Raw genomic sequence first — 57671 nt, 5'->3', positions numbered from 1 at the left:
AAAGCTGGCTTCGGTCTTGCTCGACACGGCTGAGCGGCTTGCGCGTGGCTCTCCTGTCCTGCCCATGCTTGATGAAGCGCGTGCAACAATTCTGGCGACAGGCTATCGCGAGGTCGAGTACCTGGAACTTCGCGGCGAAACAGACCTGCAGCCGCTAGCAAGGCTTGACCGACCAGCACGCTTGCTTGTCGCGGCTTGGCTCGGCGACACGCGGCTCATCGATAACGTCTCAACATCCCCGGTTGGTAAGTGGCCAGGTGCGCGGCGTTCGCTTCACCGGGAAGCAGCAAAGTAATGCCGGCGATGATGGCGACCAAATCGTCCGCGTCGCATCGATGCGGGGTCGTTTAGACCCAGATTTCCCCTGGCATCGAGCAACATTCGAGGAGGTCGCGCAAAGGGCTGATGTATCGCGTATTCGAAAACTTCGTCGAGCAACTCTCTGCAAGCATCGATGCGGTCGACCTCCATGAGGCGATGGCGTCCGCCGCAGCCGGCTTCGACTTTCCGCTCTTCGCCTATTTCAGTTACCCGTCGGTCTCCGGCCAGACGCCGCGATTGATTTCAAATTATCCTTCATCCTGGACATCGCACTATCTGCAACTGCGCTACCACAGCCATGATCCGGTGATCCTGCGCGGGCTGCAAGGCTGGGATACTTTTGATTGGGGCGTGGATCGACCCCGCCAGTGTCTGCCGGCCTCGCAGCAAGAAATCCTGGAAGAAGCAGCTCACTTTGGCATTCGCGGCGGATTGACCATGTCCATGCATGACCATCGCGGCCGGTTTGCGGCGCTGACCTTCGCTTCCGACCAGTCCCGTCCGCCTCTCTTGCGGTCACTCACTCGCTACGAAAAAGCATTGCAGCTGGTCGCAATCAACTTTCATATACATGCCCGGCGCCAGCTCGCCGAAGATTGCGTGGTGGATGGCATAACGCTGACCCCGCGGGAGTTCGAATCCCTGAAATGGGCGGCGCGCGGTAAGTCCGCCTGGGATATCAGCCAGATCCTCGGCGTCTCGAAACGCACCGTGACCTTCCATCTGGAAAACGCCAAGGCAAAGCTTGGCGTGCGAACCATAAACCAGGGCATAGCACGGCTGACTGCTTCCCGTCAGTGGAGATCCTGACCTCCTTTTGTTGGAAAGCTGTAAAGGTCTACAGGCTGCATCAATGTCGGCTTTGCTCTTCGATGGCGGGAACACATCCTGCACGGAGGCGACAGATGATGCAGCTGATAACACCTGAACTCTACGGCGAGTTTCAAAACGAGCTCAACGAAATGCACGGGCTCAGGCATCGGGTCTTCAAGGAAAGGCTGGATTGGGAAGTTCAGACGGAAAGCGAGATGGAAACAGACGCATTTGACAGCCTAAACCCAGTCTATCTGCTTCTCAAGGGATCCGACTGGCGAATTTGCGGTTGCGTCCGTCTTTTACCGACTACCGGACCGACAATGTTGCGCGACACCTTTCCGACGCTGCTGGGTGAGACTGCGGCGCCCGCGAGTGCCCGCATTTGGGAGAGCAGTCGTTTCGCACTCGATCTCCCTCCGTCAGCGCCTAAGTCTGGCGGACTGGCGCAAGCAACCTACGAGCTCTTCGCCGGCATGATCGAATTCGGCTTGGCGAACAATCTCACTCGGATAGTGACAGTGACCGATACGCGCATGGAACGGATCCTGCGTCTCGCAACGTGGCCGTTGTCGCGCATCGGACAGCCGAAGCCGGTTGGTAACACGGAGGCGGTCGCCGGTTTTCTCGAGATTTCCCACGCTAGCCTCAAGCGCATCCGCTGGAGGGGACGTCTGAACGGACCTGTATTATGGCAACCGGTTCTCGGCCTGTCGGCGTAGCGCTTAACGATGCTCAGCCTGACCAATTCTCCTGTCCGCGGGCGCTCCGTACGGTTGATATGCTGGCCGGACGGCGTAGTGCGAAGCTTACGACTATTCCGGTCGATTCCCCCGCACGACCTGGGCCCAGGAAGTTTTTAGGTGCAATCCGCAATTCCGGCGTTACCACGCCAAATGGCGCGCCCCGCCGCAGACACCCGAGTTTTTGGACGCCGTAAAAGCCCGGATTTTTTTACGCCGCAAAAAAGCAGCAACTCCGGAATCGTTCACAGAGCAGCCAAGGCCTGCACCGCTGGACGATTGCTCCTCTCAGCGGTGCCTTCTGGTACCAAAAAAAGCCCCGGTGCTGGGTCGATGCGCCGGGGCTTTGGGCACGTACGAGCTACACCAACATGTCCGCTTATGAACGTGCGCTAATAAAGTGAACGAATGGTGAATCGCGCAATAGCTCGCCGAACGGGATTCGTATTCATGCTCCCATGTAAGAAGTGTGCTGGCGTGGTCAACGCTGCCGTAGGCCTAAGAGCGCACGCTCAAGGCTGGGGTGAAGCCCGCAGGATCAGTGAATCACATGATCAGTTTGCCGCCTGATTGTAAAGCACCAGCGCGTGAGGGCAACAGGTGGACCTGCATGCTACAGCATTCCCCTTTTCCTCAGCAGCAGCCTCGAACGCCGCGCTGACATCTTGTGGGGTCACCCGGTATTCAAAGCCGTCGACGCAGGCTTGGATCTTTCACTTGGGTCCCCTATTCGGCCACTTCATGAATTCCTCAGCGGCACCTTCGACGTGGTTGACCCCGGAGGATGTTTGGAAAGAGGGCAGATTCAAAGAGTTAGAGATCAGTACGCAACATTCAAATCTGCTCCAATGTTTTTCGATCTTTTTGTCCCACCACTTGGAGCACGATCCACCGGCGGCTACTAGTTGGCCGCACGAACACCGGAAGCCAACAAGCTCTGGTTGATACAGGAGAGATTGCATTGGAGGCCCGTCTCACTGTCGCGCCCCTTCGGGCGTTTTTTGTGCGGCAGGTAAGCGGCGACGAGTGTACACTAGCTTGCTGACAACAAGGCCGGCCAATGAACACCGCGCTCCTGCTGATGGCGCAGAATGGCGGCAAGGCCATTAACCCCGATCGACGATGTCCGTAGATCTCGACCAGTACATCGACCAGCGGACCGAAGCCGCACGAAAGGAAATGAGGAGTCTAATCGAGTAGCGAAGCTGAATCAGGCATCTGCCTCGGGCTCGCGTGGATGTGTCTGTCACGCGCCGTTCACGCGTGCGCCCTTTGAGCACTCGTGCATCCGGCGAAAATGCAGGCCCCCAAGCCGGTCAGTACAGTATGAGGTCAATGAATGTTCGTAAGCAGTTGAATCGAAACGCCTCGACATGGAAATCCGTCCCATCTGATGTGGGAGAGCAAGCCGACTTTCGGCTGTCAGATGCGCGCCAGAACCGGTCGCCCCGCCATTGTCTGCCCATAGTCGTGCGATTTACGACGATTGTGCCTGAGCCGGAATCAGGCCACTTTTCAGGGTTCCTAAATTCCGGCCACGGTTTCGCAGGCCGCCGGTGTGGGCGGCATTTGACGTGATTCTAAGGAGTGCACCTGCGCCCCTGTTAAACGGGCAGACGATGCCTTGACTCGCCGTGGCCAAAACCGGGTGCCGGAATTACTCTCAAACCAGCGCATCAGTAGCTTCAGCCCTGCGTGCCGACCACCTTGTTGCCGCGCACAATTACAGTCTTTCGACCGGGGGCGAAATCGTGCTGGCCCTGGCGTTCCATAACCACCAACGCCGCATCATCGGATTGACTGGGGTGTCGGACGCGGCCGGCCCCGACATCCGACCCGCGTCTCCCCTGGCCGAAGTATTTTACTTTCAGGCGGTCGAGGTCCGCTCCAACCCCGTCGACCTTGGGAAGCGACGCCGAGTCGATCGGAATCTCTTCGATCGCCGTCCAACCCTTCATGTTTTCTTCGGCAATTGTCTTGGGACTTTTCGCCATAACAGCCACCTTTCTAGCCTCACATTACCACCGCTTGGACTACCATCCCAGTCCCAAGCAAGTGAATTGCCTCAGTATTTTATACTCGATCGCCCATTCCGGGGCAGTAGTACGGCCGTGAGGCATGTCCCTTATATAGGCCTGCTTGGCTTGGAACAAAGCCTGCGCCGGCGCCGCGCCCGCAGCGAAGGCCGCCCAGAAATTGCGGTGAATGGGTTCCCCGAAGAAGTTCAGCTGACCGTCCAACGGTGAATAGTGGGCTCCGGTACAGCCTACATAGGCGAGCGCTCCCAGTTCCAGCAAACGCAAGGCCAGCGACGAAGCGGCCGTCCTCGGTGTGACCGTCCAATGATCGCTGGCCCGCGTCGCGATCTCCTGTACCGTCAGGGCGCCCCAGCAGCAGCCTGTGAGCACGGTGGCTCCATGGGCCTTGATGCTACCGGCAAGATTGGTGAGGTTCACCGCCTCGACCGCCCCCCCGTAGTCTTCGCCCCAAAAACGGGTCCCGTCGGTGTCGGACCCGTGTAGCATGAAATAAAGCTGCCGCGCATCGAAGTGTCCGGTGCGAACCTTTCCGAAGTCGTCGGGGCCGCTGACCAGAATTTGACCCTGTCCGCTTAGTCTACGGAAGACCTTGTCCGCGAACGGCCGCTCGGCATTCCGCGACGCGAACTTCACCGGTGTGGTACGGTTGTCTTCTGCCGCGAGGCAACCGAGCAGGAAGGCCGCGCTCGAACAGTCGGGGATCCGCGACACCGGCAATTCCCCGAGACCGTCTCCGTCGGCATCGCCATACCGCTGGTCGCTCCAGACGACGAAGCGGTCAGGATCGGACCTCGCCGAGACCCTGTCCCTCAGGTCCGAGGGCAGAACGTCATAAATCAGGGCGGGAACGACGTTGTAGTCGCCAAGTATTACAACACCCTTCACTCCCGTTGCGGCATCCTGGATCTTGGCAAAGGTAGCTTCCTCGCCCATGGCTTCTACAAGTGTGCCGCCGCCTTCCTCAATCATTGTCCTCGCGGCGGCGTAGCCTGTGTCGCCAATCTTGCGACGCAGGCGTTGCGGATCGGTGACGAACAACAGTCTGGGAAGGACACGGCGATTCGCCAGATAGCGATTCGACATATCGTCAGAGGGAGAAGCTGAACTGCCTGTATTTTGCTCGATGTCTATGGTGATGGTCACCCGCTTCAGCACTGCCGGGATCTTGGCCGTGATCTCCAAGTTTGTATCGACCGGAATCTGAGGCGCTGCTGTCCCGGAAGGCGGACTTCCGCCAAGAGAGGCCGGTGGCGGCCCGGCCGGCGTCGTAAGTGTCGAGACCGCCGTTGCGGGCTCAAGGACGAATTCGTCACGCGGCTTGGGCTGTGGATCGCTCAGTTCTCCCTCTGTTATGCTGATCCTTACCTGTCCACGGGAAACGTCCACCGTAAACTGACCGTTCTTATCGGTTCTGGCCCAGACAAGCGGACTGCTTGAATTGCGAAGCAGCCGCAGAACCTTCGGATTTGGATGCGCCGCCCCGTTTCGGCCGGTCGACATGCCGAAGAATCGAGTGTCGGGAAATCGGGACAGAACATGCTCTTCGAAAGCGTTGTACGAGGCATGGTGGGGCAGCTTAATGAAAGCATACGGCCCCGCCTCCGCCACGTGGTCCAACATAGCCGCCATTTCATCCTCAAGGCCTTCGATCTCGGCATCGGCAAACTGCATGTCGCCGGTGAGCAGGCAACGATTGGCACCTTTCCCGACGGATATGACAATACTCTGGTTGTTCTTAGCAGCGCCCGCGCCGGGTCTGTCGAGAAAGTCGAGGACCGCATCGGGAAGAATGACGTCCGTCGTCGGATTGCCTTCGGTAAGTGTCCGGTAGATGGCAACGTCGTCGAAATCGCCAGTGTGCAGGCTGGCAATTGCGTCGACAGCGTCATGATCGAATTGCGCGATGGTCTCCGCGCACAGAACAAGTTGTTCCGCTGACGGTCCGAGCACCTTCAGACCAATATTGCGGAACTGCCTCTCAAGATCAGAAATTTCCGTATCCTCGAGGCCACGGTAGCGAACGACCCTCGTGCCGCGCTGCTCCAATGTTTCGATCATCTCGATGTAGAGATCACGCTGCGAGGCAGCGTCGGATATGAACGCCTCTATGGTCGCATCGCTCGTTCCGGGAGCCAGAGGCTCTTCCTGAAGGCTGGCCAGGATACGAAACCGCAGGCGATCGGATGCATCGCTGCCGAGCGCGAGTCCGTAGCCGGCGAATTCATCGGCAACCAGAGCGACCTTGGGCGCGATGACCTCCCGCTCGACCATTTCCGGCAGGCACCCAATGTGATCGGAATGACAATGCGTCAGAATGAGCAGGGAAAGTTCGAGCGGCCCGTCCGGCTGGTCCATCAGCTCACGGAGCTGCACGGGGATGGAAGGGTGCCCGGAGGACCCAGTGAAGTCGCCCTTATGGGCGCCGTCAATGAGGATGGTCTTGTCGTCGCCCTGAACCAATATGCAATCGCCATACTGGCTTTGACCTACATCGAGAAAATGGATCTGCATTGCATCCCCCGGTTGATAAGCCTCGCCTTAGTATGATGCATTGGCGATCAACAATAAATCGCCTTCTGTTGGAGGGCGCTAGTTTTCTTGTAAATTACAAAACGAGACTTCAGCATTGTCTGCTGCATTTCCGAGCCGCCGCTTTCCATCCCGCACGAGCCGCATAGCGTTCGGAGCGCCGAAATTTGCACGAAGCCTTCGCGCGTCACCGCGGAAAGGCCAACGACCGAGGTAAGTAGCCACCAAAAGAGAAGCTACGAAGTCGGCACCGCTGACCTAACAGCAGATGCTTGAAATAGGGCCCGCAAGCCGGCCCCTATTTCACGCTCAAGCCGAATCCCCGTACCAGTCGCCTCGGCGGGATATTGACTAAGCCACTGCTCAGTGACCCGTGCGCTCCGTTTTTGACTGGACACCGCTCGCTACATGGCTGATGCGACGTACTGAGGTCCGCTTTTCAGAGTACGGCAGCCAGCGCATGAAGGGCTGAGTATGCTTTGGAATCCTCTGCGCGAGCCTGCGATCCTTCAGATATCCGCGACACCCAGGATCTGATGCCTCACCGTGAATTTGAGCGCGTGTTGAACGGGTACCAACTCAGTCTCCATCTCCTCCGGAATCGGTAGAAACACTTGATTCTTCAAAACGAGTGGGGCCTGCTGAAGCGTGATCTTCCCCGTGCGTTCCCGCTTCTCGTTTTCCTCCACGAGGCGTTCGAATTGAAGGTCGTAGTACACGACCGCCGAACCCTCGCTGTAGAAGAGATAGCCACCTCTATATCCTCCCCAGGAGAAGTCTGCGGAAGGCTTTCGCTCTAAGAATATCCTTCGATAGAGGACGTGGGCGTCGTTGGTCAACGCCAGATAGTATCGAGCAAGGCCGAGGGCCGGATCGACGTCCCTCGCATCCAGTATCTTCGCATCGACATCCGTTCCCAGCAGACTAACCTCCAGCTCCTGCCTGCGCTCATCGAGCGTCTTCCCCTCGGTTTCCCTGGCAATGTCATGGACCGCCGAAGGTACACGGATGACGTCCGAAGCTCCGACGGAGGTCGGCCTTGCGGAACCGAAGCTCCTGCGACCGAATACGGCAGCCACCTTCTCGGGCGGCATTTTGGTTAGCGCAGCAAGTTGGTGGATGCGTCCTACGTCCGCGGGATCAATTTCGAAATATTCGACGCTCGACTGTAGCCTTCTCAACAGCGAATCGAAATCGCGCTTCTTCAGATCCGGAAAACACGACTCCAGATGAGGAAAAACGGAATCGCGGATGAAGATGTCGAACACGGCATCGAAAGAATATGAGTCCCTCAATCCAATGAGTCGTTTTATCTGTTGATGCCGAAAGTCGACGAAGAGCACCTTCTCGCCGGCTCCCGAAGGCGAAGATGTGGCCCAGAGCATCGCTCCGTGAGTGAGTTCACCGGCCTTCACATGAAGGCTTCCGACGAGGTATTGCGCCCGCAATCGGTCCAGTAGCTGGAATTTGAAAGCCTCTTCATTAATGGGAAGAGCGGTGATCGTGCGGAGACAAGTGACTCTGTCTGAAAGCACCACGGCGTTGCAGAAGTTCTGGAGGTAGTTCATCTCCACTCGTTGACGCTGTCCATCTGTTGAAAGAAGTACCACCGTCTTTCCCTGATCGGAGAACGCCTGGACGATCGACTGATCGTGCCCATCGCGTGCGAAATAAACTTTGTCGCGTTCGCTCGACTTATAGCTGTCCAATCGCGTTCTTTGATTCAGACCATGGACTCGCACAGTTGTGGCACCCGCCAATTCCCATAATTTCATCTGCGAAAGATACTTGTAAAAGGATGAGAATCTTTCCGGCAGCCCCGGCGTCTGTGAGATGTGGTGAGCGAGGCCCCGCTCGACGGCGCGCACGAGGCATTGGACCAGTTGGCGGCTTTCGTCCGTTACCGCCTCGCGGCCCGCAGTCGGCCGGAGCACCGAGCTATTTATCATTCCTCCGAGGCCGAAGACCGTGGCGATGGGTACGTTGGCGAGCATGAATCCATGCTGGTAGGCAGAGATCACGTTGCGCGTAGTAGAGAAGATGGCCGCGACATCTGTCTCCTTTCCTTCCCAAAGTAGTTTTTGTACTTCGACTTCAGCCTGACCGTTCTGCAGAGCACGGATCCACACGCTGGCCTCTGCCAGTCCGTCGCTCACGGTCCACCTTTCTCCCTCGTCCCTCTCGACGATTGGAAACCGATCCTGTCCGAGCCTGCTGTCGCCGACGTATATCGGTACGTCAAGAAATCTTACGATGGGCTTGAGGTACTCAACAATCTGGCCAAGCGAGATTTCGTCTATCAGAGTGCCCGTCACTGTCGTACCCGGCGGCGCATCCGCCGGACCGGCCTCGTAGAAGACGCAATCGTCCTTAGCCGACAACGATGCTCTGTCCGCGAAGCTCAGGATCGAACAATCGTCGGAATGCGTGCGCGTCAACACCTCAAGACGCGAGCAGACGCCGAAGTTTGCCATCCCGCCGATGCCGAAAGTACCAACGACTCCGGCCGACTTCGCTTCTGCGGTGTGCTTTCCGCTCTTCCCGATGCTCCAGAAGAAGTTCGCAAGATCGTCCCGGGTCATACCGATGCCGGTGTCGGAGATAGACAGACGATTACCGGAAAGCGCAATCTGTATCGAGTGGTCGATTCGTCGCCTCGCCCCTCTCTCCCGGTAGCTTTGAAGTCTTATCGCGTCGAAGGCGTTCTGCACGTTTTCTCGAAGGAAAGCGAAGGGTGACGTGTAGATCTCCCGGGCAAGCAGTGGAAGGATTCTTTCAAGATCGACTTCAATGGGATGTGCTTTTGCGGCCATGCTCTACTTCTCGATCTTAATGATGTTGGAAAACCGACGGGAAAGCTCCCGCCGCAGCAGGATCGCTGCCGCATCGTCGAACTCCTCGGCGTGCCGTGACCACATCTCCCGGAAAGCGGCGTCCCGCCCGAGCCGACCGGAGGCGAACATCCCATGCTCAAGCTCCAGGCGTGTCAGATCGGCGCGGGAAACCGACTGCACGACGGCGAAAATTTCGGAAGATTGCTCGAGCTCCGCGAGGGCATCGAGATACCGTTCACGCACCTCAACGCCCTCGGCGACGTGGTCTTTCAGGAGATCGGCAACCGCTTGCGGTCCCTGTTCTTCGTAAAGCCGATCGGCTTCGCCGAGCAAAGGAGTACCTCTGTCCAGCAACGCTTCGGCGTCCGGAGACACTATTTGCGCGACGACTTCGTCGAAATCGCGCATCAGCGCCTCGGCCGCCTCCGAGACTATCGAGTGCCGGTATATCTCGACCGCGCTCGTAACCGCTTCGACGACGCGATCGAGTTCGAAACCTGGCTTCACCTCGGCCTCGACAGCCTCAATCAGCGACCGGAAGCGGGAGTCTGTCAGCCGCAGGCGGTTGATGTCCAATGGAACGACGTTGCCGGACAGTGTGATCATAGGGCCATGCGTATAGATGCCGAAGGCGACGCCCACCACCCAAGCGCCCCCAGGACAGCTCCGCATTGCGCCGATTAGGTCACGGACCGCGATACCGTGCTCCGCGACCTGATGGCTGGCAGCAAGGCCGGTGCATTCGAGGAAACCATCCCAGGATAATAGCGCCTGAAGGAGGGTCGTCGCATTTCGGACGCAATACCGGCGCCAACCGTTCTTGCTCGCCTTATCTAGCTTTTTCTTATTCTCGTCGCCGCGATCGGATATCCCTCGGACGACCAGATGCGGTACTGGATGCACCCGCGACGAAGCCGCGTTGGCGAATCCTGCGGCCTCCATGTCGATGGCGATGAACTTGCGATCGACCCGCTTGACCTCATCCGCGAACGCCTTCGATGCCACGACAACGTTACCGGATGCAATGTTGCCGCAGTGCAAGGTCGGAGGCGGCGAGCAGACCTCCGCTTTGTCCGGAATATTGATCCCGGCATAGTAGCTCGAAGCACCGGCTTGCCAGCCCTGGTAGGCCGATCGACCCGCGAATTCGAAATTCGCAAGCGTTTGCTTCATCCCAAAGTCCAGCGGCCAGTGTTGCCCCGAATGCCGCAATTCATAGCCGCCGCCAGCCGACTCCGCCCTCGAGTTGGCCAGATATTCGTTAACCTCAGTGGCGATAGCGACATCACCGATCGACAAGTCTTCGTCCAGCGCCCCCGCCGTGCCCAGCATTACCAGAAGCCCGACCTCGGCATGATCAAGCAGCTTCTGCGTTCCATGCTGCGCCTTTAGAAGACCCATACCACCAAGGAGATGCGCGACGGCGGTCACGGGGCCAAAATCCAGCACGTGAAAGAAGGTGCCGTCGGCTCTCACGGAGCGGATAATCGGAGCCAGTTCGAGCACGTACTCGAGCTCTTCCGCGAGGGGCACAATGATACCGATGTCGAAACGGGGCTTTGCGGGCATTCCTGGACGCTCGAAGGAATCGGCAGACTGATGATAGCCGCCCCGCTCGCCGGAAGATACGGCGCCAGCTCGATTTCTGGTCCCGCGGCTCACTGCATCTCGCGGCTGCGCAAAGCTGCCATATAGTATACGCGGCGACGTGCGCAGGTTCGGGTCGCCTCAAGCCAGTTCTCGTGGATCTTCACTGATTGCGCGATTTTCCTGCTCGATTAACTGCAGAAGCGCGGCGTAACCGCCAAGCAGGCGCACCGGCGGAATATTTTCGCGCAATCCCTGTAACGTGAAGGAGAAGGTAACTAATGAGCGCGGCTCGTGCGCGTGAGGTATATCCGAACGTGTGCAGCAGATCGTTGCGCTCTCCCCGGACACATCCGCGCGCCACAGAGCCTCGGTGGCCGGCCGCTCGGACGCGCAGGGTGGAGCCAAAAATCCACAGATGCATTCCGGTCATATGCTAGCTGCCAAGCATATGACCGGCATTTCGCAAGGCGCCTAGGAAGAGACCGGCATGGACGGTGACATCGATCTTGGCCTGCATTGACAGGGGCATGCTGGCCCAGTTCTCCAATGGCGAAATGAAATGTGAGAAAGTGCCATTGACCATGCAAGAGCGGGTAACAAGGCCTTGTCTGTTCAACGCGACCACGCCCGTCTGGTCGGCTCGATATCGGATGGCTGCGATCCGCTGGACCTCCGAGTCACCATCGACCCGCACGTCGAAAACCAGGACACCGTGGCTCCTCGTGGCTATCTCTGCGGCTTTTTCGTTGAAGCTTAGGGAGAGTGAGCGGACGCTTTCGACCGCCATCTGGAAAATCGCCAAATCCAGTTCATCCAACGCCATGTAGGCTATTGCGCGCAATATAGGGGTGATTGCAACGGCGGATTCGTGTTCCAGATCGAACTGATCCTGAAGCGGGGCGCGCGCACTGTCCTTGAATTTGGGCTTCTGCACTCCCGCCGTTAACGAACTCCGTTCCTTCCTCGTTATTCACCAATTTCGCGTGTGGCTTATGCAAGCATCCGTAACGCAGATTTGGATAGGTCAGCTTCTTTCCCAGCAATGCCTCGAGTCGCTTCGCATTTGTCCTTCTGAGCATATGCTTGGGTTTGGACATCCATGAAAGAGCCCGCTGTTGGCGCCCGGTGCGCCACGGCACGTCAGCGATCAGACTCCACCGGGTTCACAAAGTTGACTCGCTGGGGTAGAGGGAGCGCAGAGAAATCTCCGGTCGCAGCCTTACCCGGTCAAAACAAGGATACCACGATGAAGACTCTCGTCATCTGCTCCGGCGGATTGGACTCCGTTTCCCTTGCTCACAGCGTGGCAGCGGAGCACGAGCTCGCCGGCCTCCTGTCTTTCGATTACGGCCAACGGCACAGGAAAGAATTGGGCTTCGCCGCTCTCTGCGCGGAGCGACTGAACACTACGCACCAGATCATCAACATCCCCGAAATCGGCCGCGGCCTTTCCGGCTCAGCGCTCACCGATAATTTCGACGTGCCGGACGGCCACTACGCCGAAGACACGATGAAGATCACGGTAGTGCCGAACCGGAACGCCATCATGTTGGCAATTGCCTTCGGTCTCGCCACCGCGCACAAGGCCGAAGCGGTGGCGATGGCCGTCCATGGTGGGGACCATTTCATCTATCCAGATTGCCGTCCGGCCTTCATCGAAGCTTTCCAGATGATGCAAGACCGCGCGCTGGAAGGCTACGCAGAGATTCGCCTTTACACGCCTTACGTCAACCTCACGAAGGGCCACATCGTCCGGGATGGAGCAAGACACGGAACGCCATTTGCGGAGACCTGGTCGTGTTACAAGGGCGGCGAGCGTCACTGCGGACGGTGCGGGACCTGCGTGGAGCGGCGCGAGGCGTTTCATCTCGCGGGGCACGCTGATCCTACCGACTACCAAGACCCTGTCTTCTGGCTCGAGGCGCTGCGGAGGAGAAGCGCCTGATGTTCCGCATCACCAAGGAATTCCACTTCTCGGCCTCGCACCAGCTCACCTCTTTGCCGCCGGATCATCAGTGCGCGCGCCTGCACGGGCATAACTACATCGTCGAAGTGGAACTTTCGGCGAAGGATCTGGACGCGCACGGCTTCGTGCGCGACTATCACGATCTGGCGCCGCTCAAACGCTATATCGACGAGAGCCTCGACCATCGGCACCTCAACGAGGTGCTGGGACATGAGCAAGTCACGGCGGAATACTTGGCCAGACATTTCTATGAATGGTGCAAGGCACGTCTGCCGGAAACCGCGGCCGTGCGGGTGAGCGAAACCCCGAAAACCTGGGCGGAATACCGGCCGTGACGGACACGTGTCCCGCAATCCGTGTGAGCGAGATATTTGGGCCCACGATCCAGGGCGAGGGAGTGCTCATCGGTTTGCCTACAGTCTTCATCAGAACCGGCGGGTGTGACTACCGGTGCTCCTGGTGCGACAGCCTCCATGCGGTGGACAGTCAATTCCGCCACCAATGGGAGATGATGCCAATCGATGCGGTGTGGCAAAGCGTCGTTGGGCTTTCCGGTGGCCGGCCAGTGATGGTGTCGCTGTCAGGCGGTAATCCGGCCATTCAGCCCTTCGGTGCGCTGATCGAGCGAGGCCATGGTGAAGGTTACCGGTTTGCGCTGGAAACCCAGGGTTCGGTGGTCAGGGACTGGTTTGCGGATCTTGATGTGCTGGTTCTCAGCCCAAAGCCGCCGTCAAGCGAAATGAGGACCGATTGGGCTGCATTCCAGGCGTGCATAGAAGCGGCGCAGCAGAAGCCGCAAATCGTGCTCAAGCTCGTTGTTTTCGACGAGAATGACTACGCCTACGCCAAAGACGCCGCGGCGCGATTTCCGCACCTTCCGGTCTATCTGCAACCCGGCAATCACACGCCACCGCGCCCTGGCAATGAAGACGCACCTGTCGACCTGGACGGAATAATAAAACGCATGGAGTGGCTTGTGGAAAAGGTGACACACGACAGGTGGTTCGAAGCACGCGTGTTACCGCAGTTGCACGTTTTGCTCTGGGGAAACAGGAGAGGCGTCTAGTCGCGCCTGTGCGGGAAATGCGCCGCCATTTGGCGGCGCTGCCGGGTACTTCCTGAGGTGCTCGATGCAGAGATGGTGCTGGGCGCTCGAAAGTGAGCGCGCACCGGAGCGGCTAGCTACCGCTCCGCTGTATTGTGGCCGCAACCTTTGGCAGCCATCTATCCATGGCGTGGATGGGCTTCATCGAAACAAACGATTTTCTCAACCTTCCGGAATCTCGCATTGACCTCAGCGCCGGCACGCATCGACCATCCGCTGTCTCTGTCGCGTGAAAAGGGACCCGAAAGGGGAAAATCTTTGCATGAGCTCAGACGTGCGCTGGAAATTGTCCTGGGAATGAGTTGCAGCAGGCCGACGATTTCGAATTGTCCGACCTCTCTTTGTTAGCGGAGTCTTTCCCCTCTCAGAACCGTTGAACGGCGGGCGCCACCTAGTCCTAACTCATTCAGGCCAGTCCGCACCTGCCTCTTCCCGCAAAGAAATTCGACAGCCCATCTTTGCGCCCGTCATTGCCGTCGCTGGTCGGCAAAGCTTCCGGACTGACCGGGGCTGACGCCGGAACTCCTCTTTCACTCGCAGCCGCGAACACTGCAAACCACCAGTCGTCTCAGAGTCGTTTGCCGCGTTAATTTGTCAACGCGGATAAGACTGGAAGCAATCCAAACTACACAGACATAAGTAGGCAAGCAATGTTGTACGTATGACGTTCGGAATGGTAATGGGATACTTTACAAAGCGCGACACCAATCAAATTATATACCGCAGCTGGGAGGAGTCGGAACAGTCAAGCGCCAAGATGAGAATTTTGGCGCTTAAGCTTGATCGTGTCGGGGACTTTTGGATGTCTCTAGCGCCCCTGATGGACCTGCGTCAGCGCTTTGCGCAAGCCCACATTACGCTGGTGGTCGGAAGCTGGAACATCGACACTGCAAAACAGTTCAACCTCGCCGACGATTACGTTGCTTTTGACTTCTTTCCTCGCAACCCGAAGGTCGATACCCGCAAGAAAGCGGCCGACATACGGCCGCTGCTGACCGGCGAGTTTGATCTTGCCATTGATATGCGTGTCCCGGATGAGACAAGGCCCATTTTGCTCGAAGTCCCCGCCAGGCATCGTGCGGCGATAGTTGATCCTTACGGAATGCATCAGATCGATATTGCGATAGCGCCATTCGATCTGAAATTGCGCAGAACCATCTTCTACAAGCTGGCCCAAAAAATAGGGATCGCCGACAAACTCCCTCGCACATGGCTTGATTGGTTCGTTGACCGTAAGCAGGTACGTCTCCAGCATGTGTCGGAAATCCTCCTCTTTCTGGTCGCAAAGGCAGCGGCCTGTTTCGACGCAGAAAGTGAAGCGGGCCGCCGACAAAGTTCGACAGAAGGCAAGTCCCCGATCGTCGTGGCTCCGTTTTCGAATTCCAGCCTGCGCGATTGGCCGATCGAAAACTTTGGCAAACTTGTCGCTGCTCTTTCTACCCGTCGTGAGGTGATCCTCGTCGGCCGTGGCGAAAGCCGGGAAGCGCTTGAGGAGGTCGCGATGACAGCCCGCGACCGTGGAGCCGCGGAGATTCGAACGGCTGTCGACTTGTCAGAATTGGAATTCAATCATCTCATGAATTCGGCCGCGCTCGTGGTGTCGAACAATTCAGGCACTGGGCATGTCGCTGCCCAGCTTGGCCGCCCTACTGTTGGAATTTTCACCGCGTCACATCTACCGGAAATTTGGGGATTTCGTGGTCCCCTGGTCAGCATGCTTATGAGCGTTATTGAATGTCGCGGATGTGGTCTGGACAAAGTGCGGCGCTGTCCGGTCAAAGTCCGCTGCAAGTTCGACATCACGCCCGATCTGGTGATTGCCGAGGTAGACGCCTTGATGAATTATTGTAAGGGGCGGGACAAACTTATTGTGGCTCGCGGGCGGTGCGGCCAGAACGACGATCGCGCGCGAAGAGGCAGCTCAGGGCCCATGCCGTAACCCGGCCGGTCGATTACTCCATCTGTGGAGCGCCAGACTATACGGATCGCGGTAGCGATCCCCTGTCGACAGCGGTGTTTGATATCCGACAAGCTCAGCCGACTGGGCGATGGCTTGGACATAGGCATAGCCAGATGTCGACCATCTAGATCCCGATCGCAGCCACCAAGGCAAACAGGTTGCCTCGACGACCTTTCGGCCGCTGCCATGCCGCATGTCCGCCGACGGTCTGCCCTTGTTTTTAAGAGAGCACGCGCCTGTGGCGAATGCGGCACTGCGTGAGAGGTCCTGCGCGTTATCGCTCCGCCGCTGCTTGGCACGGCACTTGCGCCCGAGATGGCAGCAGCGTTCGACCGGAGCGCCGCCAGTGAGAGGCCTTGAAGCAGGAAGAGCCCGACCCGATCCGGCAGGGAGAGAAACGGTGTTAGCTCCACAAGTCCACAGCGCGAACGCCGGGCCTCGTAAGCCCCATATCGCGCGGCTTTACGTTCAGGTGCTTGCCGCCGTCGCCCTTGGCGTCGCTGTTGGCTTTTTCTATCCGGCGACCGGAGAGGCTCTGAAGCCGCTCGGCGATGCTTTCATCAGGCTCGTGAAGATCATCATCGCGCCTGTCACCTTCCTGACAATTGCGACCGGCATCGGCGGCATGAACGATCTCAAGAAGGTCGGCCGGGTCGCCGGCAAGGCAATGATCTATTTCCTCACCTTCTCGAGCCTCGCATTGATTGTTGGTCTCATTGTCGCAAATGTCGTTCAGCCGGGTGCCGGCCTGAACATCGATCCGGCGTCGCTCGATGCCCAGGCCGTGAAGGGCTATGCCGCCAAGGTCCACGAGCAGTCGGTGACCGGCTTCCTGATGAACATCATTCCCTCGACGATCGTTAGTGCCTTCGCCGAAGGCGACATCATGCAGGTCCTGTTCTTCTCGGTGCTGTTCGGCATCGCTCTGGCGATGGTCGGCGACACGGGCAAGCCTGTGCTTTCTTTGCTTCAGGCGCTCCTCGCGCCGGTGTTCAAGCTGGTCGGCATTCTGATGAGGGCCGCGCCCGTCGAAGGGTCGAGCGCCAGGCGTTCGGTCGTGAGCCTCGGCATCCCGGCCGGATATTCATTCAATCTGCACGGCACCAATATCTACATGACGCTGGCCCCCCTCTTCGTCGCCCAGGCGACGAACACGGATCTGTCGATCGGCTGTCGGATCCTGCTGCTGTTCGTCGCCTTGCTCTCTTCGAAGGGAACAACTCGCATTACCGGTGCGGGCCTCCTCACGTTGGCTGCAGCGCTCTTTGTCGTTCCGACCGCCCCAGCTGCCGGCGCGACGCTTATTCTTGGCGTTGACCACTTTGTGTCGGAGTGCCGTGTGCTGACCATTTTTCTCGGCAACGCAGTGGGAAGGCTCGTGTTGCCCGGAGCAGGGGGAGCCGGATGATGGACGATTGGCAAAGGCTCTCACGAGCGGGTCCTTCGGCGCTCGGGCGTTGAAGGGCAGATCGCCCGGCGTGATGACCGGTGGTCTCGGCTGGCAACTCGCGAACGCCGCTCAGCTATTGCAGTCAGCCCGTTGGAGCGAAGCCGTCATTAATCAACCTCCAGATGGCGCCGGCATCGACATTGTGAGCCCCCCGCGACTGCCGATACTGCGGGAACTGCCGGGCAAGCGATCCAAAGCGACGACCAACTTTCACGCCAAAAGGCCAGCCGTTGCCGCCCCGCTAACGGCTGATTGGAGCCCGACCCATGTCCAAGCAAAACGCCGGCCTTGTTGCCGTAATCGGTTTCTTAGTCCTCGCCCTGTCCGTGCTGGGAACGCTAAAGCGACAGCCAGATAGGTTGACGACCTGCAACGGCTCGGAGATTAACGCCTTGCTCGCGGCGGACTTGAGGATACTCATTCCGCAGCATCGCGACGCACTCCTCAACGACCTCGCCTCGCCAATCGCCGGCAATCCGCAGGGTGGCGTCCCCCTGGTCTCATTCCTCGACTACAACTGCCCGCCGTGCAAGGAAATGGACCTCATTCTCCAGCAAGCCCTCAAGCATGATCCCAATCTGAGGATTGTGCGTAAACAGCTCCCGGTCCTGGGACCTGCTTCCGAATTCGCCGCGCGTGCGGCGCTCGCCTCCCACAAACAGCGAAAATATGAGGCGTTTAATCGCGCCCTTTTTGCTTTTCCCGGCTTGGTGAACCAAAGAACCACCCTAGTCATTGCGGCACGTGTCGGCCTCGATGTTGAGCAGCTCAAGCGGGATATGGAAGGCCCGGCCATCACCGAAGCCATCGCACGCGATCGCGCGCTCGCGAACGAGCTGTACATCACCGGCACGCCGGCGTTGGTGGTCGGCGACGAAGTGATAGCCGGGGTGGTAGAGACGGCCGGGCTGCGAAGCTGCATCGCCGATGTGCGCGCAAACGCCAAGGTTCAGTCTTCCACAGCTGCAAAATCGGCATTTTGACCGCATCAACTGCTCTCGGGACCAGAGTCCTGAGCGCCCGCGCGCCTGAAGGCGCGCGCCGGGTGCTCGTGCACCGAGCCCGCTTTTCTTCGACAGGCTCAGGCGGTCTCGGCCATCCGGCTTCGCCCCCTGACGCGGGCAGCCTGTCGGCTGCTGACGGTCGCCGGCCTTCGGCCGTCGCGGTTTTTCTTGGTGGCCTTCCCCGGTGGCGCGCGGTGGGCGGCACTCCCTTCTAGGCCAGCCGCGGCATCCCGCAACCCTCCGCTTGCCGCTCCGGGTCCTCCTCTTCGTTCCGGTCCTTCGGATGCGGTCTGCCTTCTACGGCGGGCCTTTCCGGTCGCTTTTGCCGCCCACCCCGCTTCCGGGGGAGGGCGCAATTGGCGAACGGAGGACCAGACAATGCGTGCAAACAACAAGCATTCCGCCAGCGGAGAGGCTGGCGCGGGCAAGGGCGGGCGCTCAGGCGCCAGCCTCTACCAGGAGATCACAGACCGCATCGTTGCCGAACTGGAGCGCGGCACCGTGCCATGGGTCAAGCCCTGGGGCAGGGCAAAGGCAGCCCTTGGCCTGCCCAGGAATGCAGCCACCCAGCGCCGCTATTCCGGCATCAATATCCTGATCCTGTGGGGCGCCGTCATCGAGCGCCCATACCCCAGCCAGAACTGGCTCACCTTCCGGCAGGCGCTTGCCCTTGGCGGCAATGTCAGGAAGGGCGAGCGCGGCACGACCATCGTTCACGCTGACCGCTTTATTCCCAAGGACGAAAAGGAACGCGCCAAGGCCGATGGCGACGAACCGCAGGCCGTGCCTTTTTTGAAGCGCTTTACCGTCTTCAATGTCGCGCAGTGCGATAATCTGCCCGACCATCTCCATACCGCCGCCGAGCCGCTGCCGGCACGCGAAATCGTCCCGCAGGCCGAGCAACTTATTCGCAGAAGCGGTGCGGATTTCCGTATCGGTGGCGATCGCGCTTTCTACATGCCCGGCAGCGACACCATCCAGGTGCCGCCCCAGCCGGCTTTCTTCCACCAGATCGACTACTACCGGACCTGCTTTCATGAGCTTGGCCACTGGACCGGCCACCCGACGCGACTCGCTCGCGACCTGTCAGGCTCATTCGGCTCCAGAACCTATGCGCGCGAGGAATTGGTCGCCGAGATGGCCGCAGCCTTCATCTGCAGCAGTCTCGGTATCGAGCCGACCGTGCGCCATTCCGATTACATCGGCTCATGGCTGACGGTTCTGCGCGAGGACAATCGCGCCATTTTCCGCGCCGCCAGCCATGCCTCGAAAGCCGCCGATTTCCTGATTGGCCTCAATGCCGACGTCGAAAGCGAGGCGCATGCCGAGATCGAAGGTGAGGCGAATGCCGAGATTCGCCGCGTGAGCACGCTCCATCGCCATGCGCGACCGCCTTGCGCTTCTGAGGGCGCGCCGATGCGCGCCCGCGCGCGGCGCACCAGCCGCTCGTATCCGCCTGTTTCAAAAAGCCGCACTCAATCAGCCCGAACCGTCTTGAAGGAATTCCGCAATGATCCTGATCACCGATGAACTGCGCGCCCGGCTCCTCGCCAACGGCGCTGCCGACACCGAAACCGACCACGCACCGGTCGTGAAACTGTTCGATCCGGCCGGTCCTGCGATCTGGCTCCTGACCGAACTCGATGTAGACGGCGACACGCTGTTCGGCCTCTGCGACCTCGGCTTCGGCTTCCCTGAACTCGGCAGCGTCAGCCTTGCCGAACTCGAATCCATCAAGGGTCCGCTCGGACTGGGCATCGAGCGCGACCTTTATTTCATAGCGCGTTTTCCGCTGTCCGTTTATGCGGAGGCCGCGCGCAGCGCCGGCCAGATCACCGAAGCCGAGCGGCTTCTGCGGCAGGCAGCGGAAGCACTCACCAAATCCCATTCCGAGCTTCCGCCAGACGCGGCGGAGCCAGAGCGCCGCTAGGCGCAAACCCGTCCCCACCGCATTGGCCTTCGGTCTCCCCGGCGGGGACAATCGCACCCCAAACGAAGGAGAAAGACATGAAGCTTGCCCATATTCCGCTCGACCGACTGAATATTTCCGGCCTCAACATGCGCCACGGAAAACGCGCGCCCGACCTGTCCGACATTCTGCCGTCCGTCCGCGCGCGCGGCGTCCTCGTGCCGCTTCTGGTGCGGCCCAACGGCTCGCCGGAAAGCTTCGAGATCGTCGCCGGATGGCGCGCTATTTCGCCGCGAAATCGCTCGCCGACGGGCGAGGTAAAGCCGATCCCTTGCCCTGCGCCATCATGGAGGCTGGCGAGGACGCCGATGCCCTCGAAGCCTCGTTGATCGAGAACGTCGCCCGCCTCGACTCCGACGAAGTGTCGCAATGGGAGACATTCTCACGGCTGATCAGAGAGGCGTGCGCTTGCGGCTGCTCGACCATCCGAGCGCAGCACTTCGCTTGATGGTGGCGCATGCGACAGCTGGTTCCGGCCTGTGGCAGGTTCGCCGCGAACCGTAGCGCGCTTGCAGCGAGATCGTGGCCGCAAGCCTCGCCGGAAGCAGGGCGGAAGCCGCGTTCGCCGAAAAACGGCGCGAGGTCTTGGCGCTGCTTGGGCAACCGGATGAGGATGGCACAATCGCTGGCGGCAATGGCGACGATTTCGGCACGGCAAGCATCTTCGCGCGGCTCCTGGCGCTCCGCGACGATCATGTCGTGCGCGTTCTCAGCATCGTCATGGACGAGACACTTGAAGCCGGCAGCGCCGTCATCGAGGCGCTCGGCAAGCATCTGAATGTCGACATCGGCGCTTGCTGGCAACCGGACGACGCCTTCTTCGACCTGTTGCGCGACAAGGAAATTGCCAATTCCATGCTTGCCGAAGTCAGCGGCAAACATGTCGCGGACGGCAATGTCGCCGAAAAGGTGAAGACGCAAAAGAAGATCATCCGCGACTTTCTTTCGGGCGATAACGCCGCAGACAAGTCGAGACCTGGCTGCCGTGCTGGATGAAATTCCGGTCGAAAGCTACACTGATCGAGGCGGCTTCCGCACCGCCGATCAATGGGCACGGGTCAGGTCGCCGTTCGTCTGCGAATAGCCTGTCACGGCCGGCCGCGGCTTCTCGGCAACCGCCCTTCGGCACTGTACCCCGGTCGCAGTAGCTGCATGTTCGAGCTTCCTTTGCCCCGCATCGCGCACCAAAATCCAGGCCGGCAAACTCCTGATCCCCATGGATCGGTCCGCCCGCCCGATGCCTGATCTGCGCCCAACCTGCGGTCACGATCTCGATCGGCGTGGGCACCTGATCAGCCGCAGGCCTTGTAAATTCCCGCCCCTCCTGCCTGGCTGTAGCGACCGCGTTTCCCACGATCTCCTGCTCTCTTCAAGGACCATTCCCCTGCGGCTGGCTTGTGACCTATGGGCGGATCCGGCCGCCCGAAACCCTCGCCGATCAGCTTTTTTCCCCGCCGCCTGCGGCGGCTTCCTCGCGCCGCTTCGCTTCAAAAAAGCTGCCCGCTCGGGTCCTCCGCTATCGCTTCGGCCCTGTCGGGTTCAGGCGGTCCGGACGCGCCCATTACGGTCCGCCATCGCAGGGGATGGTCCCCGGCGACAGCAAAAGGAGACTTCGAAATGACCGCGATCGGTTACGTCAACAAGCAGGAAAACGGCGGCTACAAGGGCCAGCTCAAGACGCTCAGCGTCCGCGCCGACATCGACATCGTCCCCAACCAGGCCAAGAGCGCCGACAACCATCCCGACTTCCGGGTGCTGACGCAAGGGGTCGAAGTTGGCGCCGGCTGGATCCGCACCGGCGAAACCTCCGGCAAGGACTATGTGAGCCTGTCGATTGCGGCGCCGGAGTTCGGACCGCGCAAGCTCTACGCCAATCTCGGCCGCGCCGCCGGCCAGGACGATGACGACACCTACGCCATCATCTGGAACCCGGCCGACTGATCGGCCGACCCGAGCCTCGCGCCCCATCCGGCGCGGGGCTCATTCCCAGGCGCTCCAGCCAAACCTGCCCGCCCGAAAAAGGCGGCGAAAACTCTCCCCGGACTCTTCGCCCGTCCCGGAGGCGATCTCGCTCGCCCATCCTCGCCCTCACTTGTCCGGAGCGAAACGAGGATCACCATGGACGACGAAAACGAACGCGCGGCCCGCGCCAAAAAGGGCAGTCCCTTTCTCAGCACAGCCCAAGCAGCCTTCTATATCGGGCTCTCCCAGCGCACCCTGGAAAAGATGCGGCTCACGGGCGGCGGCCCGAAATTCCGCAAGCACGGCCGCTATGTCCGCTACCACATCGACGAACTCGATGGATGGTCGAAAGGACACCCGCAGTACGCCGGTAACGAGGGTGGTGAGGCCGGTTCCGGCCAAGCCGGCCAGGGAGGCCGAGCATGAGCCGGCGCTCTTCCATCCGTCTGATCGGCAGCCGCCTGCGGCGCCTCCAGGCACGCAAAACCATCGCCGCTGCCGTGATTGGACTGACCCTGATCGGCTTCGCCGGCACCGTCAAACCAAGGCCCTGGCTGGTCTGGAACGCCTCGGCCAGCGCGCCCGTCGGCCTCTATCGCCTCGGGTTTGCAGCACCGGCTCGAAGCGATCTGGCGCTCGTCCGCCCGCCAGAATCGCTCGCCGAACTCGCCGCCCAACGCGGCTATCTACCCCGCAACGTGCCGCTGGTAAAACGTCTTGCCGCGCTGCCGGGCGACGATGTCTGCGCCTTCAATGACGCGATCATCATCGAAGGCGAGATCGTCGCGCGACGGCTGGCGAAGGATACCAGAGGCCGCCCGCTGCCATGGTGGAACGGGTGCCGCACGCTCGCCGACAACGAAATCTTCCTGCTCGGCAGCGACGATATTCGGTCATTCGACAGCCGCTATTTCGGGCCGGTGCCGCGCGCAAATGTCGTCGGGAGGCTCGTGCCGCTATGGACCGAGTGACCCTCCTGATGTTCGGCACGATCGCCTTTGCGCCATGCGCCTGTTCCGCCTCGACCGGCGCTGAGCCGGTCGCCATCTCCCAAATTCCGCACCTTCAAAGGTGGCAGGAGTTCACAGACGAAGCAAGCAGACGTTTCCGTATTCCTCAGGCCTGGATTTACGCCGTCATGGATGCCGAAAGCGGCGGCAAGACCATGCTCGACGGCCTCCCAATTACCTCACGCGCGGGCGCAATGGGCCTCATGCAGGTGATGCCGGAAACGTATCAAGACATGCGTGCCGAATACGGTCTGGGAGCCGATCCGCACGATCCGCGTGACAATATTCTCGCCGGAACCGCCTATCTCAGCGCCATGTTTGACCGCTTCGGATTCCCGGGCCTGTTTGCCGCCTACAACGCAGGACCCGAGCGCTACGAAGAGCATTTGAAGCGTGGGAAGCCGCTGCCCAAGGAGACCGTTGCCTATCTCAAACAGCTCAGAAGGACGGGGATTTCGGCGGACGACATTGATCAATTCGAAGGGGACTCAAAGGCGCCAAACAGCCAAAACGCTCCCTCCGGCCGCTCGCTCTTCTTCCTTCGTAACGGCGTTCGCGCCGGCGAAGCGAAAGGCGATCTCTTTGTGCCGCTGCGCGTCAATCGCGCTCGGACGAAACTGAATGGCGGGTGACTCGGCGAGCGGGGCGGTTTTGCGGCGAAAGAGCGGGTGAGGAAGCCGGAAAGCGGAAGGGCGGCGTAAGGCAAGATAAAGGCATTGCCTCCAGGAGGCGGCGAAGTGTTTGTCTGCACATCGTTTTTCCCGGAGGCTGCTGGCAGAGCCGGGAGTGTGGAACACGCAAGTATCTGACACTGCTTGAGATTTCTGGGAGGCCACGATGCAGGATGACGAATTCAGGCCGAAGCTCGGCAGAATAGGCTCGCGCGGCTCGAAGGCAGGCAAACGCTTCGCCAGCCAGGTCCAGGCGGCGATCAACAGAGCCGGCGGCCGGCCCCAGCGCGGCGGCCGCTTTAACGGCAGCCGGGCAGGGCGCGGCGGAGCGGCCGCCGCGCTGCTGAAATCACGCGACAGGTATGCTGCCTTCCGGCAGCGGCGGGTGGTGGTCAAGGCGCGCGTCGTCAAGCTGGCCGGCAAGGGCGCGGACGGAGCGCGTGCGCATCTGCGCTACATCCAGCGCGACGGTGTCACCAGGCAAGGTGCGCCTGGCGAGCTGTACGGTGCCGATAGCGACCGCGTCGACGGTAAGGCGTTTGTCGATCGCGCAGATGGCGACCGGCATCAATTCCGCTTCATCGTCGCACCCGAAGACGGCATCCAGTATGATGACCTGAAGCCACTCACGCGCCGGCTCATGGCGCAGATGGAGGAGGATCTCGGCACGAAGCTCGACTGGGTTGCCGTCGATCATTTCAACACCGGCCACCCGCACACCCATATCATCGTCCGTGGCAAGGACGACCGCGGCGAGAACCTCGTCGTCGCGCGGGAATATATCTCAAGCGGAATCCGCGAACGGACCGCCGAGCTGGTCAGCCTCGATCTCGGTCCACGAACCGATCGCGAGATCGAGCACCGCCTGCGCCAGGAAATGGAGCAGGAGCGCTTCACCAGAATCGACCGGCAGCTGCTCAGCATGCGCGACAGCGACGGACTGGTTTCTCCCGTCGGCCGCGACGCCTTTCGACAGACCCTGCATCAGGGCCGCCTGCGCAAACTCGGACGGATGGGTCTGGCCGAGGAGATCAGCTCCGGCCGCTGGCGCCTCGACGATGAGCTCGAAGCGACACTGCAGCGCATCGGCGAGCGCGGTGACATAATCAAGACGATGCACCGAGACATTGCGGGTAGAGGACTATCCCGAAGTGCAGCCGACCGTGTGATCCACGATCAATCCGGGCAGCTCGCGCAACCTTTCGTTGGCCGCCTTGTGGCGCGCGGGCTTGCCGACGAGATCAACGACCGCCACTACCTCATAGTGGATGGGGTGGACGGGAAAAGCCACTACATCGATGTCGGCAAAGGCGAGGCCACCGAACCGACGCCCGACGGCTGCATCGTCCGTGTCACGCCGAGAAACACCGGGCCGAGGCAGGTTGACCGCACCGTCGTCGAGATCGCTGCCGTCCATGGCGGGCGCTACAATGTTGATATCCACCTGAAGCATGATCCGTCTGCCAGCGAACGTTTCGCTGAAACCCATGTGCGTCGTCTGGAAGCCATTCGCCGCGAAACCGGCACTGTCAGGCGCGAAGCCGACGGCACATGGATCATCGCGCCGAACCATCTCGACCAAGTCGCCGACTACGAGCGCAAGCGAGCCATGGCTGTGCCTGTTGTCGTCGACAAGCTCTCATCAATGCCGCTGGATCAGCAAATCGGGTTCGACGGTGCCACCTGGATCGACCGGGAAATGGTTTCCGATTCACCGGAGGCCCTGCGCAACTCCGGCTTTGGCCGTGACGTGCGGGAGGCGCAAGCCCGCAGGCGGCAATGGCTGATTGCTCAGGGTCTCGCGCATGAAGAGCAGGACCGCACCGTCTATCGCGCCAACATGATTTCGATCCTCCGCCAGCGTGAACTGAACCGTGTTGCCGGTCAGCTCTCGGAAGAGCTCGGTCTGTCCTATGCTGAAGTGCGACCCGGAGACCGGGTACAAGGCACTCTCCGCCGCTCAGTTGAGCTCGTCAGCGGCAAATACGCCCTTATCGAGAAATCGCGCGAGTTTGTGCTCGTCCCGTGGCGGCCGGTGCTCGAGCGGCATGTCGGCAAAGAGATTTCTGGCATAGTGCAGCGAGACGGTATCTCCTGGAACATCGGTCGGCAAAGGAGTGGGCCTAGCGTTTCATAACTTGTGTGGCAGCCATGCGTGAGTGCGGTGTGCCTTGGACGGGCCCGGCAAGAGATCGGCCAAGGCGCTCCGAGAGCGTGAGTGCCGCTCTGGTAGGTCTATCGGACCAACGACAGCGCGCCCGTGGCCAATTGCGATCCCATTCTAACTAAGATGCTCGGGCTCGCGCCAGATCGCCGTTAAGCTTGCCGGAGCTCGCGCAAACGTCGAGGACATTTGCTGAACCAGCTCGACAAAAAACAAGGGATCGAGCTCCTCCCGGCTGCTGTCGCTGTGCCCTTCCACATGGCATGAGGATAAGGGCATTCCGAGCAACGAGTCCGCCTCCCCTTCAATGGCTCGCGAACGATTATCTGACGAGGTCGAGCAGTTTGGCCATGCGCTTCGAGCATCAGAGTATCGCCGCTTTCCAAGCTGATCGGTGGACGAGGTGAACCGCTCTTATGCTCGGAAAAGGCGAGGCTCGTTGCAACGATGGGTGTAACGATGTCGACATCGGCGATAAACGTTACGAGCATCGTTGGCTGTGGGCGAGCATTATGCTTCCGTCCCAATTCGGGAGGGAGCCATGAGCAGCCCCAACACCTCGAAGATTGGCCTCGCCTACTCAAAAGACCGCGACCGTGCGCAGCCGATTCATAACCCAGCAACGGCACATAAAAACGAACTGCTGCTGCGCATGTCTCCGGCCGACCCGCAATTGCTCAGCCCACACCTTCACCGCAGCTATCTGCCATTGAGAACCCAACTCGAAACCGCAAACGCCCCTATAGAGGCTGTCTACTTCTTTGAGATGGGGATCGGCCCGGTGGTGGCGAAACTCCGGCCGGAGCTCGACGCCGAAGTTGTCGTCATCGGTTTCGAGGGCACGAACCGGCTCGGCGTTGATCATGGGTGTGTCGGTAGCTTTTCAAGTAGTCCGGTTTTTGTAGCACATCAGCTGTCCGTTTTGGGTTGATGGCGAAGCCCGGATGAAAGCGGAAGAACACCCGGGGCCGCTTGCTGGTTCAGGTGACTGCCACGGCAGGCTCCTGCGCATGTGCTTATCGCTGCCCTTGCGTCGTTTCCGGTGAAGCGCCGACCTCGTGTCGAGACGCAGTCAAGGTTGGTCGCCGCGCTGCCGAGGGCGCCGGCTGCGACGCTTCCAGGCCACGCCTTGAGGGGCGTCGAGCCGCCGGCCGGGATGTCAGTGTGCCGATGGAAGTCAGGATCGTTGCCACGCGCTGTTTGGCATTGTCAGAACTGATGAGTTTGGCGCAAGTTCCAGACGGACGACAGTGCGCGTGAGCAAACATGCAGGAGTTTGCCAAGGCGGCCAGCAAGGCAGTCGAACAGGCAAAGGGAAGGTCCAGGTGACTGCATCCCTCAGCGGCGACGAAGACGTCCGCCATGCCTCTCTGCAGGGTTTCTGAGATGACGAGTAGCCCGCCGCTTCGATCTGATGAGTTCAAGCAGCTCAGCCTCATCCGCGTCAGCCTCTTCTTCCAACGCGACCAAAATATCCAGGGCGAGATTGTCGGCCTCCAACGATGAGCGGGCGATATGCTCGTCACTGCATATCTGGTCGAATACCCGTTGGCATAGATCGAGATCGGCAGGGTATAGACCGGCCCGTTTGAACGGCATTTTGAAAACCCCTAAGCATTGTAGCAGTCAATGGATCTAAGGGCCGTTAACTGGGCGAGTCAACAGCATGTAAAAAGCGGACATTGCGATGATCGTTACGCCTCAGCCGACTACGGAAACTCATCCCAACTGGCGGTTGGTGGACGCAAGCCGGCACCGCGCGTACCGTTTCTCGCTGGTCAACACGTCCTCTTCTATCCACTGGCTGGATGGCAGCCATCCCAACAATCGATTTTACCTGTTTTACCGAATTCTACTAGGAGGCTCAGCGCCGGGCGGTGCCCTTCGGGTCGGCTGAGGCTACGGGGAAGAATTCGGAGACGATCATGTGCGGGATTGTTGGCATCGTTGGGCATCAGCCGGTGTCGGATCGGTTGGTCGACGCTTTGAAGCGTCTCGAATATCGAGGATATGACTCAGCCGGCGTTGCCACCATCACCGACGGCTCGTTGCACTGCCGGCGCGCCAAGGGCAAGCTCATCAATCTCGAGACGAGGTTGAAGGAAGAGCCGCTGAGTGGCACCATCGGCATCGCACACACGCGCTGGGCAACGCATGGGGCACCGACTGAGCGCAACGCGCACCCGCACTTTACGGACGGTGTGGCCGTCGTTCACAACGGCATTATCGAGAATTTCGCCGAGTTGAAGGACGAACTGGTGGCGGCGGGCGCCGAGTTCCAGACCGACACCGACACCGAGGTCGTCGTGCATCTCTTGGCAAGACACCGCCGGGAGGGCATGGGGCGGGGTGAGGCAATGCACGCCATGCTGAAGCGCGTCAGGGGCGCCTACGCGCTTGCCATTCTCTTCGAGGATGATCCGTCGACCATCATGGCGGCGCGCAATGGACCACCGCTGGCGATCGGTCACGGCGACGGCGAGATGTTCCTGGGCTCCGACGCCATGGCGCTAGCTCCCTTCACAAATGCAATCACATATCTCGTCGACGGCGACTGGGCCGTTATCGGCAAGGCAGGCGCCGATATCTTCGATTTCGATGGCCATCCCGTCGAACGTCCGCGCCAGACTTCCACGGCCGGGGCATACCTGGCCAATAAGGGCAACCGTCGCCACTTCATGGAGAAGGAAATTTACGAGCAGCCCGAGGTCATCGCCCGTGCGCTCGGTCATTACATCAACTTCGAAGGGAATCGCGTCGATGCGGTTTCGAGCATAGATTTCGCCAGCATCCCGAGTCTGGCGATCTCGGCTTGCGGCACCGCCTATCTGGCCGGACTGATCGCAAAATACTGGTTCGAGCGCTATGCGCGCCTGCCAGTCGAAATCGACGTTGCGTCCGAATTCCGCTACCGGGAGATCCCGTTGCCGCCGGAATCGGCGGCTCTTTTCATTTCGCAATCCGGCGAAACCGCCGATACGCTCGCCTCCCTGAGGTACTGCAAGGGGCGTGGGCTGAAAACCGGCGCTGTCGTCAATGCCCGCGAATCGACCATCGCTCGGGAGGCCGACGCGGTCTTCCCGATCCTTGCCGGCCCGGAGATCGGCGTCGCCTCCACGAAGGCTTTCACGTGCCAGCTTGCGGTTCTGGCCACACTCGCCATCGGCGCTGCCAAGGACCGTGGAACGCTAACTGAATATGAGGTGAAGGCGCTCGTCCGGAGCCTTGCCGAAATGCCGGGCGTCATGGGCCGGGTACTGAACAGCATCCAGCCAGATATCGAGCTCCTTTCGCGCGAACTGTCAAAGTGTCATGGTGTCCTGTATCTTGGCCGCGGCACCAGTTTCCCACTGGCGATGGAAGGTGCGCTGAAGCTCAAGGAGATTTCCTACATCCATGCTGAGGGCTATGCGGCTGGCGAATTGAAGCATGGTCCAATTGCATTGATAGACGAGAACATGCCAGTGATCGTCATCGCGCCACATGATCGTTTTTTCAACAAGACCGTCTCCAATATGGAGGAAGCGGCCGCCCGTGGAGGGCGGATTATCCTCATCACCGATGAAAATGGGGCCGCTGCGTCGAAACTCGACACGATGCATACGATCGTGCTGCCGGCCGTCGACGAGATTATCGCGCCGATGATCTTCTCGCTGCCGATACAGCTTCTTGCCTATCATACGGCGGTCTCCATGGGCAAAGATGTCGACCAGCCGCGCAATCTCGCAAAATCGGTCACCGTCGAATGATTGTGACGCGCTCATAGGTGGCATGCGTCCATCGGAAATACACTTCCAAGCATCACCGGCACTTGGATGTCGACGAGACGCAGATCAGGTCCGCGGCCAAGTGGACTTATCTCTATTGCTCCACCGAAAGTTTCCAGTCTGAGCGACCCTGCCCATTCCCTCATCGCACCTGGTCGTGCGTAGTGTGCATTTCAGTTCACATCGCGTCGCGCGATGCTTGGCCCCGCATGTCCAGAACTGCGGAGCAAGCCAATGACGCCTACGAAGTTGCTGATTGGGCAGATCGCCGTCGTGTTCGCAATCGTGATACTCGGCGTATGGGCGGCCACGCAGTGGTGCGCCCACATGCTCGGCCATCAACCGCCACTCGGCGCGCCATGGTTAGTCGCGGCTGGCTGGCAGATCTACAAGCCGTGGAAACTGTTCGAATGGTGGTTCCACTTCGACGCTTATGCGCCCGAGGTCTTCGATAAGGCCGGTGCGCTTGCCGGCGCCAGTGGGTTGGTGGGCTGTGCCGCCGCGATCGCCGGCTCGCTCTGGCGCGCGCGACAGCTCGGGTCGGTCACCACATATGGCTCGTCAAGGTGGGCCGCGACTCACGAGATCGAGACGGCAGGGCTGTTTCGGCCGGCCGGCGTTTTCCTAGGCAAGCTGAAGGATCGCTATCTGCGCCATGACGGGCCCGAGCACGTCATGGCCTTTGCCCCAACACGATCAGGCAAGGGCATCGGACTGGTTGTTCCAACTCTTCTGTCCTGGACCGGCTCGGCCGTCATTCACGATATCAAAGGCGAGAACTGGCAGTTGACCTCCGGCTGGCGCTCGAAGTTCTCCTACTGTCTCCTGTTCAATCCGACCGATCCGAGGTCGGCGCGCTATAACCCGCTGCTGGAGGTACGAAAAGGTCCAGATGAGGTCCGCGACGTCCAGAACATCGCCGACATCCTGGTGGATCCGGAAGGCGCGCTGGACCGGCGGAACCACTGGGAGAAAACCAGTCACTCACTCTTGGTCGGCGCCATTTTGCACGTGCTTTACGCCGAAGAGGAAAAGACGCTCGCTCGCGTCGCCACCTTCCTGTCGAACCCGCAACGCTCGTTTGCCGCGACACTACGGCGGATGATGACGACCAACCATCTCGGCGCGGCGGATAAGCCCCAGGTCCATCCTGTCGTGGCCTCGGCAGCTCGCGAGGTGTTGAACAAGTCGGAGAACGAGCGTTCAGGCGTTCTTTCGACCGCCATGTCGTTCCTCGGCCTCTATCGCGATCCTACCGTGGCGGCAGCGACATCAGCCTGCGACTGGCGCATTGCCGACCTCCTGGATGCCGAGCGACCGATGTCACTCTATCTGGTCGTGCCGCCATCGGACATCTCGCGCACGAAGCCGCTGGTGCGACTTGTGCTCAATCAGATCGGCAGGCGTCTGACGGAGCGGCTGGAGGGGGATCCTAAGAAGAGCAGGAAGCATCAACTGCTCATGATGCTGGACGAATTCCCGGCGCTCGGTCGCCTTGATTTCTTCGAAACCGCGCTCGCCTTCATGGCCGGCTATGGCATCCGTGCATATCTGATCGCGCAATCCTTGAACCAGATCTCCAAGGCGTATGGGGACAACAATGCCATTCTCGACAACTGCCATGTGCGGATTGCCTTTTCCTCCAATGACGAGCGCACGGCCAAACGCATTTCGGACGCGCTCGGCACGGCAACGGAGCTGAGGTCCATGCGCAACTATGCCGGCCATCGCTTGGCCCCCTGGCTGTCGCACGTGATGGTTAGCCGCCAGGAGACCGCCCGCCCACTATTGACACCGGGCGAGGTGATGCAGTTGCCGCAAGCCGATGAACTGGTGTTGGTTTCAGGGCTGCCGCCGATCCGGGCAAAGAAGCTGCGCTACTACCAGGATCGAAATTTCACCGAGCGCGTGCTTTCTGCGCCGGTATTGCGCGGCGGCGCTTACGCGGATCGGCCAGTACCGCGCCCGGACTGTTGGATCGGGCAGGTGCGGGGCGTTGACCGCCGTCTTGCTGGCGGCGGCGAAAGCGCGGGCGAGGCAATTGAAGATGAAGGAGGTGTCCAGCAACAGCGACATCCGGGTCTGCCTGAAGAGCATACAGCCGTCACCCTGGAGCCCGATCGGGACGACCTGCTCAAGCCCGCGGACGATGATAGCGAGGCAGTTGCCGACAGGCGCGTGATGGACCGAATTTCCACTGCCGCACGCGCCTATGGCATCAACGAGGGAACGGGCGACAACAAGGACATCGTACCCGGCTTCTGAAAGAAGCTGCCGAAGGCAGAGCGCAAATCAGCGTAGATAACGGCCATAAGCAATTTCGAGGAAGTCGCCGATGCTCGTTCCCGCCCGCGCAACAGCGCTGGGACAGTTGGAACGAGCCACATGAGCCCTCAGCGCATTCGTCATCAGTTTCTGCTCGAACCCGACCTGAGCAAGAAACTGGACGACCTCAACCGCGATCCATCGACGACCAAATCAGCGATCGTGGCGAAGGCAGTCGAGGCCTTTATCGAGCGGCGTGGCGAGAACGAGCTCGACCGGCGCTACGGCGTAAGGCTCGACCGTCTTTCTCGTGACCTCGGTCATGTCAGACGCGACGTCGAGATGATCCTAGAGAGCCTGGCGCTCTTCATTCGCTTTTCCATCACGCTTCATGCTCACACGCCAGTCCCGGACAGGGCGACGCAGGCGATTGCCCAGGAGCGCTTCGACAATTTCGTCGAGCAAGTGGGCCGCCAGATCGCCTCCGGCAAACGGTCGCTTGGGACGGATAATGGCGGGGGAGGGGAAGGATGAGTTCTCATCCGGAGGTCGACCATCGCCATCGTGCCATGTTGCGCACCGCCATGGGCCCGGCAATCGCTGAGGCCCTTGCCGATTCATCTGTTGTCGAGGTGATGGTCAATCCCGACGGTGCGCTGCGGCTCGACCGGCTGGGAGAAGGTCGGGTCGGTACCGGCGTGCATATGCACCCATCCGAGGCGGAACGCATCGTTCGCCTGGTCGCTTCCCATGTGCGTGCCGAGGCGCATGCGGGTAGTCCGATCGTCAGCGCCGAACTGCCCTCGGGCGAGCGCTTCGAGGGGCTGTTGCCGCCAGTCGTTCTGGCGCCATGCTTCGCCATCCGTAAACCGGCCGCAAAACTCTACACGTTGGCCAACTATGTCGCCGACCAAATCATGCTGCCGCTGCAGGCCGATGCGCTGAGGAAGGCCGTGCGCGAGCGGCGCAACATATTGGTCGCAGGCGGCACGTCATCGGGTAAAACCACGCTCGCCAATGCGCTGCTGGTCGAAGTCGCGGAATGCGACGAGCGGGTGATCCTGATCGAAGACACACGCGAGCTGCAGTGCGCTGCCAAGGACTGCGTTGCACTCAGGACAAGACGGGGCTCTGTGACGCTTGCCGATCTCGTACGCTCGACGCTGCGGCTCAGGCCCGACCGCATCGTCGTCGGCGAAGTCCGGGGTGCGGAAGCCCTCGATATGCTGAAGGCATGGAACACTGGCCACCCCGGCGGCATCGCAACGGTTCACGCCAATTCGGCGCGCTCCGCCCTCTACCGGATCGAGCAACTCGCGCAGGAAGCCGTCGTCACTGTACCACGCCGTCTGATCGCCGATGCCATCGATCTGATTGTCTTCATCGCCGGGCGCGGATCCTCGCGCCGCGTTGACGCCATCGCCGAGGTCACCGGTCTCGACGGCAGCGGCGATTACGCCGTCACCCAACTGACGCTCCCGCAACTTCAGCAGTTTTGAAAGGCCAATTCATGTGCAAGAAGCTTCGCTTTCTTTCGTCCACCGCGCTCGTGCTTGTTCTCACGGTCTCAGCCCGCGCAGCAGGCTCCGGCATGCCTTGGGAACAGCCGCTGCAGCAGATCCTGGAGTCTGTACAGGGACCGGTCGCCAAGATTATCGCCGTGATCATCATTATCACCACGGGCTTAACCCTTGCCTTCGGTGACACCGCAGGCGGTTTCCGCCGGCTGATCCAGATCGTCTTCGGGCTGTCGATCGCCTTCGCGGCATCGAGCTTCTTTCTCTCCTTCTTCTCCTTTGGCGGCGGAGCACTCGTCTGATGGCCGCTGGAGAGCAGCATATTGAGGGCTTTGCGGTTCCCGTTCACCGGGCATTGACCGAAGCCATCCTGCTGGGCGGTGCACCGCGAGCGGTGGCGATCCTCAACGGCACGGTGGCCGCAGCTATCGGCCTCGGTTTGCAGCAGTGGATCGCTGGGCTGGTGCTGTGGATTGCCGGCCACACGCTGGCGGTCTTTGCCACAAGACGCGATCCAGACTTCGCCAGCGTGCTCGTTCGTCACCTTCGTCTGAAGGGATGGTTGGCATGCTGAACCTGTCAGAATACCGCAGCAAAGCCGACAAACTTGCGGACCATCTGCCCTGGGCAGCGCTCGTCGCGCCCAGCATCGTGCTCAATAAGGACGGCAGCTTTCAGCGGACCTTACGGTTCCGCGGGCCCGATCTCGAAAGCGCGACGGAAGCAGAACTTGTCGGCATCTGCGCCCGGGCAAACAACGCGTTGAGAAGGCTCGGCTCCGGCTGGGCATTGTTCTTCGAAGCCGAGCGCATAGAGGCGCTCGGCTATCCTAACTCAACCTTTCCCGACGCCGCGTCTTGGCTGGTCGATGAAGAACGACGCGCGGCCTTTGAGGGCAAGGTCGCGCATTACGAGAGCCGCTATCATCTGACTTTGCTGTTCATGCCGCCCCCGGACGCACGGGCGAGGGCTGAAAGCGCGCTCGTTGACGCACACCAATCTGGCGGCGGGAGAGACTGGCCCCAGGAACTGGCGCGGTTTCGCGACGAGACCGACCGGGTCCTCGATCTTTTGTCCGGCTTCATGCCCGAGGTGCGCGTGCTCGACGATGCCGAGACCCTGAGTTACCTGCACGGCACAATCTCGACCCGCCGCCATCCACTCGCTGTCCCGGAAACACCGATGTATCTCGACGGCATCCTGGTCGACGCGCCGCTTACCGGCGGCTTGGAGCCGATGCTCGGCGAACACCATCTTCGCACCCTTACCGTCCTCGGATTCCCGAATCTCACGCGGCCCGGAATTCTCGACGCGTTGAATCATCGGGATTTCGCCTATCGCTGGGTGACGCGCTTCATCCCGCTCGACAAGACGGAAGCCACGAAGACGCTGACACGGTTGCGCCGCCAGTGGTTTGCCAAGCGCAAATCGATCGCGGCCATCCTGCGCGAAGTCATGACCAACGAACCTGTCCCGCTGGTCGACAGCGATGCCGACAACAAGGCGCTCGATGCCGACGCAGCCCTTCAGGCGTTGGGCGGCGACCATGTCGGCTTCGGTTATCTCACCACAACGGTGACAGTGTGGGATGAGGACCATCAAGCCGCCGCGGAGAAACTTCGCGCGGTCGAGCGCATCATCAATGGGCTCGGCTTCACCACCATCCGCGAAAGCGTCAATGCGGTCGAGGCATGGCTCGGCTCGCTGCCTGGTCATATCTATGCCAATATTCGCCAGCCGCTCGTTCACACATTGAACCTTGCGCATCTCATGCCGTTGTCGTCGGTCTGGGCAGGTCCTACGGCGAACGAGCATCTCGCCAAGGTCACCCAGCGAGAGGCCTCGCCACTTCTGTTCGCAGAGACCAACGGGTCGACACCATTCCGGCTATCCACCCATGTCGACGATGTCGGCCACATGCTGATCGTTGGCCCGACCGGCGCCGGCAAATCGGTGCTGCTTGCCCTGATTGCACTGCAGTTCCGGCGCTATGCCGGCGCGCAGGTCTATGTCTTCGACAAAGGCAATTCGGCGCGCGCGGCAGTCCTTGCCACGGGTGGAGAACACCACGCGCTGGGTGCTGACGGTGCGCTCGCCTTCCAGCCCCTGCGCAATATCGGCGACCAGGCTGCCCGCAGTTGGGCAGCCGAGTGGATTGCCGGCCTCATTGCCCATGAGAATGTCACCGTCACGCCGGAGGTGAAGGAGGCAATCTGGTCGGCACTCACCAGCCTTGCCACCGCGCCGGCGCAGGAACGCACGCTGACCGGCCTTTCGGTCCTGCTTCAGTCCAACAGGCTGAAGTCCGCGTTGATGCCCTACACACTCGATGGTCCTTTCGGCCGCCTGCTCGACGCCGATGATGATCGGCTGGCCTTATCGAATGTGCAGTGTTTCGAGACGGAAGAGCTGATGCAGAGCCAAGGCGCTGTGCTGCCTGTGCTCACTTACCTGTTCCATCGTCTTGAAGAGCGGTTCGGTGGACGGCCGACGCTGCTGATGCTCGACGAGGCTTGGGTCTATCTCGACAATCCGCTCTTCGCCGCCCGTATCCGCGAATGGCTGAAGGTGCTCCGAAAGCGGAATGTTTCGGTGATCTTCGCTACGCAATCGCTGGCTGATATCGCGGGCTCTTCGATCGCGCCGGCGATCATCGAGAGCTGCCCCCAGCGCATTTTCCTTCCCAATGATCGTGCTGTGGAACCGCACGCGCGGGCAGCCTACGAGCGCTTCGGCTTGAACGAGCGGCAGATCGAATTGATCGCCCGCGCCACGCCGAAGCGCCACTACTATCTTCAGTCGCGTAGCGGAAATCGTCTCTTCGAGCTCGGGCTTGGCCCCATCACTCTTGCGCTTTGCGGCGCTTCCGATCCGGCGACGCAGACCCTGATCGACAAAATCCAGTCCGAAGACGGGCAAGACAGCTTTGCCTCCCGCTTTCTGAGCGCGCGCGGCCTCGATTGGGCTGCCGAGCTTCTCCAGCAATTCCCTCAACCAGACATGGAGCAATCCTCATGATTGGACGCCGTCTTTTCACCAGCCTGATCACCGTTTCCCTGATCGCCAAGCCAATGGCCGACTATGTGCAGCCGGCCTACGCCCTTATCGTGTTCGATCCATCCAATTATGCGCAGAACGTGCTGACGGCGGCGCGCGCGCTGGAGCAGATCAACAACCAGATCCAGTCGCTGCAGAACCAGGCAACCATGCTGCAGAACATGGCGCGCAATCTTCAGCGTCTGGATTTCTCTTCCGTGGGCCAACTCTCCGGTTCGCTCCATCGCATTGACGGTTTGATGGACCAGGCGAGTGGCCTCAGCTTTGATCTGGGCAAGCTTCAAGACCAGTGGCGCAGCCAATATCCGGAAAGCTACGAGGCCACGATCAAGGTCAGCGATGTGGCAACCGCAGCGCGCGAGCGCTGGCAGAGCGCCATGCAGGCGTTCCGCCAGACCATGCGGGTCCAGTCGCAGATCGTCGAGAACGCCCGCGCCGACGGCGACCTGCTTGCCGATCTCGTCAACCGCAGCCAAGGGGCAGCCGGTGCGCTTCAGGCAAGCCAGGCCACCAACCAGCTGATCGCGCTTTCGACCAAGCAGCAGATGCAGATCCAAACACTGCTCGCGACTCAGTTTCGAGCTGAGGCCGAGGATGCCGCGCGCAAGGCGCAGTCCGAGGAAGCCGCCCGCGAGACAACCAAGCGCTTCCTGGGTACCGGCTCGGCCTATCCCGGCAACTGATCACCAACTCTGACGAGGAAGGCGGCGGCATGAACGACCTTGGCGTCATCGATCGCTTCATGGAGACCTTCATCCGCTACATTGATAGCGGGTTCGGTCTGCTTTCGGGCGACGTCGCCTTCCTCACCACCATCCTGATCGGCATCGACATCACGCTGGCCGGGCTGGCCTGGGCGCTCGGCGACGAGCCCAACATTCTCGGCCGGCTTACCCGCAAGGTGCTCTATGTCGGCGTCTTCGCCTTCATCTTGAATAATTTTAAGAACCTCGCCGACATCATCTATCGCTCCTTTGCCGGGCTCGGCATCAACGCGTCCTCCGGCAATCTCTCCCCAGACAATCTCCTGCGCCCGGGCCGCATCGCCGCGACCGGTTTCGAAGGCGCTTGGCCGCTGCTTGATCAGGCAAGTCAGCTGCTCGGCTTTCCAGAAATCTTCGGCAACGCGCTCACCATCTTCGTGCTGCTCATGGCCTGGTTCCTGGTCATCATCGCCTTCTTCATCCTTTCCATTCAGCTGTTCATCACAATCCTTGAGTTCAAGCTCACCACGCTTGCCGGCTTTGTTCTGGTTCCCTTCGCACTCTGGAATCGATCGACGTTTCTGGCCGAACGCGTGCTCGGCAATGTCATCTCTTCAGGCATCAAGGTGATGGTACTTGCCGTCATCGTCGGCATCGGCTCCACACTCTTCGGCGAGTTTGCTTCCGCGCTGCAAGGCAAGGAGCCGGACCTGGCCGCCGCGATGTCACAGGTGCTGGGCGCGCTGGCGTTGCTTGGGCTCGGCATCTTTGGGCCCGGCATCGCGTCGGGTCTAGTGTCCGGCGCGCCGCAGCTTGGAGCGGGCGCCGCACTTGGCACGACTGCGGCGGCTGCTGGTGCATCGCTCGTTGCCGGAGGCACGGCATTTGCTGGCGCGCGCATGGCAGCCGGCGGCAGTCTCGCCGCAATTCGGGCCGGCACAACGATGGGATCGGCTGCTTTAACGGCCTGGCAGATCGGGCGAGCAACCTCGCCCCACACCAGCCTGTCCGGTGTGGCTGCTGGATTGCAGGGCGTGACCAGTGCCGCCGGCGGCGCCGCGATGCGAGCAGCAAGAGCTGCCGCGGGAACGTTCGGGCGCAGCGCCGATGCCGGCCGGGAAGCGGCATGGACCGCGACCGGTGGTGCGCCCACCGCGTCCATGACTGGAAACCCAACCGCTGCCGATCCTAATGCCGCTCCGACGTGGGCAAGGCGCTTGCGTTCCGAACAGACCGCCCGTGCCCACCGCCACGCCGCCATGCAGGCTGTCCGTGAAGGCGACAGGCCGGGAGGCAGCGCCAATCCCTCTCTCAACGACAAGGATGACTAGATGCTGTTCAAGCGACCCGTTCAACGTTACGGCAAGACACCCGAACCGGTCACGCCGTATCAAAAGGCCGCCCAGCTATGGGACGAGCGCATCGGCTCATCTCGAGTACAGGCTAGGAACTGGCGGCTCATGGCCCTCGGCTGTCTGGCCTTGGCGACCGGGCTCTCTGGCGGACTCGTATGGCAGTCGATGCAGAGCCGTGTTGTGCCTTACGTCGTCGAGGTCGACCGCTTCGGCGAGGCACGCGCCGTCGCGCCGGCTATCCAAGACTACGAGCCCTCCGACGCCGAGATAGCCTGGCACCTCGGCCGCTTCATGCAGAATGTCCGTTCCGTCTCCACTGATCCGGTGCTGGTGCGGCAGAACTGGCTGGCGGCTTACGACCTTGCCACCGACCGTGCGGCACTCTTCCTCAATGAGTACGCCAAGGCAAACGATCCCTTCGGTCAGATCGGAACGCGCAGCGTGTCCGTCCAGGTGACCAGTGTGGTCAGGGCTTCCGACAGCTCGTTCCAGGTCAAATGGACTGAGCAGGTCTTTGAGCGCGGCAGCCTTGCCAGCACCACGCGCTGGACCGCGATCCTCACCATCGTGATCCGCCCGCCTAGCAATACGGATCAGCTGCGCAACAATCCGCTCGGTGTATTCATCAACGCCATCGACTGGTCGCGCGAGCTCGACAGTGCCGCACCGACATCCGTTTCCCCGAAGGAGCCCGCCGATGACAAATAGAGCCCAATCGTTCTGTGCCGCGCTGATCCTATCCGCATCGGCAACAGTTCTCTCGGCCTGCGCATCGAAGCCGGTGCCGCCTGAAATCTCGTATGATGCTGCCGACTTCAAAGCAGCGGCAATCGAGAAGGCGCCAGAGACACCGGTCAAGATAGTCGAGGTGCCAAAGCCGTTGCCGCTCCCCGGCCAGTTGCAGCCAGAACCGGGCAAAATCGCCGACGACAAGCGCTCTCCTGAAGAACGCGTCGCCGACGCCAACAAGGCGGCGACGCAGCAACCCACCCGGTACGGCTACGTCAATGCGGTGCAGGTCTATCCCTTCACCGATGGCGCGCTTTATCAGCTCTATGCCGCGCCGGAGCGCGTCACCGATATCGCCCTACAGCCGGGCGAGAAACTGACAGCCGTGTCAGCCGGGGACACGGTGCGCTGGGTCATCGGCGATACCGTCAGCGGCACCGGCGACGACCAGCGCACCCATGTGCTGGTAAAACCCTTCGCGCCGGGGCTTAGCACCAATCTGGTGATCACCACGGAACGACGCACCTACCATTTGCAGCTTCAAAGCACGGATAAGACCGCTATGGCGGCGATCTCCTGGACGTACAGCGAGGACCAGATCGTCGCGCTCCGCCAGCGCAACGCTCAGGTCGAGGCTACCATGCCGGTGGCGTCGAATGTGGCGCTCGAAAACATTCGCTTTCGCTACTCAATTAGGGGCGACACACCGCCCTGGAGACCGACGCGAGCCTTCGATGATGGCAGCAAGGTCTATATCGAGTTCCCGCGCCGCATAGATCAGGGAGAGGCCCCGCCACTCTTCATCGTCGGCTCTGACGGGGGCAACCAGCTCGTCAACTACCGCATGCGCGGCAACTACTACATTGTCGATCGGCTCTTCGCCGCGGCCGAACTACGCCTCGGCACCAAGCAGCAGCAAGTGGTGCGCATCACAAGGACGGACGGCCGGCAACCGCCGCGTCGCGTATCTCTCTTTGCGCGCTCCAGCAGGTGAGGAGAGGGGCCTTATGACCGACACTTCCCAATCCAATGCTCCGCCAAAACTCGATCCCGAGCAGCTGCAGTTACGGGCCTCGCCCCGCCGCGCCGTGCGGTTCAGGCGCGGCGTGATCATCGCCATCGCTGCCGTCGGGTCCGGTGCCATCCTGGGCGTCACGGTGATGGCGCTGCAGGGACCGGCGCTTCGCTTCAAAGAACAGGCGGAAGATCTCTACAACACTGACCGCAAGCCAACCCCTGAAGGACTTGAAACACTTCCCAAGGACTATTCCGGAGTGAAGCCGAACCCTCCTGTGCTTGGACCACCACTGCCGGGCGACCTCGGTCGCCCCATCCTTGAGCGGCGGCGACAGCTCGGCATCGCGCCAGGGCAGGACAACTCCGCCGAGGAGCAGCGCGTTGCCCAGCAGGCGATTGAGGCGCGCGAATCACAAGTCTTCTTCCGCATTGAAAATCGACCCATGGAGGCGGGCATCGGCGGTAACGCGAAAAGTGCCCAGCAGCCGTTCGGGGCGCCTCCGCAATCTGATGCCGCTCGGCCGTCAGATTCCGTTGCCCCGGCTGAGGGCGATCAGAACAATCAACAACGCAAGCTCGATTTTGTCAGCCAGCGCAACACCAGCGGGATCTACAACCCGCATGCATTGCAGACGCCAGCTTCGCCAAATCAGCTCATGGCCGGCAGCGTGATCGCCGCAAGTCTCATCACCGGCATAAATTCCGACTTGCCCGGGTTTGTCGTCGCGCAGGTCACCGAGAACGTGCACGACACGTTCACCGGCAGCATCCTGCTTATCCCGCAAGGCTCGCGGCTGATCGGGACCTATGACAGCGTCGTCGCTTTTGGGCAAAAACGGGCGCTTCTGGTTTGGCAGCGAATAATACTCCCAGACGGTTCTTCGATCGAAATCGACAATCTGCCGGCGACAGACACTGCCGGCTATGCCGGGCTCAAGGACAAGATCGATTTCCACACCTGGCAGCTGATCAAGGGAGTCGCACTGGCCACATTGCTGGGCGTCGGCACCGAGTTAAGTTTTGGAGAAAACGAAAGCGATCTGGTCAAAGCGATCCGGGAATCCACTCAGCAGAACGTCAGTCAAGCCGGCCAGCGCATCACCGAGAAGAACCTCAATGTTCAGCCCACCATCACCATCCGCCCAGGTTGGCCACTGCGCGTCATCGTGCACAAGGATCTGGTGCTACGGCCATACGCGAGTTGAGCGGGAGTGAATATGGCCAACTTGAAACTTAGAAAGCTTCCAGACCGAACACCTTCGAAGATTACCATCACCCTCAGCGCGGAGTTGGGCCAAGCACTCAAGGAGTATGCTGCCCTTTATCGTCAGACCTATGGCGAGTCTGAAACGGTGGCGGAACTCATCCCTTTCATGCTGGCGGGGTTTCTGGAAGGCGACCGAGCGTTTGCCAAGGCCAGAAAAGAAGGTTTGCCGACGTCCAGCATGCCGGAGAAGTCGCGGCGTCTGGCAGGCTCAGATTCGGAGTAACCGAGGCAATGCGTGAACCGCCCGCACACGAGCCTCGATGGGCTAACTCCGCTTGAATATGTAACCCGATCCGTCAAGGATCACACGTGAACAGGCTCACTCACAAATGGACGCAAACAGGGGAGCACGTCACTGCGACCGCACTCTTTGGCTCAAACTGCAACCGAGTGCCTGGCCCTTCCGCTTTGGAAATATTTGTCGAACCTGGCCGCGATGCTTCGGACGAATGGGCGACTTTCAGCCGGCACGACGAAACGGTCGCCATCCAGTTCGAGCAATCGAACGGGATCGTGGAGGGCCATGGTACTCGACTCAAGAAGGAGCTTCTGGCCGGCTTTGCCAAAGCGTTCCACCAGGTCGACTGCCGAGAAGGCGAAATCACACATCAGCCTCTCGATGATCCAGCCGCGAACGCGGTCGTCGTCGGAAAGCGCGATACCGCGGACAACCGCCAGCCCGCCATGCGCAACCATACTTCCGTACTCGGCGGTTGAAATATTGTTCTGCACGTAGCCCTGGCGAAAACGGCCGATGGACGAAGGGCCAAGCCCGATCAGTGTCTCGCAGCGATCCTCCGTGTAGCCCTGAAAATTGCGATGCAAAGCCCCTGCGCGGGCCGCTATCGCCAAGGCATCGCCTGGCTGGGCGAAATGATCGAGCCCTATTGCTTCATACCCCTTGTCCACAATCGCTCGCGCAGCGAGTTGCGATTGCGCCAACCGCTCCGTGGGGCCAGGCAGCCACGCCTCTTTGATCATCGTCTGATGCTTCTTGAACCAGGGCACATGCGCGTAGCCGAACAGCGCCATCCTGTCCGGTTCCAGGGTCAGCGCCTGCGCTACGGTGGAACAGACGCTCTCCCTGCTCTGGTGAGGCAATCCGTAAAGCAGGTCCAGATTGACGGAACCGACGCCGCGGGAGCGAACTCCGTCGACGACAGCTTTCGTTTGCAAAAAGCTTTGCTCGCGGTTGATTGCCTTTTGCACTTTTGGCTCGAAATCCTGGACGCCGAGACTCGCCCTGGTCATGCCGATTTCGGCCAGCGCATCAAGGCGCGCCTCATCCATGTCGTTTGGATCGATCTCGACGCTGATTTTTGTGTCCGGGACAAAATCGAAGCTGTCCCGCAAGAACGCGCCAAGCGCCACCATGTCCCCGGGCTTCAGCATGGTGGGCGAACCGCCGCCGAAGTGGACTGCGCGGACATGGCCCTTGCCGCAGACGAGTCCCGCAACCGTCGCGATCTCCGCGTGTAGCGAGCGCAGATAGGCCGTCACCGGCTCATAGTGGCGCGTCTGTTTGGTATGACACGCACAGAACCAGCAGAGTCTGTCGCAATAGGGGATGTGCAGATAGAGCGAGATCTCGCCGCCACTTTTGAGCGCCTCCAGCCAGCCACGATAAACCGCAGGATTGACGCCCGTGTGGAAATGCGGTGCAGTCGGATAACTGGTATAACGCGGGACGTTCTCGCCAACCCGGGCAGCTAATTCGGACTGCATGTCGTGGTCCACCATGTTTGCATCGCTGGAACTCTGGGCTATTGGCAAGCCAAAGCCCTGATTTCGGTCAATCAGCAACTCGGACAAACTGCCGCAAGGATTTTTCTACCTTAGATTGGTATCCTGCCGGCACTTGGGATCGGGTTGAGCGAGCGCATGTCAGTACGGCGAGACATTTACACTTCCGGTATCCCCGTTCTTTGCGTCCATTGCGAAGCACGGCATCGCGGCGTCTGCGGTTCGCTTCGTCCAGACAATTTGGTTGGGCTCGCCAAGACTTGCTCGCGGCGCCAGATCGAGTCAGGAGTGGAACTGATCGGCGACGCACAGGCGGTCGACAGCTATTCGAACCTGGTTTCAGGCGTGGTTAAGCTGACAAAGAGCCTTTCCGATGGTCGCCAGCAGATCGTCGGTCTCCAGTTTGCACCGCATTTTCTGGGACGTCCTTTTAAGGTGGAAAGCTCGATCAGTGCGGAAGCGGTGACAGCTGTCACGCTGTGCTCGTTTCCAAGGGCAGCCGTCGAACGGATGATGAAGGGGTCGCCGGAATTCGAGCATCGCCTGCTCAAGCAGACGCTGAATGAACTTGATGAAGCACGCGAGTGGCTGGTGACGTTGGGGCGCAAGACCGCATCGGAAAAGGTGGCGAGTTTTCTCCTCATGATCGCTCGGAATATGGATTCCGGTGTTGACCCGGTAGCTAGGTCAGCGTCCTTCGATCTGCCGCTGACGCGCGCCGAGATCTCTGATTTTCTTGGAATTACGAACGAGACTGTGAGCCGGCAGCTGACGCAGTTGCGGGCTGACGGCGTGATTCGGATCGAGAACACACGCCATGTGATGGTGGACAGCATGAGCCGGCTGCGCTCGATGGCGATGCCGAGCCTGAGCCAGAAGACCGATAGCCTGGACAGGTTATAGAGGCCGTTCGGCGAAGAGAAGGTACAGGCCGTTGTCGCTCCTGATGGCGGAAGGCAGGCCGCGTTCCCTGAACAGGCGGATGGCGACCTCGATGACCGGTCCTTCCTTCTTCGATTCGAGCGCTTCGCAGGCGAGCAGGTAGCGCGAGGCCTGGTCGGTCACAATTCGACTATCGCCCGCCGGAACTCCCCTTACAAGTCCGTGCACCATAACGCGTTGGTGATAGTTGCGTGCCGAAGCGCTGCCGCTGACGGGCGCGCTTTACAGGCCGTGACGATCGAGCAGGCAAGCGCCGTGCTCTTCGAGGGCATGCGGACATCGCCGGCGAGCCTCCGAATCAGGAGCTCCCTAATCTTCCTGGCACCCAGTGGGTTGGCTTGTCCTTCTTGGTGCGACGATCGTCAGCTCGATCTGGTCGGGCAGGCGGTTGGCGTAGCGCACCGCCCGCCGTGAAGGTCAACCTAGCTGCCGAAAAATCGTGCGGCCCCCTGACATGGATCAGGGCGAGCGGGCGGCGGCTGCGCAATTGATGCACAGCGAATTTGGCGTCCGCCGGATTCGAGATCGGGATTTGCGATGAAATTCGGCACAGAGATCGTGCTTCTAAGCCTGTTTGCTTTTGCGGCCCTGGTGGCTGCCGGTTTCGGCGTAGATGAACCTTTCCGCCAGCATATGTGGGTGTTGTTCTTCGCCGTAGCTGGTTTCACCGCGATCCTGTTGCGCAATACGGAGTTCAAGCCTGCAGTTCCGATAGACCCCGCCGCTTTTATGGACGGTCCAATCCGTTACGGGGCCGTCGCGACGGTGTTTTGGGGCGTCATAGGCATGCTGGTTGGTGTGGTCATCGCGCTGCAGCTTGCCTATCCCGATCTCAGCGTCGAGCCCTGGTTCAACTTTGGCCGCTTGCGGCCGTTGCATACATCCGGCGTGGTTTTTGCCTTCGGCGGCAATGCGCTGCTTTGCACGTCCCTTTATGTCGTACAGCGCACCTGCCGCGCCCGGCTGTTCGGCGGCAATCTCGCCTGGTTCGTGTTCTGGGGCTATCAGCTGTTCATCGTCATGGCTGCGACGGGCTACCTGCTCGGCATCACCGAAAGCCGCGAATACGCCGAGCCCGAATGGTATGTGGATCTTTGGCTGACCATCGTCTGGGTCGCCTACCTCGTCCTGTTCCTCGGCACCATCCTGAAGCGCAGGGAACCGCACATCTACGTCGCCAACTGGTTCTACCTGTCCTTCATCGTGACCATCGCGATGCTGCATGTGATCAACAACCTGTCGATGCCAGTCTCATTCGTGGGTTCAAAAAGCTATTCAGCCTTCTCCGGCGTCCAGGACGCCTTGACGCAGTGGTGGTACGGCCACAATGCCGTGGGCTTCTTTCTCACCGCCGGCTTCCTTGGCATGATGTACTATTTCGTGCCGAAGCAGGCGAACCGGCCAGTCTATTCCTACCGGCTGTCGATCATCCACTTTTGGGCGCTGATCTTTCTCTACATCTGGGCCGGCCCGCACCACCTCCACTATACCGCCTTGCCTGACTGGGCGCAGACGCTCGGCATGGCGTTCTCGATCATGCTTTGGATGCCCTCCTGGGGCGGCATGATCAACGGCCTGATGACGCTGTCCGGCGCTTGGGACAAGCTGCGGACGGACCCGATCATCCGCATGATGGTCATGGCCATAGCCTTCTATGGCATGTCCACTTTCGAAGGCCCGATGATGTCGATCAAGACGGTCAATTCGCTCTCGCACTACACCGACTGGACTATCGGGCACGTGCATTCCGGCGCACTCGGTTGGGTCGGCATGATCTCGTTCGGCGCGATCTATTTCATGGTGCCGAAGTTGTGGAACCGCGAGCGGCTCTATTCGCTGCGGCTCGTCAACTGGCACTTCTGGCTGGCAACGCTCGGGATCGTCGTCTACGCCGCGGTGATGTGGGTCTCCGGCGTTATGCAGGGCCTGATGTGGCGCGAATACGACGAGCAGGGCTTTCTGGTCTTCTCCTTCGCCGAAACTGTCGCCGCCATGCATCTCTACTACATCATGCGTGCCATCGGCGGCGCGATGTACCTGTCCGGCGCCCTGATCATGGCATGGAATGTCACCATGACAATCCTCGGCTACCAGCGCGAGGAGAAACCGATGCCGCGTCCCATCGCCGCCGTCCGACCTGCGCGATCTGGAGCCTGAAAAATGGGCTTGATGGACAAACACGCCGTCATCGAGAAGAACGCCACGCTTCTTCTCGTCGGCTCCCTTCTGGTGGTGACGATCGGCGGCATCGTCGAGATCGCGCCGCTCTTCTATCTCGACAATACGATCGAGAAGGTCGAAGGCATGCGGCCCTATTCGCCGCTCGAACTCGCCGGCCGCAACATCTATGTGCGCGAGGGCTGCTACCTCTGCCATAGCCAGATGATCAGGCCGTTCCGCGATGAGGTCGAGCGCTATGGGCACTACAGCCTGGCGGCCGAGTCGATGTACGACCACCCGTTCCAGTGGGGATCGAAACGCACAGGACCGGATCTCGCGCGGGTGGGCGACCGTTATTCGAATGGATGGCACGTTCAGCACCTTGTCGATCCGCGCTCCGTGGTGCCGGAATCGATAATGCCGAGCTACGCGTTCCTGAAAGAAATGCCGATTGAGGTGAAGGACTTCTCGACGCACCTGATCGCGAACAGCCGTGTGGGCGTGCCCTACTCCGACGACATGATCGCGAGCGCGAATGCCGATCTCATGGCGCAGGCAGATCCCAACATCGACACGTCCGGTCTTGAAGCGCGGTATCCAAAGGCCAAGCTCGGTGACTTCGATGGCAATCCGCAACAGGTCAGCGAGATGGACGCGCTGGTCGCTTACCTCCAGATGCTTGGCACTCTGGTCGATTTCAAAAACTACGACGAAGCCGCCGGTTACCGCTGAGGAGAATGGTGATGACCTACAACTTCATGCGGGCGTTTGCCGACACTTGGGGCCTGCTCGCTATGGCGCTGTTCTTCGTCGGATGCATCACCTTTGCGCTCCGTCCCGGCAGCAGGACGCGAGCCGACGAAGCTGCTCAAATCCCTCTCAAGGACGACTGATCATGAGCGGTGAGCACATTGACGAAGTCTCCGACGTCTCGACCACCGGCCATGAATGGGACGGGATCAAGGAGCTCAACAATCCGCTCCCGCGCTGGTGGGTGATCACCTTCTACGTCACAATAGTCTGGGCGATCGGCTACACCATCGCTTATCCCGCATGGCCTATGCTAAGCTCCGCCACCCGAGGCGTGCTCGTCTATTCCAGCCGCAACGATGTCAAGAATGAGCTGGCAGCGGCCGAGGTCGCCAAGGGCAAGTATGTTGCCGCCCTTCAGGCGAAGACTGTCGCCGAGATTGCCGCCGACGATGTTTTGCGCGGATTTGCTATCGCGGCCGGTGGCGCCGCCTTCAAGGTCAATTGCGTTCAGTGCCATGGCTCCGGCGCCCAGGGTTCGAAGGGCTTTCCCAACTTGAATGATGACGATTGGCTGTGGGGCGGCAAGGCCGAGCAGATCCAGCAGACAATCACGCACGGCATCCGCGTTGCCTCCGACCCCGACACGCGCCTGTCGGAAATGCCGGCGTTTGGTGACATCATTGCGCCCGAGCAGATTACACAGGTCAGCGCTTATGTCTCGAGTCTCTCCGGCCCTGTTGGCGATCAAGCAATGGTCATACCCGGCGCCAATGTTTTCGCCGAGAATTGTGCCGCCTGTCATGGTGATAATGCAAAGGGAAACACGGAGCTTGGCGCACCCGACCTGACCGACGCGATCTGGCTCTACGGGGCGGGCGAGACGGCTATTGCCGCGCAGGTTCGCGCGCCAAAGCAAGGCGTCATGCCGGCCTGGGGTGGGCGTCTCGGCGAGGTCAAGGTCAAGGAACTTGCGGTCTATGTCCATTCGCTTGGCGGCGGAGAATAGGAACGGAAGCCTATTCTCGGCCCTCCCCCTGCCAAGCGACGAGGCCCGGCGCGAGCCGGGCCTCGACACCATTCCGGCTGCGACCTGCATCAACACGGGGCGGACCGCCCACGGCGAGGCTGTTCGATGGGCGGCCCTGACATCGGCAGCGGGACTGGAGATGCTACGTGGGTGATAAAACGCAGACAGAACCGCCCGAAGCAGAAGCGATCGCCTCCCCCAACACCCGTGAGCCGCTTTATGCCCCACGCAAGAAGGTTTTCCCGAAGCGAATCTCGGGTAATTTCCGTCGCTTCAAATGGCTGGTGATGGCGATCACGCTGGCGATCTATTATCTGACGCCCTGGCTGCGCTGGGACCGAGGTCCGTTTGCACCGGACCAGGCCGTGCTGATCGATCTTGCCAACCGCCGCTTCTATGTCTTCTTCATCGAGATTTGGCCGCAGGAATTCTACTATGTGGCCGGCCTTCTCGTTATGGCCGGCATCGGCCTTTTCCTGATCACATCCACCGTTGGCAGAGCCTGGTGCGGCTATACCTGCCCGCAGACGGTATGGGTCGATCTGTTTCTAGCTGTAGAGCGTGCGATCGAGGGAGATCGCAATGCTCGCATAAAGCTCGACGCGGGATCCTGGACTGCGCGCAAGCTTGTGCTGCGTGTATCGAGACACGCCACCTGGCTGGCCATAGCGGCAGCGACCGGCGGCGCCTGGATCTTCTATTTCGCCGATGCGCCATCTCTGATTGGCGAGCTCTTCGCTGGCACCGCTGCGCCGGTCGCCTACATCACCATCGGCGTGCTGACGGCAACCACCTACACATTCGGTGGACTGATGCGCGAGCAGGTCTGCACCTACATGTGCCCGTGGCCGCGCATCCAGGCGGCCATGCTCGACGAGAATTCGCTCACTGTGACCTACAATGACTGGCGCGGGGAACCCCGTTCGCGCCATGCCAAGAAGGCTCTTGCCGCAGGGCAGCCGGTTGGAGACTGCGTTGATTGCAATGCATGTGTCGCGGTCTGTCCGATGGGGATCGACATCCGCGACGGCCAGCAACTCGAATGCATCACCTGCGCGCTCTGCATCGACGCCTGTGACGGCGTAATGAACAAACTCGGCAAGGACCGCGGGCTAATCTCCTATGCGACGCTGTCCGATTACAACGCCAACATGGCGGCGGCGACCGCAGGCGGCGCTTGCTCGGTGAATCCGTCGCTGGTGCGGACAGACGGCAGCGCTTTCTCCGACAGGTTAGCCCATTTCCATGTCCGCAAGATCTTTCGACCGCGCACCTTCGTCTACATGAGTGCGTGGTCGGCGGTCGGTCTCGCCTTACTCTACTCGCTGCTGACGCGCGATCGGCTCGAGGTCAACGTTCTGCACGACCGCAATCCGCAGTTCGTCACGCTGTCCGATGGTTCGATCCGCAATGGTTACACCGTCAAGCTGCTCAACATGATCCCTGAGCCAAGAACGATCGTCGTCACCATGCAGGGCCTGGCCGATGCCGAGATGAGTGTCGTCGGGATCGACATGCCTGCGGATCGCTCCCTCTCCGTTCCGGTCGAACCGGACCGGCTGAAGATGCTGAAGGTTTTCGTCCGCCAGCCGGCGGAACAGATCAACGCCCAAGCGCAGACGTTCAAGTTCCGGGTCGAGGACAAGGCGAGCTTCGAGTCGGACGAATACACGGCCACGTTCAATGCACCGGAGATCGTTAGATGAGCGTCAATGCACGAAGGCCCCCCGAATTCACCGGCAGGCATATGTTGCGTATCATCCTTAGCTTTTTCGGCGTGATCGTTGGTGTGAACCTGACCATGGCAACACTCGCCAGCACAAGCTGGACCGGTCTTGTCGTCGAAAATACCTATGTCGCGAGCCAGCAGTTCAACCGGATGGCCGAGGAAGGGCGCGCGCAGGCCGCACTCGGCTGGACCGGCAAACTGACCATCGCACGGGGCGAGGTCCGCTACGGCCTCAGCGATGCCGCCGGCAAAGCGGTCCAGTTGCACGGCGTCCGGCTCCTGTTCCGTCATCCCGCCTACGAGGCCGAGGACAAAGCCGTCATGCTTGCGCTCGCCGCGAGCCAGGAATTTGCCGCCCAGCATACGCCAAGGGACGGCGTCTGGATCGTCCAAGTCGACGCCGATGCTGGCCTCGCAGAACCCTATCGCGACGTCCGTCGAATTATAATTTCCCATGGAGCGTTACAATGAGCTGTTGTGCACCGGGCGCCGACGCGTTGGATCTGGAAAGCAGCATATCCGTCCTGCCATCAAGCCAGGAGATCAGGCTGGCGAGCCGCTCGCTTGGCGGCGATCTGCACCAAACCGATCTCTCGGTCCCGACGGTGCATTGCGCAGCCTGCATCCAGAGTATCGAGAGGGCGCTTGGAAAACTCGATCGCGTCGAGGGTGTACGTGTCAACCTGTCGACGAAACGGGTTGCGATCCGGTGGCGCGGAAATGAGGTTCCACCGTTTGTCGCCGCGCTTGGACGGCTGGGATACGAAGCGCATTTGTTCGCGCCCGAGACAGGGGAGAAGGACAAGACGCTATCGGAGCTGATCCGGGCCGTGGGGGTTGCCGGCTTTGCAGCGGGCAACATCATGCTGCTTTCAATGTCGGTCTGGTCCGGCGCTGAAGGTGCGACCCGCGACCTGTTCCACTGGGTCTCGGCACTGATCGCCATCCCCGCGCTCGCCTTCGCTGGTGGCATCTACTTCCGCTCGGCATGGAACGCATTGCGTCACGGCCGCATGAACATGGATGTGCCGATTGCGGTTGGTGTCTCGCTCGCCTACGCGATGAGCCTTTACGAAACCATCAACCATGGCGATCACGCTTACTTCGATGCATCGGTATCGCTGCTGTTCTTCCTGCTGATCGGCCGCACGCTTGATCACGTGATGCGCGAGCGTGCCCGGACCGCGGTGAACGGTCTGTCACGGCTGGCGGCGCGCGGCGCCACAGTATTGCGCGACGATGGCACGCGCGACTACCGGCCGGTTGGCGAGATCGAACCAGGCATGCAGTTGCTGATCGCTGCCGGCGATCGGATTCCCGTCGACGGCAAGGTCATTCGAGGCTCTTCGGATCTCGACTGTTCACTGGTTTGCGGTGAGAGCACACCCAGAACCGTGGCGACAGGGGAAACCGTGCAGGCCGGCACGCACAATCTCACCGGCCCACTGACGGTCGAGGCGACAGCCGCCGCAAAAGACTCCTTCCTGGCCGAAATGGTCCGGCTGATGGAAGCCGCCGAGGGCGGTCGCGCGCATTATCGCAGGATCGCCGACCGCGTTTCAGCGCTCTATGCTCCAGTGGTTCATCTGACCGCCTTCCTGACGTTCCTTGGCTGGATGGCGGCGACCGGCGATTGGCACCGGGCAGTAACAAACGCAATCGCCGTTCTCATCATCACCTGCCCATGTGCGCTCGGTCTCGCCGTGCCGATCGTGCAGGTGGTCGCTGCGCGGCGTCTGTTCGAAAGCGGTGTCATGGTCAAGGATGGTTCGGCCATGGAGCGCCTGGCGGCGATCGACACGGCCGTGTTCGACAAGACAGGAACGCTTACGCTCGGACAGCCCCGGCTCGTCAATGCGTCGTCAGTCGATCCGGCCATGCTGGCAATCGCTGCCGAGATGGCCGCGCACTCCCGTCACCCGCATTCAAACGCCATTGCCACCTTTGCCGGTTTCGCCGGTCAGCCAAGGCTCGAAGCTGTCAGCGAACACCCCGGATTCGGCATCGAAGCCACCGCGAGGGGAAGCACCTGGCGACTGGGGCGGCGCGGTTGGGCTGGATGGAAGGCCCGAACCGGTGGCGAAAGCAGATACGGCGGAACGGTTCTGACCAAAGACGGGATCATCGTGGCGTCCTTTGTCTTCAAGGACGCGCTGCGTCCGGACGCCAGGGCGGCCATCGAGCAATTGAACAACGCCCGAGTTTCCGTGGAAATGCTGTCGGGCGATACCGGGGCTGCCTGCGGCGAGGTCGCGACGACGTTGGGGATACATCACTTTGTTCCGGCGCTGCTTCCTTCGGGCAAGGTCAAATATATTGAAAGCCTGGCGAAGGACGGCCACAAGGTGCTCATGGTTGGCGACGGCCTCAACGACACCCCTGCGCTGGGCGCGGCACATGTCTCGATCGCTCCAGCCACGGCGGCCGATGTCGGCCGCAAAGCTGCGGATTTCGTTTTCCTGCACGAAAGCCTTTCGGCCGTCTCCCTTGCCCTCGACGTTTCGCGAAAGGCCGGACAACTGATCCGGCAAAACATCGCCATCGCGATTGTCTACAACGCCATTGCCGTCCCGATCGCCATTTTGGGGCAGGTAACACCATTGATTGCGGCAATCGCGATGTCGGCCTCATCACTGCTTGTCATTGGCAATGCGTCGAGGCTGCAAGGTTTTGTGCCAGACGTGCCAAGGAGAACTGCTCCGCCTGATAGCCGCTCCCACACCGGCACATTGACGCAACCCTCATGACAATCCTGGTCTATCTCATACCGGTGGCTCTGTTGTTGGGCGGGCTTGGACTGTCTGGCTTCCTGTGGGCCTTGAGGAGTGGTCAATACGAGGATCTCGACGGAGCCGCCGAGCGTATCCTCATTGACCGGGACGAGAGGCCGGAACGCTGATTCCGTCACTCGAGGGCCTGCGTGGCCCATTCCGCCATGCAAGCGGCTGATGCCACGAAGTACCTCCCACGGCCGCACGAGCGCTGGCGTTGTACGTGTTCCAAGTGCAACGGAGCGGATAGACTGGCGGCGCGGGTTTGTCGTGTCTGGCTGACCCAGATCAGTGCTGTCTCCTCATCGCCCTGATTTCAATGGACGAGTCTTTTCAAGGGGAGAACGCATGTCTGGCCGGACGGAAGCTGAGCGGTGTCAGGTGCTGGCCATGTTCGCCGGGGGCGCCGGCATTGTCGAAGCCGTGACCAGGCCGGCGCACGTCATTGCAGGAGCCGATGCGTTCGAATGAGCGAGTTCAAGCCAGTTCGGTTCGTTGATGTCGCGCTGGAGGGGCAATTCTGGCGCGAGCGGCTGGAGACGGTGCTGACACGGACCATCCCCAGCCAGCACGTCCAGCTTGGCAAGCAAGGTGTATTGCTGTCCCTCACACTGCCGAACCAGTCGCTGCCACTGAGCGTCCCAGTCAACGAGCACGATTCCGGGCAGGTGTTCTGGGATTCCGACGCCGGCAAGTGGATAGAAGCAGCATCCTACGCGCTGTCACACAGGCGTGATCCCGACATCGAGGCATGGATCGAAAACATTATCGATGATCTCGAAAAGGCGCAGGCTGCCGACGGTTATCTGAACTGCTGGTACCTGCAGCGCGAGCCCGACAAGCGCTGGACCAACCTGCGCGACAATCACGAACTCTACAATCTTGGACATCTGCTCGAGGGCGGTATCGCCTACTTCCTCGCGACGGGCCGGCGCCGGCTCCTGGACATCCTTGAGCGGTATGTTGACCATGTGCGCAACACATTCGGCCCGAACCCCGGCCAGAAGCGCGGCTATTGCGGCCATCAGGAAATCGAGTTGGCCCTCGTTAAGCTCTATCGCTTGACTGGAGACAGAATGCATCTCGACCTCGCGGCCTATTTCATGAATGAGCGCGGGCGTCAGCCGCACTACTTCGATCAGGAAGCGGTCGCGCGCGGGGAGAACCCCAGGGATTTCAGGGCGAAAAGATATGAGTACAACCAGTCGCACAGGCCGGTGCGCGAGCAAACTAAGGTGGTCGGACATGCGGTCCGAGCGATGTACATGCTTTCTGCCATGGCCGACCTCGCGGCGGAACTGAATGACGACAGCCTCAAGAAAGCATGCGAGGTGCTCTGGGCCGACGTCATCTCCTCGAAAATCTACATCACGTCCGGCTTGGGTCCGGCTGCCGCGAATGAAGGCTTTACTGAGGATCACGACCTGCCGAACGATACGGCGTGTGCGGAGACCTGCGCCTCAGTAGGCCTGATCTTCTGGGCACATCGCATGCTGCATCTCGAACTCGACGGCCGATACGCCGACGTTCTGGAACAGGCGTTGTTCAACGGCGCGCTGACCGGCCTTTCGCGCGATGGCGAGCGCTATTTCTACTCCAATCCGCTCGAGAGCGATGGGCGACGCAGCAGATGGGCCTGGCACTCATGCCCATGCTGCACGATGAATTCGTCTCGTCTGATTGCTTCTATCGGAGGCTATTTCGTCTCGGCCAGTGAAAACGCAATCGCCTTCCATCTCTACGGCGGCGTTTCGACGAACATCCAACTCGCTACGGGCAATGTGTTCCTGCGGGAAACCAGCGCCTATCCATTTTTCGGCTCGATCAGGATCGAGGTCAGCCCTAACGCGCCGACCGAGTTCACGATCAACCTCCGCATTCCCGGTTGGGCTCATGAAGCCGAAGCTTCGGTCGGGGGATGTGCAGTCGACGTGACGGCATGCACCAGAAATGGCTATCTTGCGATCTCGCGGCTATGGAATGCCGGAGACACCATCGCCCTCGAACTACCGATTTCTCCCGAGCGCATCTATGCTCATCCCTCGGTCAAGCAGGATATCGGCCGGGTGGCGCTTAAGCGCGGACCATTGGTTTATTGCGTTGAAGAGGTCGACAATCCCGGGGCGCCCGTGCAGCAGCTCACACTGCCGCGAGAGTCCAAGATCGAAACGATGGAACGGGGCGATCTTTTCGATGGCGTGGTCACGCTGACTGCCTCCGCGCAGCGCGTCGAAGACCAAGGCTGGGGAGACAGCCTATACAGAAATACGCCCCCCATCGCTTCGGACTGCCGGCTAACCGCCCTGCCATACTATCTCTGGAACAATCGGGCAAAAGGCTCGATGCAAGTGTGGCTGCTGGAAAGCTGAATGGCCGAGGTGAGAAACCCGTTGGTTGGCTGGCTATCTGCCCAGGTGAGCGGAGTATGCCAAAGTTTTGTTTGCAGGAGTGAACGGATGTCGCGATTTCGCCTATTGACGATCTTCATGTCGGGAATGCTGGGAACGGCGACGTTGCCGGATCCAGTCGCCTCGGCACCAGTCCTCAACCCCGCCAATCGCAATGGGCTGGTCGAGCAGAACGAATTATTGATGCTGGAGAACAGGCTGCGGCGGCAGCAATACCAGCAGCAGCAGCAGCAGTTCCGTTCCCAGGATCGCGAGATCGCGCCGCAGCAACGGCCCGATCGACCGCTTACTTGCCAGCTACAGCCGTCAAGCAACGGCTTTGTGAGCATCTGCCGCTGATGAGGCGGCTTGCCACTTATTTAGGCGGCCATAGCTTGTGCGCGTCGTGCTTAACTAGCATCAGAGGCGTTTTTTCGCAGCTCGTGCTTGGGCACTGGAGAGCCTACGCGATGGCGCCACGCTGATGGCCGACTCCGATGACAGCTTCGACATCATTGTCGTTGGAGCGGGGCCGGTCGGACTTTGCTTCGCCGCATCACTCGCTCAAAGCCAACTCAAGGTCGCAGTTGTCGAACAGAACTCAATTGATACTCTCGCCAATCCGCCTTTTGACGGCCGGGAAATCGCGCTGACCCACGCCTCGATCAGAATCCTTCGCGAGATCGGCGCCTGGGATGCCATCCCCGCTTCGGACAAATCACAGCTTCACGGCGCGCGCGTGCTCAACGGTTCGAGCCCTTTCGCTCTGCGTTTCGATCCTCCCAGCGGGTCTGGAGAACCCCTCGGAGTTTTGGTCCCAAATTGCCGGATCCGCGACGCGCTGTTCAAGACAATCCACGTGCAGAATCACGCGCGGCTGCTGTGCGGCCACTCGGTCGTAGATGCAACAATCAGCCACACAGGAGCACTCGTAACGCTGTCTAATGGCGTGCAGTTGAACGCTAGCCTTGTGGTTGCCGCCGATTCACGTCTGTCGGCCACTCGTGATCTGCTCGGCATAGGCGCCGATATCAATCGGCTTGGCTACTCGATGCTAATATGCCGGGTGCGGCATGAGCGCCCCCACCACCAGGTGGCAATCGAATGGTTCGATCACCATCAGACGATAGCGATGTTGCCCCTGGCGGAGGGAGTGTCGTCGCTGCTGCTCACCCTGCGCTCAAACGAGGCCGATAGACTGCTTGCCTTCAGCGACCATTTGTTTCTGAGGGAATTGACGAACCGGTGTCGAGGGCGCCTTGGAAAAATGACCTTGGCAAGCAAGCGCCATACCTATCCGCTGGTCACGACTTGGGCGCACAAATTCCGAGCTCCCAGCGCCGCACTCATCGGCGACGCTGCCATCGGCATGCACCCGGTGACTGCGCATGGTTTCAACATCGGTATCAGCGGCCAGAAGCAACTCGCCTATGGAATCCTAGCAGCATGTCGCGACGGTCGCGAGATTGCCGATCCCGACATGCTGCACGGATACGAAAGGTGGCTGCGCCTGTCAGCGGCGCCGCTCTTCCACGGCACGAACATTCTCGTCGCACTCTACTCAAGCGAGCACCCGGCGGCACGGCTTGCACGACATGTGGGGCTTCGGTTCGCCCAACATGCCCCCTTTATGCGGCATGGCATTTCGGCCATGCTTAGGCGATGAAACCGTACCAGCAGCTTTGGACCTTGCGCGATGAAAAGGGCCTCATTCGCCGGAGTAATCGCTGCCCCTGCACGCAGAGGCGGCAGCTTCCCGCGGCAGGCCCTAAATGTCGCCCCGAGAAGTACTATCTCAGCGCTTGATTTGGCTGATCAGCCCAGAGGCTGATGTAGCGCTGAAGAGTTAACCCCTCCTTTAGTAGGCTTGCATAGACATGTGCTGCGTACAAGCAGGAGATGCAAGCTGACCGGCCGAACATGAAGAAAGAAAACGCGCTGGAGGCCGAATCCTCGGAGATCAGCTTGCTGATCTGAAGGCCGGTCTCTTCGTATCGATGCCGATAAGCACTATGCTATCAGGCCTGATTTTGACGGTGCAGGCCTTTTCTGGCGGGGGCTTTGCCGCCGCAATCTGGTTCCTGGTTATCAATGCCATAAATGCCGCCCGCCTCGGACTCGCTCGTTATCAGCTAAACGAGACGGGGGATCAGGACGATTTAACAGGGATTTCGCAGCGGCTTCGCTGGTTTGGCATCCTTTCTCTTCTGTCAGGGTTTGCCTGGTCCTTTCTTGCCGTCCTTACCGTTGGCTACACAACGCCGCAAGCGCCGTTGCATCTGATTATTCTGGCGGGCATCTCAGCTGGTGCGGTTACATACGGCAGTTCATATGCCGCGGCCGCGATCAAC

General features: G+C 60.5%; 51 protein-coding genes and 3 pseudogenes (1 of these 54 running past the window's edge). 46 read left to right on the top strand and 8 right to left on the bottom strand.

Features of this window, described 5'->3' with window-relative positions:
* The 3 genes from panC to AC0L2C_RS16575 all read left to right on the top strand — a co-directional run.
* On the top strand, positions 1–295 hold the 3' portion of the coding sequence (gene panC, locus AC0L2C_RS16585) for a pantoate--beta-alanine ligase (protein WP_473523877.1). It extends 605 nt beyond the left edge of the window; 295 of the gene's 900 nt are visible here — the last part of the coding sequence; the start codon falls outside the window, past its left edge; the stop codon is at positions 293–295.
* A gap of 110 nt (positions 296–405) precedes the next feature.
* Positions 406–1131, top strand: coding sequence for a LuxR family transcriptional regulator (locus AC0L2C_RS16580; RefSeq protein WP_473523876.1), 726 nt, complete (start codon positions 406–408; stop codon positions 1129–1131).
* Between the two features lie 95 nt (positions 1132–1226).
* Positions 1227–1856 carry an acyl-homoserine-lactone synthase gene (locus AC0L2C_RS16575; protein ID WP_473523875.1) on the top strand — a complete coding sequence of 210 codons (630 nt, stop codon included), beginning with the start codon at positions 1227–1229 and terminating at the stop codon, positions 1854–1856.
* Between the two features lie 1706 nt (positions 1857–3562).
* Here AC0L2C_RS16575 and AC0L2C_RS16570 read toward each other — a convergent pair.
* From AC0L2C_RS16570 to AC0L2C_RS16550, 5 genes are all read right to left on the bottom strand, one after another.
* Entirely contained in the window at positions 3563–3871 is a 309-nt protein-coding gene (locus AC0L2C_RS16570; RefSeq protein ID WP_473523874.1) for a hypothetical protein, read from the bottom strand.
* Positions 3872–3910: 39 nt separating this feature from the next.
* Complete coding sequence (locus AC0L2C_RS16565) at positions 3911–6427, bottom strand: MBL fold metallo-hydrolase (RefSeq protein WP_473523873.1); 2517 nt, start codon at positions 6425–6427, stop codon at positions 3911–3913.
* A gap of 527 nt (positions 6428–6954) precedes the next feature.
* On the bottom strand, positions 6955–9258 hold the full coding sequence (locus AC0L2C_RS16560) for an ATP-binding protein (protein ID WP_473523872.1): 2304 nt from the start codon (positions 9256–9258) through the stop codon (positions 6955–6957).
* Positions 9259–9261: 3 nt separating this feature from the next.
* On the bottom strand, positions 9262–10848 hold the full coding sequence (locus tag AC0L2C_RS16555) for a 5'-methylthioadenosine/S-adenosylhomocysteine nucleosidase family protein (RefSeq protein ID WP_473523871.1): 1587 nt from the start codon (positions 10846–10848) through the stop codon (positions 9262–9264).
* A 454-nt stretch (positions 10849–11302) separates the two neighbouring features.
* Positions 11303–11692, bottom strand: a complete 390-nt coding sequence (locus AC0L2C_RS16550) for a hypothetical protein (protein ID WP_473523934.1) — start codon at positions 11690–11692, stop codon at positions 11303–11305.
* A gap of 423 nt (positions 11693–12115) precedes the next feature.
* On the opposite strand from AC0L2C_RS16550, the gene queC reads away from it, so the two are divergent.
* The 16 genes and pseudogenes from queC to AC0L2C_RS16470 all read left to right on the top strand — a co-directional run bounded on the left by queC (position 12116) and on the right by AC0L2C_RS16470 (position 27061).
* The gene (queC, locus tag AC0L2C_RS16545; RefSeq protein ID WP_473523870.1) at positions 12116–12814 is read left to right on the top strand and encodes a 7-cyano-7-deazaguanine synthase QueC; all 699 of its coding nucleotides are present in this window, start codon (positions 12116–12118) and stop codon (positions 12812–12814) included.
* Positions 12814–13170: a 6-carboxytetrahydropterin synthase QueD gene (gene queD / locus AC0L2C_RS16540; RefSeq protein WP_065010611.1), complete on the top strand. Its 357-nt coding sequence runs from the start codon at positions 12814–12816 to the stop codon at positions 13168–13170. Before queC ends, queD begins: the two co-directional genes overlap by 1 nt.
* Positions 13167–13901, top strand: coding sequence for a 7-carboxy-7-deazaguanine synthase QueE (gene queE / locus AC0L2C_RS16535; protein WP_473523869.1), 735 nt, complete (start codon positions 13167–13169; stop codon positions 13899–13901). The genes queD and queE overlap by 4 nt, the downstream gene beginning before the upstream one ends.
* A 718-nt stretch (positions 13902–14619) precedes the next feature.
* Positions 14620–15879, top strand: a complete 1260-nt coding sequence (locus tag AC0L2C_RS16530) for a glycosyltransferase family 9 protein (RefSeq protein ID WP_473523868.1) — start codon at positions 14620–14622, stop codon at positions 15877–15879.
* Between the two features lie 421 nt (positions 15880–16300).
* Positions 16301–17284 (top strand): annotated as a pseudogene (locus tag AC0L2C_RS16525) (cation:dicarboxylate symporter family transporter); the annotation flags it as partial.
* Between the two features lie 332 nt (positions 17285–17616).
* Positions 17617–18333, top strand: a complete 717-nt coding sequence (locus AC0L2C_RS16520; RefSeq protein WP_473523867.1) for a DsbA family protein — start codon at positions 17617–17619, stop codon at positions 18331–18333.
* A gap of 399 nt (positions 18334–18732) precedes the next feature.
* A pseudogene (locus tag AC0L2C_RS16515) lies at positions 18733–19686 on the top strand (ArdC family protein); the annotation flags it as partial.
* Positions 19687–19864: 178 nt separating this feature from the next.
* Positions 19865–20284, top strand: a complete 420-nt coding sequence (locus AC0L2C_RS16510; protein ID WP_473523866.1) for a DUF2958 domain-containing protein — start codon at positions 19865–19867, stop codon at positions 20282–20284.
* A 77-nt stretch (positions 20285–20361) separates the two neighbouring features.
* Positions 20362–20652 carry a ParB/RepB/Spo0J family partition protein gene (locus AC0L2C_RS16505; protein WP_473523865.1) on the top strand — a complete coding sequence of 97 codons (291 nt, stop codon included), beginning with the start codon at positions 20362–20364 and terminating at the stop codon, positions 20650–20652.
* A 193-nt stretch (positions 20653–20845) separates the two neighbouring features.
* Positions 20846–21319 (top strand): hypothetical protein, encoded by a 474-nt coding sequence (locus tag AC0L2C_RS16500; protein WP_473523864.1) that lies wholly within the window; start codon positions 20846–20848, stop codon positions 21317–21319.
* Positions 21320–21940: 621 nt separating this feature from the next.
* Positions 21941–22264, top strand: coding sequence for a DUF736 domain-containing protein (locus AC0L2C_RS16495; RefSeq protein ID WP_065010508.1), 324 nt, complete (start codon positions 21941–21943; stop codon positions 22262–22264).
* Positions 22265–22441: 177 nt separating this feature from the next.
* Positions 22442–22711 carry a helix-turn-helix transcriptional regulator gene (locus AC0L2C_RS16490; RefSeq protein ID WP_473479475.1) on the top strand — a complete coding sequence of 90 codons (270 nt, stop codon included), beginning with the start codon at positions 22442–22444 and terminating at the stop codon, positions 22709–22711.
* The gene (locus AC0L2C_RS16485) at positions 22708–23256 is read left to right on the top strand and encodes a S26 family signal peptidase (protein WP_473523863.1); all 549 of its coding nucleotides are present in this window, start codon (positions 22708–22710) and stop codon (positions 23254–23256) included. Before AC0L2C_RS16490 ends, AC0L2C_RS16485 begins: the two co-directional genes overlap by 4 nt.
* Entirely contained in the window at positions 23244–23927 is a 684-nt protein-coding gene (locus AC0L2C_RS16480; protein ID WP_473523862.1) for a lytic transglycosylase domain-containing protein, read from the top strand. The genes AC0L2C_RS16485 and AC0L2C_RS16480 overlap by 13 nt, the downstream gene beginning before the upstream one ends.
* 205 nt (positions 23928–24132) lie before the next feature.
* The gene (gene rlxS / locus AC0L2C_RS16475) at positions 24133–26103 is read left to right on the top strand and encodes a relaxase/mobilization nuclease RlxS (RefSeq protein ID WP_473523861.1); all 1971 of its coding nucleotides are present in this window, start codon (positions 24133–24135) and stop codon (positions 26101–26103) included.
* A 568-nt stretch (positions 26104–26671) separates the two neighbouring features.
* Positions 26672–27061, top strand: a complete 390-nt coding sequence (locus AC0L2C_RS16470) for a hypothetical protein (RefSeq protein WP_473523860.1) — start codon at positions 26672–26674, stop codon at positions 27059–27061.
* A 407-nt stretch (positions 27062–27468) separates the two neighbouring features.
* On the opposite strand, the gene AC0L2C_RS16465 is transcribed toward AC0L2C_RS16470, so the two are convergent.
* Positions 27469–27729: a hypothetical protein gene (locus tag AC0L2C_RS16465; protein ID WP_473458200.1), complete on the bottom strand. Its 261-nt coding sequence runs from the start codon at positions 27727–27729 to the stop codon at positions 27469–27471.
* A gap of 326 nt (positions 27730–28055) precedes the next feature.
* On the opposite strand from AC0L2C_RS16465, the gene glmS reads away from it, so the two are divergent.
* From glmS to AC0L2C_RS16400, 13 genes are all read left to right on the top strand, one after another.
* Positions 28056–29879, top strand: a complete 1824-nt coding sequence (glmS, locus tag AC0L2C_RS16460; protein WP_473523859.1) for a glutamine--fructose-6-phosphate transaminase (isomerizing) — start codon at positions 28056–28058, stop codon at positions 29877–29879.
* A gap of 252 nt (positions 29880–30131) precedes the next feature.
* On the top strand, positions 30132–32162 hold the full coding sequence (locus AC0L2C_RS16455; protein ID WP_473523858.1) for a conjugal transfer protein TraG: 2031 nt from the start codon (positions 30132–30134) through the stop codon (positions 32160–32162).
* A gap of 120 nt (positions 32163–32282) precedes the next feature.
* Complete coding sequence (locus AC0L2C_RS16450; protein WP_473523857.1) at positions 32283–32696, top strand: CopG family transcriptional regulator; 414 nt, start codon at positions 32283–32285, stop codon at positions 32694–32696.
* Complete coding sequence (trbB, locus tag AC0L2C_RS16445) at positions 32693–33661, top strand: P-type conjugative transfer ATPase TrbB (protein ID WP_473523856.1); 969 nt, start codon at positions 32693–32695, stop codon at positions 33659–33661. Before AC0L2C_RS16450 ends, trbB begins: the two co-directional genes overlap by 4 nt.
* Before the next feature lie 11 nt (positions 33662–33672).
* On the top strand, positions 33673–33981 hold the full coding sequence (locus tag AC0L2C_RS16440) for a TrbC/VirB2 family type IV secretion system protein (RefSeq protein ID WP_008871922.1): 309 nt from the start codon (positions 33673–33675) through the stop codon (positions 33979–33981).
* A complete protein-coding gene (locus AC0L2C_RS16435) occupies positions 33981–34253 on the top strand; it encodes a VirB3 family type IV secretion system protein (RefSeq protein WP_473491893.1) in 273 nt (90 codons plus the stop codon). Before AC0L2C_RS16440 ends, AC0L2C_RS16435 begins: the two co-directional genes overlap by 1 nt.
* Positions 34247–36697: a conjugal transfer protein TrbE gene (gene trbE, locus AC0L2C_RS16430; protein ID WP_473523855.1), complete on the top strand. Its 2451-nt coding sequence runs from the start codon at positions 34247–34249 to the stop codon at positions 36695–36697. Before AC0L2C_RS16435 ends, trbE begins: the two co-directional genes overlap by 7 nt.
* The gene (gene trbJ / locus AC0L2C_RS16425) at positions 36694–37419 is read left to right on the top strand and encodes a P-type conjugative transfer protein TrbJ (RefSeq protein ID WP_473523854.1); all 726 of its coding nucleotides are present in this window, start codon (positions 36694–36696) and stop codon (positions 37417–37419) included. The genes trbE and trbJ overlap by 4 nt, the downstream gene beginning before the upstream one ends.
* A gap of 29 nt (positions 37420–37448) precedes the next feature.
* Positions 37449–38771, top strand: coding sequence for a P-type conjugative transfer protein TrbL (gene trbL, locus AC0L2C_RS16420; RefSeq protein WP_473523853.1), 1323 nt, complete (start codon positions 37449–37451; stop codon positions 38769–38771).
* Positions 38772–39503 (top strand): conjugal transfer protein TrbF, encoded by a 732-nt coding sequence (gene trbF, locus AC0L2C_RS16415; RefSeq protein ID WP_473523852.1) that lies wholly within the window; start codon positions 38772–38774, stop codon positions 39501–39503.
* Entirely contained in the window at positions 39493–40518 is a 1026-nt protein-coding gene (gene trbG, locus AC0L2C_RS16410; RefSeq protein ID WP_473523851.1) for a P-type conjugative transfer protein TrbG, read from the top strand. Before trbF ends, trbG begins: the two co-directional genes overlap by 11 nt.
* Positions 40519–40531: 13 nt before the next feature.
* A complete protein-coding gene (locus AC0L2C_RS16405) occupies positions 40532–41746 on the top strand; it encodes a TraB/TrbI/VirB10 family type IV secretion system protein (RefSeq protein WP_473523850.1) in 1215 nt (404 codons plus the stop codon).
* A gap of 12 nt (positions 41747–41758) precedes the next feature.
* Positions 41759–42031, top strand: coding sequence for a DUF2274 domain-containing protein (locus AC0L2C_RS16400; RefSeq protein ID WP_473523849.1), 273 nt, complete (start codon positions 41759–41761; stop codon positions 42029–42031).
* 152 nt (positions 42032–42183) lie between these two features.
* Here AC0L2C_RS16400 and hemN read toward each other — a convergent pair whose 3' ends face one another.
* A complete protein-coding gene (gene hemN / locus AC0L2C_RS16395) occupies positions 42184–43533 on the bottom strand; it encodes an oxygen-independent coproporphyrinogen III oxidase (protein ID WP_473523933.1) in 1350 nt (449 codons plus the stop codon).
* A 156-nt stretch (positions 43534–43689) separates the two neighbouring features.
* Between hemN and AC0L2C_RS16390 the strand changes: the two genes are divergently transcribed.
* A complete protein-coding gene (locus tag AC0L2C_RS16390) occupies positions 43690–44454 on the top strand; it encodes a Crp/Fnr family transcriptional regulator (RefSeq protein WP_473523932.1) in 765 nt (254 codons plus the stop codon).
* Here the strand turns inward: AC0L2C_RS16390 and AC0L2C_RS16385 are convergent.
* A complete protein-coding gene (locus AC0L2C_RS16385) occupies positions 44449–44616 on the bottom strand; it encodes a hypothetical protein (protein WP_473523848.1) in 168 nt (55 codons plus the stop codon). The genes AC0L2C_RS16390 and AC0L2C_RS16385 overlap by 6 nt on opposite strands.
* A gap of 414 nt (positions 44617–45030) precedes the next feature.
* Here AC0L2C_RS16385 and ccoN point away from each other — a divergent pair, with 414 nt between their 5' ends.
* From ccoN to AC0L2C_RS16320, 13 genes and pseudogenes are all read left to right on the top strand, one after another.
* Positions 45031–46650 (top strand): cytochrome-c oxidase, cbb3-type subunit I, encoded by a 1620-nt coding sequence (ccoN, locus tag AC0L2C_RS16380; protein WP_473523847.1) that lies wholly within the window; start codon positions 45031–45033, stop codon positions 46648–46650.
* A gap of 3 nt (positions 46651–46653) precedes the next feature.
* Entirely contained in the window at positions 46654–47385 is a 732-nt protein-coding gene (gene ccoO / locus AC0L2C_RS16375; protein ID WP_077376382.1) for a cytochrome-c oxidase, cbb3-type subunit II, read from the top strand.
* 11 nt (positions 47386–47396) lie between these two features.
* The gene (locus AC0L2C_RS16370; RefSeq protein ID WP_040591650.1) at positions 47397–47546 is read left to right on the top strand and encodes a CcoQ/FixQ family Cbb3-type cytochrome c oxidase assembly chaperone; all 150 of its coding nucleotides are present in this window, start codon (positions 47397–47399) and stop codon (positions 47544–47546) included.
* Positions 47547–47548: 2 nt separating this feature from the next.
* Positions 47549–48412, top strand: a complete 864-nt coding sequence (gene ccoP / locus AC0L2C_RS16365; RefSeq protein WP_473523846.1) for a cytochrome-c oxidase, cbb3-type subunit III — start codon at positions 47549–47551, stop codon at positions 48410–48412.
* Between the two features lie 167 nt (positions 48413–48579).
* Positions 48580–50139: a cytochrome c oxidase accessory protein CcoG gene (gene ccoG, locus AC0L2C_RS16360; RefSeq protein ID WP_473523845.1), complete on the top strand. Its 1560-nt coding sequence runs from the start codon at positions 48580–48582 to the stop codon at positions 50137–50139.
* The gene (locus AC0L2C_RS16355) at positions 50136–50633 is read left to right on the top strand and encodes a FixH family protein (protein WP_473523844.1); all 498 of its coding nucleotides are present in this window, start codon (positions 50136–50138) and stop codon (positions 50631–50633) included. Before ccoG ends, AC0L2C_RS16355 begins: the two co-directional genes overlap by 4 nt.
* On the top strand, positions 50630–52909 hold the full coding sequence (locus AC0L2C_RS16350) for a cation-translocating P-type ATPase (RefSeq protein WP_473523843.1): 2280 nt from the start codon (positions 50630–50632) through the stop codon (positions 52907–52909). Before AC0L2C_RS16355 ends, AC0L2C_RS16350 begins: the two co-directional genes overlap by 4 nt.
* Positions 52906–53061, top strand: a complete 156-nt coding sequence (gene ccoS / locus AC0L2C_RS16345; RefSeq protein WP_008871940.1) for a cbb3-type cytochrome oxidase assembly protein CcoS — start codon at positions 52906–52908, stop codon at positions 53059–53061. The genes AC0L2C_RS16350 and ccoS overlap by 4 nt, the downstream gene beginning before the upstream one ends.
* Before the next feature lie 220 nt (positions 53062–53281).
* Positions 53282–53404, top strand: a complete 123-nt coding sequence (locus tag AC0L2C_RS16340) for a hypothetical protein (RefSeq protein WP_473523842.1) — start codon at positions 53282–53284, stop codon at positions 53402–53404.
* Positions 53401–55302 carry a glycoside hydrolase family 127 protein gene (locus AC0L2C_RS16335; protein ID WP_473523841.1) on the top strand — a complete coding sequence of 634 codons (1902 nt, stop codon included), beginning with the start codon at positions 53401–53403 and terminating at the stop codon, positions 55300–55302. Before AC0L2C_RS16340 ends, AC0L2C_RS16335 begins: the two co-directional genes overlap by 4 nt.
* Complete coding sequence (locus AC0L2C_RS16330) at positions 55303–55680, top strand: hypothetical protein (protein ID WP_473479540.1); 378 nt, start codon at positions 55303–55305, stop codon at positions 55678–55680.
* Between the two features lie 124 nt (positions 55681–55804).
* Positions 55805–56986: a 5-demethoxyubiquinol-8 5-hydroxylase UbiM gene (gene ubiM / locus AC0L2C_RS16325; RefSeq protein ID WP_473523840.1), complete on the top strand. Its 1182-nt coding sequence runs from the start codon at positions 55805–55807 to the stop codon at positions 56984–56986.
* Between the two features lie 346 nt (positions 56987–57332).
* Positions 57333–57671 (top strand): annotated as a pseudogene (locus AC0L2C_RS16320) (GGDEF-domain containing protein); the annotation flags it as partial.

The organism is Mesorhizobium sp. WSM4845, from assembly GCF_055811455.1.
This window is presented reverse-complemented; position numbering and strand designations above follow the sequence as displayed.

Bases quoted from the DNA above. Each gene is read 5' to 3' on its own strand.
- AC0L2C_RS16580 (WP_473523876.1), top strand. From the start codon at position 406: ATGTATCGCGTATTCGAAAACTTCGTCGAGCAACTCTCTGCAAGCATC.
- AC0L2C_RS16575 (WP_473523875.1), top strand. From the start codon at position 1,227: ATGATGCAGCTGATAACACCTGAACTCTACGGCGAGTTTCAAAACGAG.
- AC0L2C_RS16570 (WP_473523874.1), bottom strand. From the start codon at position 3,871: ATGGCGAAAAGTCCCAAGACAATTGCCGAAGAAAACATGAAGGGTTGG.
- AC0L2C_RS16565 (WP_473523873.1), bottom strand. From the start codon at position 6,427: ATGCAGATCCATTTTCTCGATGTAGGTCAAAGCCAGTATGGCGATTGC.
- AC0L2C_RS16560 (WP_473523872.1), bottom strand. From the start codon at position 9,258: ATGGCCGCAAAAGCACATCCCATTGAAGTCGATCTTGAAAGAATCCTT.
- AC0L2C_RS16555 (WP_473523871.1), bottom strand. From the start codon at position 10,848: ATGCCCGCAAAGCCCCGTTTCGACATCGGTATCATTGTGCCCCTCGCG.
- AC0L2C_RS16550 (WP_473523934.1), bottom strand. From the start codon at position 11,692: ATGGCGTTGGATGAACTGGATTTGGCGATTTTCCAGATGGCGGTCGAA.
- queC (WP_473523870.1), top strand. From the start codon at position 12,116: ATGAAGACTCTCGTCATCTGCTCCGGCGGATTGGACTCCGTTTCCCTT.
- queD (WP_065010611.1), top strand. From the start codon at position 12,814: ATGTTCCGCATCACCAAGGAATTCCACTTCTCGGCCTCGCACCAGCTC.
- AC0L2C_RS16530 (WP_473523868.1), top strand. From the start codon at position 14,620: ATGGGATACTTTACAAAGCGCGACACCAATCAAATTATATACCGCAGC.
- AC0L2C_RS16520 (WP_473523867.1), top strand. From the start codon at position 17,617: ATGTCCAAGCAAAACGCCGGCCTTGTTGCCGTAATCGGTTTCTTAGTC.
- AC0L2C_RS16510 (WP_473523866.1), top strand. From the start codon at position 19,865: ATGATCCTGATCACCGATGAACTGCGCGCCCGGCTCCTCGCCAACGGC.
- AC0L2C_RS16505 (WP_473523865.1), top strand. From the start codon at position 20,362: ATGAAGCTTGCCCATATTCCGCTCGACCGACTGAATATTTCCGGCCTC.
- AC0L2C_RS16495 (WP_065010508.1), top strand. From the start codon at position 21,941: ATGACCGCGATCGGTTACGTCAACAAGCAGGAAAACGGCGGCTACAAG.
- AC0L2C_RS16490 (WP_473479475.1), top strand. From the start codon at position 22,442: ATGGACGACGAAAACGAACGCGCGGCCCGCGCCAAAAAGGGCAGTCCC.
- AC0L2C_RS16485 (WP_473523863.1), top strand. From the start codon at position 22,708: ATGAGCCGGCGCTCTTCCATCCGTCTGATCGGCAGCCGCCTGCGGCGC.
- AC0L2C_RS16480 (WP_473523862.1), top strand. From the start codon at position 23,244: ATGGACCGAGTGACCCTCCTGATGTTCGGCACGATCGCCTTTGCGCCA.
- rlxS (WP_473523861.1), top strand. From the start codon at position 24,133: ATGCAGGATGACGAATTCAGGCCGAAGCTCGGCAGAATAGGCTCGCGC.
- AC0L2C_RS16470 (WP_473523860.1), top strand. From the start codon at position 26,672: ATGAGCAGCCCCAACACCTCGAAGATTGGCCTCGCCTACTCAAAAGAC.
- AC0L2C_RS16465 (WP_473458200.1), bottom strand. From the start codon at position 27,729: ATGCCGTTCAAACGGGCCGGTCTATACCCTGCCGATCTCGATCTATGC.
- glmS (WP_473523859.1), top strand. From the start codon at position 28,056: ATGTGCGGGATTGTTGGCATCGTTGGGCATCAGCCGGTGTCGGATCGG.
- AC0L2C_RS16455 (WP_473523858.1), top strand. From the start codon at position 30,132: ATGACGCCTACGAAGTTGCTGATTGGGCAGATCGCCGTCGTGTTCGCA.
- AC0L2C_RS16450 (WP_473523857.1), top strand. From the start codon at position 32,283: ATGAGCCCTCAGCGCATTCGTCATCAGTTTCTGCTCGAACCCGACCTG.
- trbB (WP_473523856.1), top strand. From the start codon at position 32,693: ATGAGTTCTCATCCGGAGGTCGACCATCGCCATCGTGCCATGTTGCGC.
- AC0L2C_RS16440 (WP_008871922.1), top strand. From the start codon at position 33,673: ATGTGCAAGAAGCTTCGCTTTCTTTCGTCCACCGCGCTCGTGCTTGTT.
- AC0L2C_RS16435 (WP_473491893.1), top strand. From the start codon at position 33,981: ATGGCCGCTGGAGAGCAGCATATTGAGGGCTTTGCGGTTCCCGTTCAC.
- trbE (WP_473523855.1), top strand. From the start codon at position 34,247: ATGCTGAACCTGTCAGAATACCGCAGCAAAGCCGACAAACTTGCGGAC.
- trbJ (WP_473523854.1), top strand. From the start codon at position 36,694: ATGATTGGACGCCGTCTTTTCACCAGCCTGATCACCGTTTCCCTGATC.
- trbL (WP_473523853.1), top strand. From the start codon at position 37,449: ATGAACGACCTTGGCGTCATCGATCGCTTCATGGAGACCTTCATCCGC.
- trbF (WP_473523852.1), top strand. From the start codon at position 38,772: ATGCTGTTCAAGCGACCCGTTCAACGTTACGGCAAGACACCCGAACCG.
- trbG (WP_473523851.1), top strand. From the start codon at position 39,493: ATGACAAATAGAGCCCAATCGTTCTGTGCCGCGCTGATCCTATCCGCA.
- AC0L2C_RS16405 (WP_473523850.1), top strand. From the start codon at position 40,532: ATGACCGACACTTCCCAATCCAATGCTCCGCCAAAACTCGATCCCGAG.
- AC0L2C_RS16400 (WP_473523849.1), top strand. From the start codon at position 41,759: ATGGCCAACTTGAAACTTAGAAAGCTTCCAGACCGAACACCTTCGAAG.
- hemN (WP_473523933.1), bottom strand. From the start codon at position 43,533: ATGCAGTCCGAATTAGCTGCCCGGGTTGGCGAGAACGTCCCGCGTTAT.
- AC0L2C_RS16390 (WP_473523932.1), top strand. From the start codon at position 43,690: ATGTCAGTACGGCGAGACATTTACACTTCCGGTATCCCCGTTCTTTGC.
- ccoN (WP_473523847.1), top strand. From the start codon at position 45,031: ATGAAATTCGGCACAGAGATCGTGCTTCTAAGCCTGTTTGCTTTTGCG.
- ccoO (WP_077376382.1), top strand. From the start codon at position 46,654: ATGGGCTTGATGGACAAACACGCCGTCATCGAGAAGAACGCCACGCTT.
- AC0L2C_RS16370 (WP_040591650.1), top strand. From the start codon at position 47,397: ATGACCTACAACTTCATGCGGGCGTTTGCCGACACTTGGGGCCTGCTC.
- ccoP (WP_473523846.1), top strand. From the start codon at position 47,549: ATGAGCGGTGAGCACATTGACGAAGTCTCCGACGTCTCGACCACCGGC.
- AC0L2C_RS16355 (WP_473523844.1), top strand. From the start codon at position 50,136: ATGAGCGTCAATGCACGAAGGCCCCCCGAATTCACCGGCAGGCATATG.
- AC0L2C_RS16350 (WP_473523843.1), top strand. From the start codon at position 50,630: ATGAGCTGTTGTGCACCGGGCGCCGACGCGTTGGATCTGGAAAGCAGC.
- ccoS (WP_008871940.1), top strand. From the start codon at position 52,906: ATGACAATCCTGGTCTATCTCATACCGGTGGCTCTGTTGTTGGGCGGG.
- AC0L2C_RS16340 (WP_473523842.1), top strand. From the start codon at position 53,282: ATGTCTGGCCGGACGGAAGCTGAGCGGTGTCAGGTGCTGGCCATGTTC.
- AC0L2C_RS16335 (WP_473523841.1), top strand. From the start codon at position 53,401: ATGAGCGAGTTCAAGCCAGTTCGGTTCGTTGATGTCGCGCTGGAGGGG.
- AC0L2C_RS16330 (WP_473479540.1), top strand. From the start codon at position 55,303: ATGGCCGAGGTGAGAAACCCGTTGGTTGGCTGGCTATCTGCCCAGGTG.
- ubiM (WP_473523840.1), top strand. From the start codon at position 55,805: ATGGCCGACTCCGATGACAGCTTCGACATCATTGTCGTTGGAGCGGGG.